51 protein-coding genes (1 of these 51 cut by a window edge) are annotated in these 57,457 nt (G+C 66.0%); 40 read left to right on the forward strand and 11 right to left on the reverse strand.

Annotated features, from left to right (window positions below; all coding sequences use genetic code 11):
• Positions 1-546: 546 nt before the first annotated feature.
• The 3 genes from BOSE46_RS21700 to BOSE46_RS09710 form a co-directional block, all read right to left on the reverse strand.
• On the reverse strand, positions 547-813 hold the full coding sequence (locus tag BOSE46_RS21700) for a helix-turn-helix domain-containing protein (RefSeq protein ID WP_159542632.1): 267 nt from the start codon (positions 811-813) through the stop codon (positions 547-549).
• 202 nt (positions 814-1,015) lie between these two features.
• Positions 1,016-2,290, reverse strand: coding sequence for an MFS transporter (locus BOSE46_RS09705; protein ID WP_159540045.1), 1,275 nt, complete (start codon positions 2,288-2,290; stop codon positions 1,016-1,018).
• Positions 2,291-2,409: 119 nt separating this feature from the next.
• On the reverse strand, positions 2,410-3,105 hold the full coding sequence (locus tag BOSE46_RS09710) for a TetR/AcrR family transcriptional regulator (RefSeq protein WP_371415506.1): 696 nt from the start codon (positions 3,103-3,105) through the stop codon (positions 2,410-2,412).
• A gap of 49 nt (positions 3,106-3,154) precedes the next feature.
• On the opposite strand from BOSE46_RS09710, the gene BOSE46_RS09715 reads away from it, so the two are divergent.
• The 7 genes from BOSE46_RS09715 to BOSE46_RS09745 all read left to right on the forward strand — a co-directional run bounded on the left by BOSE46_RS09715 (position 3,155) and on the right by BOSE46_RS09745 (position 10,248).
• The gene (locus BOSE46_RS09715; RefSeq protein ID WP_159542634.1) at positions 3,155-4,504 is read left to right on the forward strand and encodes an NAD(P)/FAD-dependent oxidoreductase; all 1,350 of its coding nucleotides are present in this window, start codon (positions 3,155-3,157) and stop codon (positions 4,502-4,504) included.
• 68 nt (positions 4,505-4,572) lie between these two features.
• Entirely contained in the window at positions 4,573-5,979 is a 1,407-nt protein-coding gene (locus tag BOSE46_RS09720; RefSeq protein WP_256366740.1) for an aldehyde dehydrogenase family protein, read from the forward strand.
• A gap of 3 nt (positions 5,980-5,982) precedes the next feature.
• Positions 5,983-6,720, forward strand: a complete 738-nt coding sequence (locus BOSE46_RS09725) for a cyclase family protein (RefSeq protein WP_159540048.1) — start codon at positions 5,983-5,985, stop codon at positions 6,718-6,720.
• Positions 6,717-7,937: a four-carbon acid sugar kinase family protein gene (locus BOSE46_RS09730; protein ID WP_159540049.1), complete on the forward strand. Its 1,221-nt coding sequence runs from the start codon at positions 6,717-6,719 to the stop codon at positions 7,935-7,937. The genes BOSE46_RS09725 and BOSE46_RS09730 overlap by 4 nt, the downstream gene beginning before the upstream one ends.
• A gap of 35 nt (positions 7,938-7,972) precedes the next feature.
• Positions 7,973-8,962, forward strand: a complete 990-nt coding sequence (gene pdxA, locus BOSE46_RS09735) for a 4-hydroxythreonine-4-phosphate dehydrogenase PdxA (protein ID WP_159540050.1) — start codon at positions 7,973-7,975, stop codon at positions 8,960-8,962.
• The gene (locus BOSE46_RS09740) at positions 8,959-9,630 is read left to right on the forward strand and encodes a 4-hydroxythreonine-4-phosphate dehydrogenase (protein WP_159540051.1); all 672 of its coding nucleotides are present in this window, start codon (positions 8,959-8,961) and stop codon (positions 9,628-9,630) included. Before pdxA ends, BOSE46_RS09740 begins: the two co-directional genes overlap by 4 nt.
• A gap of 12 nt (positions 9,631-9,642) precedes the next feature.
• A complete protein-coding gene (locus tag BOSE46_RS09745; protein WP_159540052.1) occupies positions 9,643-10,248 on the forward strand; it encodes a TetR/AcrR family transcriptional regulator in 606 nt (201 codons plus the stop codon).
• A gap of 2 nt (positions 10,249-10,250) precedes the next feature.
• Here BOSE46_RS09745 and BOSE46_RS09750 read toward each other — a convergent pair whose 3' ends face one another.
• Positions 10,251-11,366, reverse strand: coding sequence for an alcohol dehydrogenase catalytic domain-containing protein (locus tag BOSE46_RS09750; RefSeq protein ID WP_159540053.1), 1,116 nt, complete (start codon positions 11,364-11,366; stop codon positions 10,251-10,253).
• Positions 11,367-11,390: 24 nt separating this feature from the next.
• Positions 11,391-11,999, reverse strand: coding sequence for a YitT family protein (locus tag BOSE46_RS09755; RefSeq protein ID WP_236551700.1), 609 nt, complete (start codon positions 11,997-11,999; stop codon positions 11,391-11,393).
• A gap of 258 nt (positions 12,000-12,257) precedes the next feature.
• Here BOSE46_RS09755 and BOSE46_RS09760 point away from each other — a divergent pair, with 258 nt between their 5' ends.
• From BOSE46_RS09760 to BOSE46_RS09780, 5 genes are read left to right on the forward strand one after another with little or no spacing between them, the layout of a single operon-like run.
• Positions 12,258-13,538 carry an aminotransferase class III-fold pyridoxal phosphate-dependent enzyme gene (locus BOSE46_RS09760; protein ID WP_159542638.1) on the forward strand — a complete coding sequence of 427 codons (1,281 nt, stop codon included), beginning with the start codon at positions 12,258-12,260 and terminating at the stop codon, positions 13,536-13,538.
• A gap of 10 nt (positions 13,539-13,548) precedes the next feature.
• On the forward strand, positions 13,549-14,034 hold the full coding sequence (gene rpiB, locus BOSE46_RS09765) for a ribose 5-phosphate isomerase B (protein WP_159540054.1): 486 nt from the start codon (positions 13,549-13,551) through the stop codon (positions 14,032-14,034).
• Between the two features lie 2 nt (positions 14,035-14,036).
• A complete protein-coding gene (locus BOSE46_RS09770; RefSeq protein ID WP_159540055.1) occupies positions 14,037-15,038 on the forward strand; it encodes a dihydroxyacetone kinase subunit DhaK in 1,002 nt (333 codons plus the stop codon).
• On the forward strand, positions 15,035-15,694 hold the full coding sequence (gene dhaL / locus BOSE46_RS09775) for a dihydroxyacetone kinase subunit DhaL (RefSeq protein WP_159540056.1): 660 nt from the start codon (positions 15,035-15,037) through the stop codon (positions 15,692-15,694). The genes BOSE46_RS09770 and dhaL overlap by 4 nt, the downstream gene beginning before the upstream one ends.
• 22 nt (positions 15,695-15,716) lie before the next feature.
• Positions 15,717-16,394: an orotidine 5'-phosphate decarboxylase / HUMPS family protein gene (locus BOSE46_RS09780; protein WP_371415507.1), complete on the forward strand. Its 678-nt coding sequence runs from the start codon at positions 15,717-15,719 to the stop codon at positions 16,392-16,394.
• Between the two features lie 4 nt (positions 16,395-16,398).
• On the opposite strand, the gene BOSE46_RS09785 is transcribed toward BOSE46_RS09780, so the two are convergent.
• Positions 16,399-17,004: a TetR/AcrR family transcriptional regulator gene (locus BOSE46_RS09785; protein ID WP_159540058.1), complete on the reverse strand. Its 606-nt coding sequence runs from the start codon at positions 17,002-17,004 to the stop codon at positions 16,399-16,401.
• A 263-nt stretch (positions 17,005-17,267) separates the two neighbouring features.
• Between BOSE46_RS09785 and BOSE46_RS09790 the strand changes: the two genes are divergently transcribed.
• From BOSE46_RS09790 to BOSE46_RS09805, 4 genes are read left to right on the forward strand one after another with little or no spacing between them, the layout of a single operon-like run.
• Positions 17,268-18,215 (forward strand): ABC transporter permease, encoded by a 948-nt coding sequence (locus BOSE46_RS09790; RefSeq protein WP_159540059.1) that lies wholly within the window; start codon positions 17,268-17,270, stop codon positions 18,213-18,215.
• Positions 18,212-19,078 (forward strand): ABC transporter permease, encoded by an 867-nt coding sequence (locus BOSE46_RS09795; RefSeq protein WP_159540060.1) that lies wholly within the window; start codon positions 18,212-18,214, stop codon positions 19,076-19,078. Before BOSE46_RS09790 ends, BOSE46_RS09795 begins: the two co-directional genes overlap by 4 nt.
• The gene (locus BOSE46_RS09800) at positions 19,075-20,088 is read left to right on the forward strand and encodes an ABC transporter ATP-binding protein (RefSeq protein ID WP_159540061.1); all 1,014 of its coding nucleotides are present in this window, start codon (positions 19,075-19,077) and stop codon (positions 20,086-20,088) included. The genes BOSE46_RS09795 and BOSE46_RS09800 overlap by 4 nt, the downstream gene beginning before the upstream one ends.
• Positions 20,089-20,114: 26 nt before the next feature.
• Entirely contained in the window at positions 20,115-20,912 is a 798-nt protein-coding gene (locus BOSE46_RS09805) for an ATP-binding cassette domain-containing protein (RefSeq protein WP_159540062.1), read from the forward strand.
• Between the two features lie 159 nt (positions 20,913-21,071).
• Here BOSE46_RS09805 and BOSE46_RS09810 read toward each other — a convergent pair whose 3' ends face one another.
• Complete coding sequence (locus BOSE46_RS09810) at positions 21,072-22,685, reverse strand: ABC transporter substrate-binding protein (protein WP_236551702.1); 1,614 nt, start codon at positions 22,683-22,685, stop codon at positions 21,072-21,074.
• A 388-nt stretch (positions 22,686-23,073) separates the two neighbouring features.
• Between BOSE46_RS09810 and cofC the strand changes: the two genes are divergently transcribed.
• The 7 genes from cofC to BOSE46_RS09845 all read left to right on the forward strand — a co-directional run bounded on the left by cofC (position 23,074) and on the right by BOSE46_RS09845 (position 31,418).
• Positions 23,074-23,697, forward strand: a complete 624-nt coding sequence (gene cofC, locus BOSE46_RS09815) for a 2-phospho-L-lactate guanylyltransferase (RefSeq protein ID WP_159540064.1) — start codon at positions 23,074-23,076, stop codon at positions 23,695-23,697.
• Between the two features lie 73 nt (positions 23,698-23,770).
• Positions 23,771-25,567: an NAD(P)/FAD-dependent oxidoreductase gene (locus tag BOSE46_RS09820; protein ID WP_159540065.1), complete on the forward strand. Its 1,797-nt coding sequence runs from the start codon at positions 23,771-23,773 to the stop codon at positions 25,565-25,567.
• On the forward strand, positions 25,560-26,771 hold the full coding sequence (locus BOSE46_RS09825) for a CaiB/BaiF CoA-transferase family protein (RefSeq protein WP_159542640.1): 1,212 nt from the start codon (positions 25,560-25,562) through the stop codon (positions 26,769-26,771). Before BOSE46_RS09820 ends, BOSE46_RS09825 begins: the two co-directional genes overlap by 8 nt.
• On the forward strand, positions 26,768-27,970 hold the full coding sequence (locus BOSE46_RS09830) for an acyl-CoA dehydrogenase family protein (protein WP_159540066.1): 1,203 nt from the start codon (positions 26,768-26,770) through the stop codon (positions 27,968-27,970). Before BOSE46_RS09825 ends, BOSE46_RS09830 begins: the two co-directional genes overlap by 4 nt.
• Positions 27,967-29,418 carry an aldehyde dehydrogenase family protein gene (locus tag BOSE46_RS09835; protein WP_159540067.1) on the forward strand — a complete coding sequence of 484 codons (1,452 nt, stop codon included), beginning with the start codon at positions 27,967-27,969 and terminating at the stop codon, positions 29,416-29,418. Before BOSE46_RS09830 ends, BOSE46_RS09835 begins: the two co-directional genes overlap by 4 nt.
• Positions 29,415-30,308: a pyridoxal 5'-phosphate synthase lyase subunit PdxS gene (pdxS, locus tag BOSE46_RS09840; RefSeq protein WP_159540068.1), complete on the forward strand. Its 894-nt coding sequence runs from the start codon at positions 29,415-29,417 to the stop codon at positions 30,306-30,308. The genes BOSE46_RS09835 and pdxS overlap by 4 nt, the downstream gene beginning before the upstream one ends.
• Positions 30,309-30,311: 3 nt before the next feature.
• Complete coding sequence (locus BOSE46_RS09845; RefSeq protein ID WP_159540069.1) at positions 30,312-31,418, forward strand: alcohol dehydrogenase catalytic domain-containing protein; 1,107 nt, start codon at positions 30,312-30,314, stop codon at positions 31,416-31,418.
• A gap of 61 nt (positions 31,419-31,479) precedes the next feature.
• Here the strand turns inward: BOSE46_RS09845 and BOSE46_RS09850 are convergent, their stop codons facing one another.
• On the reverse strand, positions 31,480-32,412 hold the full coding sequence (locus tag BOSE46_RS09850) for a TIGR03621 family F420-dependent LLM class oxidoreductase (RefSeq protein ID WP_159540070.1): 933 nt from the start codon (positions 32,410-32,412) through the stop codon (positions 31,480-31,482).
• 206 nt (positions 32,413-32,618) lie between these two features.
• Between BOSE46_RS09850 and BOSE46_RS09855 the strand changes: the two genes are divergently transcribed.
• From BOSE46_RS09855 to BOSE46_RS09880, 6 genes are all read left to right on the forward strand, one after another.
• A complete protein-coding gene (locus BOSE46_RS09855; protein WP_159540071.1) occupies positions 32,619-33,488 on the forward strand; it encodes a cyclase family protein in 870 nt (289 codons plus the stop codon).
• A 64-nt stretch (positions 33,489-33,552) separates the two neighbouring features.
• Positions 33,553-34,563, forward strand: a complete 1,011-nt coding sequence (gene fgd / locus BOSE46_RS09860) for a glucose-6-phosphate dehydrogenase (coenzyme-F420) (RefSeq protein WP_201299594.1) — start codon at positions 33,553-33,555, stop codon at positions 34,561-34,563.
• Complete coding sequence (locus BOSE46_RS09865; protein WP_159540072.1) at positions 34,560-37,073, forward strand: bifunctional FO biosynthesis protein CofGH; 2,514 nt, start codon at positions 34,560-34,562, stop codon at positions 37,071-37,073. The genes fgd and BOSE46_RS09865 overlap by 4 nt, the downstream gene beginning before the upstream one ends.
• A gap of 40 nt (positions 37,074-37,113) precedes the next feature.
• A complete protein-coding gene (locus BOSE46_RS21705) occupies positions 37,114-37,359 on the forward strand; it encodes a helix-turn-helix domain-containing protein (protein ID WP_371415508.1) in 246 nt (81 codons plus the stop codon).
• Positions 37,360-37,679: 320 nt separating this feature from the next.
• Entirely contained in the window at positions 37,680-38,063 is a 384-nt protein-coding gene (locus BOSE46_RS21710; RefSeq protein ID WP_371415509.1) for a multiprotein-bridging factor 1 family protein, read from the forward strand.
• A complete protein-coding gene (locus BOSE46_RS09880; RefSeq protein ID WP_159540075.1) occupies positions 38,054-38,845 on the forward strand; it encodes a shikimate dehydrogenase in 792 nt (263 codons plus the stop codon). Before BOSE46_RS21710 ends, BOSE46_RS09880 begins: the two co-directional genes overlap by 10 nt.
• 12 nt (positions 38,846-38,857) lie before the next feature.
• Here the strand turns inward: BOSE46_RS09880 and BOSE46_RS09885 are convergent, their stop codons facing one another.
• Both BOSE46_RS09885 and BOSE46_RS09890 read right to left on the reverse strand, forming a co-directional pair.
• Complete coding sequence (locus tag BOSE46_RS09885) at positions 38,858-39,193, reverse strand: hypothetical protein (RefSeq protein ID WP_159540076.1); 336 nt, start codon at positions 39,191-39,193, stop codon at positions 38,858-38,860.
• Between the two features lie 189 nt (positions 39,194-39,382).
• The gene (locus BOSE46_RS09890) at positions 39,383-40,168 is read right to left on the reverse strand and encodes an IclR family transcriptional regulator (protein WP_371415510.1); all 786 of its coding nucleotides are present in this window, start codon (positions 40,166-40,168) and stop codon (positions 39,383-39,385) included.
• Positions 40,169-40,590: 422 nt separating this feature from the next.
• Here BOSE46_RS09890 and BOSE46_RS09895 point away from each other — a divergent pair, with 422 nt between their 5' ends.
• The 6 genes from BOSE46_RS09895 (at position 40,591) to BOSE46_RS09920 (ending at position 50,671) form a co-directional block, all read left to right on the forward strand.
• Positions 40,591-42,573, forward strand: coding sequence for an ABC transporter ATP-binding protein (locus BOSE46_RS09895; RefSeq protein WP_159540078.1), 1,983 nt, complete (start codon positions 40,591-40,593; stop codon positions 42,571-42,573).
• Positions 42,570-44,180 carry an ABC transporter substrate-binding protein gene (locus BOSE46_RS09900; protein ID WP_159540079.1) on the forward strand — a complete coding sequence of 537 codons (1,611 nt, stop codon included), beginning with the start codon at positions 42,570-42,572 and terminating at the stop codon, positions 44,178-44,180. The genes BOSE46_RS09895 and BOSE46_RS09900 overlap by 4 nt, the downstream gene beginning before the upstream one ends.
• Before the next feature lie 67 nt (positions 44,181-44,247).
• Complete coding sequence (locus tag BOSE46_RS09905; protein WP_159540080.1) at positions 44,248-45,192, forward strand: ABC transporter permease; 945 nt, start codon at positions 44,248-44,250, stop codon at positions 45,190-45,192.
• The gene (locus tag BOSE46_RS09910; RefSeq protein ID WP_159540081.1) at positions 45,189-46,127 is read left to right on the forward strand and encodes an ABC transporter permease; all 939 of its coding nucleotides are present in this window, start codon (positions 45,189-45,191) and stop codon (positions 46,125-46,127) included. The genes BOSE46_RS09905 and BOSE46_RS09910 overlap by 4 nt, the downstream gene beginning before the upstream one ends.
• Before the next feature lie 52 nt (positions 46,128-46,179).
• Complete coding sequence (locus BOSE46_RS09915; protein ID WP_159540082.1) at positions 46,180-48,411, forward strand: N,N-dimethylformamidase beta subunit family domain-containing protein; 2,232 nt, start codon at positions 46,180-46,182, stop codon at positions 48,409-48,411.
• A 277-nt stretch (positions 48,412-48,688) separates the two neighbouring features.
• On the forward strand, positions 48,689-50,671 hold the full coding sequence (locus BOSE46_RS09920) for a phospholipase D-like domain-containing protein (protein ID WP_159540083.1): 1,983 nt from the start codon (positions 48,689-48,691) through the stop codon (positions 50,669-50,671).
• 224 nt (positions 50,672-50,895) lie between these two features.
• Here the strand turns inward: BOSE46_RS09920 and BOSE46_RS09925 are convergent, their stop codons facing one another.
• Positions 50,896-51,549 (reverse strand): response regulator transcription factor, encoded by a 654-nt coding sequence (locus tag BOSE46_RS09925; RefSeq protein ID WP_159540084.1) that lies wholly within the window; start codon positions 51,547-51,549, stop codon positions 50,896-50,898.
• 155 nt (positions 51,550-51,704) lie between these two features.
• Between BOSE46_RS09925 and BOSE46_RS09930 the strand changes: the two genes are divergently transcribed.
• From BOSE46_RS09930 to BOSE46_RS09950, 5 genes are all read left to right on the forward strand, one after another.
• Positions 51,705-52,244 (forward strand): hypothetical protein, encoded by a 540-nt coding sequence (locus BOSE46_RS09930; protein WP_159540085.1) that lies wholly within the window; start codon positions 51,705-51,707, stop codon positions 52,242-52,244.
• An 11-nt stretch (positions 52,245-52,255) separates the two neighbouring features.
• The gene (locus BOSE46_RS09935) at positions 52,256-53,425 is read left to right on the forward strand and encodes a sensor histidine kinase (RefSeq protein ID WP_159540086.1); all 1,170 of its coding nucleotides are present in this window, start codon (positions 52,256-52,258) and stop codon (positions 53,423-53,425) included.
• A gap of 11 nt (positions 53,426-53,436) precedes the next feature.
• Positions 53,437-54,540, forward strand: a complete 1,104-nt coding sequence (locus tag BOSE46_RS09940; protein ID WP_159540087.1) for a sensor histidine kinase — start codon at positions 53,437-53,439, stop codon at positions 54,538-54,540.
• 121 nt (positions 54,541-54,661) lie between these two features.
• Positions 54,662-56,719, forward strand: coding sequence for a right-handed parallel beta-helix repeat-containing protein (locus BOSE46_RS09945; RefSeq protein WP_236551709.1), 2,058 nt, complete (start codon positions 54,662-54,664; stop codon positions 56,717-56,719).
• A 147-nt stretch (positions 56,720-56,866) separates the two neighbouring features.
• Positions 56,867-57,457: the 5' portion of an aldo/keto reductase gene (locus BOSE46_RS09950; protein WP_159540088.1), read on the forward strand. 390 nt of this gene lie beyond the right edge of the window; 591 of the gene's 981 nt are visible here — the first part of the coding sequence; it begins with the start codon at positions 56,867-56,869; its stop codon lies off the right edge, out of view.

Here is a 57,457-nt window from a genome sequence, read left to right on the forward strand (position 1 = left end):
TTCCTCGTACGCGGCTCTTCGGCATGCCTGCGAGCACCAGATCGGTGGTCGTCCGGTCGACTTCCTCTGCACACCTTTGCCGCATCGGGGGCATGTTCCCCCTTCGAGCTCTCGGTGGTTCTCCTCGCGCTTTTCGCGGTGATTGTCTGTACTCATGCCCCCTAAGGCCTTTCGTACGGACGCAAGGGGACACCGAGAATGCAAGAGGTGTGTGGATGTTGGAGAGCTGAATTTCCTGCGGAGGGAGGTTGAGAGTTCGTGGCAACTAGTACGCCGCTCGCTCCTTCGGTCGAATCGTCGCCTGAAAGGAGGAGCTGGCAGATTTATGTCGGTTGAGTCGGAGGCACGAGTGTCCTCAAAGGCGCGCTCGACCAGTTGGACACCAACCGTGATTACACCCAGGCCTGCGGAGGTCGAGCGCGCGCTCTGGGTCCCATGCCTTTCTGATTCAGCTTGAGGAGGCTCTGAGTCGCCTTCATGACTCTCGTGTTCGACGCTGCAAGTCCGGTGCCGCGCGGACACCTGTAACGCCCACCTCCACGGTACCTACTGCTCGCTTCCGCCATCTGTGAAGACGGTCCTGTAGCGGGCAGGGCTCGTGCCCACCACATCGCCAGAGCGGGTACGCAGGTTCTGGGCCGTACCCAGGCCCGATTCGCGAGCAATGCGCTCGATCGACCAGTTGGTCGTCTCGAGAAGCCGTTGGGCCTCGCGGACGCGTACCCGGCTGAGCCGGCGGCTCGGGGTAGTGCCCAGCTCGTCGGCGAAGCGGCGGTTGAGCGTCCGGGTGCTTATGGCGGCCGACTTCGCGATCGCCTAAGCCGTGATGGGTTCGTTCGCATGATGCGTGATCCACTCCAGGGTCGTGGACAGTGACGTGGGATCGCGGTGATCATCTCGGATGTACTGCGCTTGCCCAGCGTCCCTGTCGCAGTCACGGCCGAGTCGCGCCAGCCGAGTGAAGCGAACGTCTCGAGAGCAACTTCGAAGCGGTTGTCCTTAACCGTGCCGGAGGTCATCGGACCCCTTTGACGCGATAGATGATGCAGGCTCCGACGATGCCCGTGACTCCACTGATCATGAACAGGGACGGAAAGTCGCCGAATACCGAGATGGCAGCGGCGCCCAGGATCGGCCCGAACGCCTGCGGCAAGATGAGGGCGATGTTCATGATCCCAAGATCCTTGCCATGGTCCGCCGGGTTGGGCAGGACCTGGGTGGATAATGCTTGATCGACCGCGAAGTAGGCGCCCGTCCCAGCGCCCAGCAAGCACGCGCCGACCGTCGCGGTCTCGACCGAGGGCGACACGGCAAGAAGGATCCCGGACGCCGCCTGTCCAAGCCCGGCAACCAGGACGAACGGTCGCCGACGTCCGATGCGGTCGCTGAGACGTCCGAAAGAGATCGACGCGACGACGGCAAACAGGACGTACACGACAGCCGTTTTCTGGAGCAAGGCGTCGGGATCATCCACACGGAGATCGAACGTGTAGAAGTAGAGCAGCAACCCGGTACTCAGAGCGTTCGACAGGTTGACGAGCGCCCGGCTGAGCAAAGCCCAGCCGAAGTCCGGGTACCGCCGTGGGCTGATCCATACCGAATTGAAGAGGTCGCTCCACCGGAGACTGTTCTCCTTCTCGGTGATGATATTGCGCTCTGCTGAGTGGTCGGGGAGCCAGATCACGGCCGGGACGATGAGTCCGGCGGTCACGGCGGCAAGGAGGAGGTATCCGCTCGTCGTGGTGGAGGTGAACCCTTCGGCCAGTGACACTCCCACGACGATGCCGAGGGCCTGAGGAATGGCGATCCATCCCGAGACGTAGCCGCGCTGGGAGATTGGTACCTGATCGCAGATCATCGAGGTCAGGCCCGACGACGCCGCACAGAAACCGACGATGCTCAGCGACCAGAGCACGCAGATCGTCGTCAGGGCGGTCTGAGAGCTCAGAGCGATCATGGCCGCGACGTTGACGATCCCACCAGCGGCGATCCACGGGCGGCGGCGGCCGAAGCGCGTGGAGTACCGATCGCTCATGGCTCCGACCAGGGGGTACGCCACCATGGCTGCCAATCCGGAGATGGCATTGATCCATCCGAACCGGACAAGCGTCTGCTTCCAATCCCCATCTCCGGCTCCTGCCGCGACCTGCGCGGGAAGCAGCAGCTGCAGTGCCGTGAGCTGAGCCATCCATAAGCCGAGCCACGCCAGCGAGAACAGGCTGACCCAGCGGCCAGAGACCCCACGGGACATGTTATTTGAGGGGAGTGCTGAGGGCTCAATCTTCGACATCGACATCTCCGGACGACTTGGGCGAGTGGCTTGGACGGTTGGCCAAATGCACAGTAGCCGGACGAGACCCTGCAGCGTCAAGGGTGTGAGCGAATCTTTACGCGATCGACGCGGCCGACCTAAGGCGCTGGGGGCGCAGCCGCCAGGAGCCTGCTGAAGAGGTCGAAGATGGCGTCGGGGTCGGTGCCGTCCGGATCCGCGAGCCATGCCAGGGTCACCCCGTCGAAGAGTGCCGAAACCAGCTGGGCCAGTGCGTCTGGGGCGTCGGCCACTGGGGTGGAAAGCTGATCGGTGACGGGGCCGATCAACCTCGTGGCGGTCTCGCGGTAGGCCGAGTATTGCCTCTGAGCCAGCTCCGCGTGCGCCTCGGAGCGCAGTGCCCACGTGGTCAGCTCGTAGATCGCGATCTGGCGACCGCGATCGTCTGAGCGCACGACATTGTCGAAGGCTCGTCGGAACTGCGCTCGGATGGTCTCTTCGGGAGACTCTCCGGTTGCTTGAGGGTCGGTCGCGACCGCTGACTGCTCGACCTCGCGCAGCAACGAGGCCACGACTTCTGTCAAGAGTTCGTCCTTGCCGGAGAACCAGTAGTGGACCAGTCCCGGCGGCACGCCTGCCTCGCTTGCCACACGCCGAGTGGAGGCAGCCGCTACTCCACCCTGTGAGATGACTCGGGTGGCAGCGGCGACGAGCTGAGTGCGTCGGCCGTCGTCGTCTTTTGTGGTGCGGTTGCGGTCGGTCGTCATGGGACCATCATGCACAAGTATGTCTTGGACAGTTGACCTGGGCGGTTGTCCAAGACATACTCCTGTCATGACTCAGGCAGAAGACGCGAAGATCGGCGACGTCGTCGACCGGTCCGACATGGTGTGCATCATCGGAGCAGGACCCTCAGGTCTTGCCATGGCGCGAGCGCTGAAAGCGCGCGACATCCCGTTCAACCATTACGAGCGCAACGAAGGGATCGGCGGTCTGTGGGACATCGATGCCCCCGGCAGTCCGATGTACTCCTCGGCGCACTTCATCTCGAGCAAGACGCTGTCTGGATTCTCGGAATTCCCGATGCCCGACGACTATCCCGACTACCCGTCGCATGATCTCGTGCTGGCCTACCTCCGCGACTTCGCGGCGCGTTACGGACTCGACGAGGGGATTCAGCTCGGTCTCGGTATCGACCAGATCGACAAGAGCGACGACGGCACCTGGCTGGTCCACAGGGCCGACGGCGTCAGCGTCCTGTACCGAGCAGTTGTCTGCTGCACCGGTGCTCAGTGGGAGCCCAACCTGCCGCCGACGCCCGGAAGCTTCGCCGGCACGGTCATGCACTCGGCGGCGTACCGTGACGCACGCGACTTCGTTGGTAAGCGGGTCGTCGTGGTCGGGGGTGGTAACTCGGCCTGCGACATCGCGGTCGACGTGTCCCGTGTGGCTGCTCGGACGATCATCAGCATGCGTCGCGGGTACTGGTTCATTCCGAAGCACATCTTCGGAGTACCGTCCGATGTCTTCGCTGAGCACGGGCCTCCGATGCCCAAGTGGCTTGAGCAGCCGTTGATGGCGTGGATCCTTCAGCGGCTGTACGGCAAGCCCGAACGACTTGGGCTGCAGAGGCCCGACCACAAACTGTTCGAGACGCACCCTGTGCTGAACAGCAATCTGTACCTGAGCCTCCAGCACGGCGACATCATCGCCCGGCCTGGCATCCTCGGGACGGACCGCGAGGAGATCGAGTTCGTCGACGGCTCACTCGAGCAGGCTGATGCCATCATCTACGCCACGGGCTACAGGCACAGCGCGCCGTACGCGCAAGACCTTTTTGGCGACTCGCAGCACCCGAACCTCTATTTGACGTGCTTCTCGCGCGAGCACCACAACCTGTTCGGTGGCAGCTTCACCGAGACGAACACCGGCGCGTACATCCAGTTCGACACGACAGCGATGATGATCGCCAGCTACCTGGACGACCAGTCCCGGCGGCCCGACGTCGCCGCACGATTCGACCGCTTGATCAAGGCCGACAAGCCTGATCTGAGCGGAGGAATCAAGTTCGACAGTTCACCGCGTCACAAGGGCTACGTCGACGGCCACGCATTCATCCGATACCGCGCGAAGCTGTCCAAGCAGCTCGGCTGGGGGTTCAAGGATGCGCCGGTCATCAGTGGTCGACGCACGTCGCCGCTGGCGGCAGCAGGGGACGGGCGGGTGGCGCGATGACCGCAACAATGCAGTCCGTCCCGGCATTGATCGATGGTCGCGAGATCTGGTCTACGGATGCCGGGATGATGTCGCGCAGCGATCCCAGCACCGGCAGACCTCTGGCCGACGTCGTGGTCGCCGGCCAGACCGAGGTCGATCTGGCGGTTGCCGTCGGGCGCACCACCTTCGACCGAGGCGCCTGGTCCAACGTCGCGCCCGCTGAACGAGGAGCGGCCCTCTTGCGGCTGGCCGATCTGGTCGAGCGCGACGCACCGCTTTTGGCCGCGATCGACTCGGCAGAAGCCGGCAAGCCGATCCGTGAGTGCCTGGAGGGCGATGTCGGTGCAGCCCTCGAGGCCTTGCGGTGGTTCGCCGGAGCTGCCGACAAGTTGTACGGCGCGACGAGCGTCACGGTTTCGTCGGAGGTCGGCATGACCTTCCGGGAGCCCATGGGCGTCGTTGCGGCGATCATGCCGTGGAATTATCCGATGGCCCAAGCGGCGTGGAAGATCGGACCGGCTCTGGCGGCAGGCAACAGCCTGATCCTCAAGCCGTCGGAGTGGACGCCCGGATCGGCACTTCATATCGCCGCTCTCGCCATCGAGGCGGGGATCCCTGCAGGGGCCATCTCAGTGCTGCCGGGCACTGGCGCCGTTACCGGGTCAGCACTCGCGCGCCATGACGGCATCTCGGCCATCTCCTTCACCGGGTCGGTGGGGACGGGGCGGGAGATCCTCAAAGCGGCTGCTGGGAGCAACTTCAAGCGCGTCTCGCTCGAGATGGGCGGGAAGAGCCCCCAGGTGCTGATGCAGGATGCGCTCACGTTCGGCGACCGCTTGATTGACCACATGATCGACTCTGCGTTCATGACAATGGGTGAGAACTGCACCGCCGGCAGCCGGGTGCTGGTCCACGAGTCGATCGCTGACGAGGTGACCTCTCGGTTCGTGGATCGGGCGAGGTCGCTCGTCGTCGGTGATGCCTCGGACCAGTCGACCGACATCGGTCCGCTCATCACAGAAGGCGCTGCCCGGCGAGTCCGTGGACTGGTCGAACGCGCGAAAGCAGAGGGGGCGGAGCTCCTGCTCGGCGACGAAGACGTTAGTCAGCGCGGTCCCAACTTCGTCGCACCGACGGTCCTGCGCCTAGAGCGTCAGGATCATGAGATTCAACGGACCGAGGTATTCGGGCCCGTCGTGACGATCTCGACGTTCTCGTCCGAGAACGAAGCGGTCGCCCTCGCGAATGACACGGACTTCGGTCTTGCAGCGTCTCTGTGGACTCGGGACATCAACCGCGCGATGCGTATGGCTCGTGCCATCGAAGCCGGCGTGATCTCGATCAACAGCTACAGCGAGGGCGGTATGTCGGCACCGTTCGGTGGGTACAAGCAGTCGGGCTTTGGCGGCAAGGAGCGCGGAATGGACGCGTTCGAGCAGTGGACCCAGACCAAGACTGTCTGGCTCCAGCTCCACGGCGACGGATCGGCCTGACGGGTGGGCCGCGGTGGAGGGCAGGACGTCGAGCGGGTCATCGACCTGACGAGGACCTTGTTTCCGGGATTCCCGACGACCATCCCCGACGTACCTGCCGTGGAGCGCTGGACGGCCACGACGTACGACAGCCACGGCTACAGCGCCTGGGGCTGGTCGATGGTCGAGCACATCGGCACCCACGTCGATGCTCCGCTCCACTTCTTCGCCAAGGGGCGCAACGTGACGGCCCTGCGGGCCGACGAGCTCGTGGTGCAGGCCAGGGTCCTCGACTTCGTCGACCAGGCCCGGGCGACGTCGTCGCGAACCGTCACGATCGCGGACCTCGAGGCGGAGGAGCGACGGATGGGTCGCATACCCGACGGAAGCGCCGTGCTGCTCTGCAGCGGATGGAGCGACCGATCGATCGACGCCGGGGGCTACCTCGGGTGGGACGGCACGGCACACCGGTCTCCCGGATGGTCGGCTGAGGCCGTCGAGTGGCTGCTCGCGGAGCGAGGCATCGTCGCCCTCGGGACCGACACCAGCAGCATCGACGCCGGTGACACCGACGACGCGTTCGCGCACAAGGCCCTGCTAGGTGCAGACAGGTATGCCGTCGAGGGCCTGATCAATCTGGAGGGTCTGATCGACCATTCATCATTCCGCCTGGTCGTGGGTGTCATCCCGTGGGAGTCGGGGACCGGGGGACCGTGTCGCGCCCTGGCGCTGGTCGGCGCGGCGGCGGGGCGTGCTGCATGAGTCGGCAGACCGTGGTTGTCGCCGACGACTTGACGAGTGCGACGGAGGTGGCCAGCCGCATGGGCTCGGCCGCCGACCCGGCCTTGGTCCTGTTCGATCCGTCTGCAGGGCCACCGTCGCGACTCGCCGGGCGAACCTGTGTTGTGACGCAGAGTCGCGGACTGTCTGCCACGGCCGCGGCGTCCGTGGTGCGACGTTGCCTCGAGTCGTACGTCGCCGCCGAGCAGCCGCCTGTGACGGTGGTCAAGACGATGGACAGCAGCCTGCGTGGCAACTGGGCCGTTGAGCTCGCCGCGGTCGTGAACGTGGTTCGGGCACGCGTCGCGATCGTCGCCCCTGCCTTCCCGGAGCAGGGGCGAGTGACACGCCACGGTCTGCAGATCGCCGATGGTCTGCTGGTGCACGAGGGGCCGGCAGCGCAGGACCCGAGATCTCCTGTCACGTCCTCGCGCATCGCCGCGCACCTCGAGACGGTGGGGCTGCTCGCCCTCGAGCTGCCGCGGCCGAGCCTCGACGGTGGTCGGCGACTCACGCGAGAGGTCGAAGCGGCCCGTCCGACCACGGTGGCCATCGTGGTGGACGTGGAGGACGATGACGACCTCCAGATGATCGCGAACCTGGCGTCCGAGCCCGATGTCGTCTGGTGCGCAGGACCCGGATTGGCGCGTGCGCTCGTGTCCGTTGCCCGTCCGGTGGTGGCGGACGCGATGCCGCGTCTCCCCGCTGCGCTGTGCGTCGTCGGCAGCCTCCACCCCCATACGCGTCGGCAGGTCTTGGAGGCAAGGTCTCAGGGCGTGCCGGTCGTCCACGCGACTGACGTCCCCGGGGCCTCGCGCGTCGTCGGCGAGGTAGTCACGGCACTGCGCGACCAGGGGCGCGCAGTGCTGTGCTCACCGTCGAGTCCGATCGACAGACCGGACGATCTGCTCGCGACGATCACGCGAGCGGTCCTGCTGCGCCAGCCGCAGACAGGCCTGGTTCTCTCAGGCGGCGACACGGCACTAGCCGTTGCCCTGGGACTGGGTGCGGCGAGCATGACGGTCGGCGGCGAGTGCTCGCCAGGTGCGCCGTGGGGCCGGCTCGATGACGACGGACGGACCGTGGTCGTCACCAAGGCGGGCGGTTTCGGCGACGGCGACGCGATCACGTCGCTGCTGTCCGCGCTGGCGCCCGCCACCAGGCCTCTTGCCGCATCCCGACCCAGGAGACTTTCGTGACACGGACACCTCGACCCGTCCCAATGGCGGTGACGATGGGCGATCCCGCGGGCATCGGACCCGAGATCGTCATCGATGCCCTACGTGGTTGCACCTCCGCCGAGCGTCGCGGTGTCGTGGTGGTCGGTGACGTGGGCAGCCTCCGGCGGGCGGCGGAGATCGGAGGGCCTCCACTCAACATCGTCCCCGTCTCTGCCCCGGCCGAGGACGTCCCGGGCTCGGACGTGCGGGTCATTCAGGTGGGGTCGGTGCCGGACGACCTGGAGCTCGGCGTGATCGATGGACGCGCCGGCGCGCTGTCCTTCGGCTTTGTGACGACGGCTGTGGACCTCGCGCTGGCAGGACAGGTGTCCGCCGTCGTGACAGCGCCGATCAACAAGGAGGCGTGGAGCCTGGGTGGGGTGGAGTTCCCGGATCACACCAGTGCGCTCGTCAGACTGACCGGGGCTCGTCGACACGCGATGATGCTGGCGACCGACGAGCTGCGCAGCGTGCTCGTTACGGTGCACCTCTCGGTCAAGGCGGCGATCGAGTCGTTGACGGAGCAGAGGATCGTGCGCACGATCGAGATCACGCACGACGAGCTGCGTAGCCAAGGGATCGCGACGCCGCGGATCGCCGTCGCTGCCCTCAACCCCCACGGCGGTGAAGGCGGCCTGTTCGGTGACGAGGAGATCGTCACGATCGCTCCGGCGGTGCGGACCGCTCAGAAGGCGGGCATCGTCGTGTCGGGACCACATCCGGCAGACACGGTCTTCATGCGAGCGCGGCGAGGTGAGTTCGACGCCGTGGTCGCGATGTACCACGACCAGGGGCTCATCCCGATCAAGTTGCTCGGTATCGACGACGGCGTCAACGTGACGCTGGGGCTCCCGATCGTCCGTACCAGCGTCGACCACGGCACGGCGATGGACATCGCCGGCCAGGGCCTGGCTTCCGGCCGCAGCCTCCAGTACGCCATGACCAGCGCGCAACGCCTGGTCGAGGCCAAGACCAACCACAGCAACTCAGGAGAAATGCCATGACCGACTTCATCTTCATGCTGACGCGGGACGACCGCACCGTCGACGACGCGCACGACCTCGTCGACGTCGTGGCCGACGCCGGCGTGACGCACATCGGCTTCAAGGACATCGGCCTCCCGTGGGCCGAGCTGGGCTCCCTGGCTCGGCAGATCAAGGACCGTGGGGTCACGTCCTACCTCGAGGTCGTCAGCGTGACTCCCGAGGACGAGGTGCGGAGCATTCGCAGTGCGCTCGACCTCGGCGTCGACTACGTGCTGGGTGGCACGCACCCGGAGACCGGGGTTGAGATCCTGAGCGGCTCGGGGGTCAAGTACTACCCGTTCGTCGGTGAGGTGGTCGGTCATCCCAGCGTGCTCGCAGGCACAGCCGCCGAGATCGTCGAGTCCGCAAAGCGCGTGACCGATCTCGACGGTGTCCACGGGATCGACCTGCTCGCCTACCGGTTCGACGGTGACGTCGAACATCTCGTCGGAGACGTCGTCGCAGCCATCGACGTACCGGTGATCGCAGCCGGCAGCGTCGACAGGGCGGATCGGGTGAGGTCCCTGCAGCTCGCTGGCGCTGACGCGTTCACGGTGGGGACCGCGTTGATCGACGGCACTTTTGAGATCGAGGCGCCGTCGAAGTCACTGCGCGATCTCGCCCGGGCCGTCCTCGAGCTCCAGTGACGAGGACCGGGCATGGAGGACGAGGCGACCCGCCTTCGACTGGTCTGCGTCGCGGCCGAGACGTTCGCCGAGCTCGGGTGGCGGGACGCCGCGGTCGTCCAGGTGTGCGCGCGCTCCGGGGTCGACGCCTCGGACTTCTATCGGCTGTATGACGGGGTCGACGACTTCTTCGTCTCGATGTACGCCGCGAGAGCCGACGAGCTCGTGGCTTCGACGATCGCGGCGCTCAACGAGGTCATCCTGTCGGTCCGCGAGGGTTCCCTCGTCGACGCCCGTGACGCGACCAGGGCCGTGACCCGGGTGTTCGCGGCGGGTGCGCTCGACAGAACGTGGTGGATCCTGACCACGGAGTACTCGTTGCGGGCCGTCAGGCATCCGGAGGTGGCAACGTCCTACATCGCGGCTCGCCAAGAGATGCGCAAGGGGCTGGGACAGGCGGTTCGTCACGCGCTCGAGATGGCGGGACTGGATGAGCTCGTCGACTCCGACCGACTGGTCCAGCTCGCGACGGCGGTCCACCGCGGCGCGCTGGCAGACCACTTTCTCGAGCCGGGACAGGTGACGCTAGAGGACCTCGATCACCTCGCCTGGCTGGCGTTGATCGACGCGCTCACGTGAGGTCACGCTCCGTCGAACACGACGACTGACCGTGCTCGTCGACCGTCAGCCATCTCGTCGAAAGCCTGCTCGACCTCGTCTAAGCCGATGCGGTGGCTGATGAGCCGGTCGACGGGGAGTCGGCCTGCCAGGTACAGCTTGCAGAGCGTCGCGAAGTCCGCCGCCGGACTGGTCCCGCCGTAGTTGGAGCCGATGATCCTCTGACCGCGGGCGGCGAGCTCCAACGGATCGATCGTCAGCGTCGTGCCTTCGGCCGGCATCCCGACGAGCACGGCGGAGCCCGCCATGCCCAACAGGTCGATAGCCGTCCTCATCGTCGAGGGGTGTCCCACAGTCTCGAAGGCATGATCGACGCCGTCGGGCGCTATGTGCCGCACCCCTGCCGCTGTCTCGGCTGGTGTACTGCCCAGGACGCGATGGGTGGCGCCGAGCTCGCCCGCGAGGTCGAGCTTCTCGGGGTTGACGTCTACCGCGATGATCGTGTGAGCGCCCGCGACCCGGGCTCCCATGACCGCCGAGAGACCGACTCCGCCGCAGCCGAGTACCACGGCCGAATCGCCTGGGCGCAGCCGCGCGTTGTGAAACACGGCTCCGGTCCCTGTCGAGACCGCGCACCCGATCAGCGCAGCGACATCGAACGGGACGTCGCGGGGGATCGGGACCACGGCGGTCTGCGGGACGACGACTCGCTCGGCGAAAGTCCCGAGACCGAGGAACTGCGCGACGCCTTGATCGCCACGCCGCAGCGGGGCGCTCGGCTCGTGGAACGGGACGTCGTTGCCGGCCGGGCACGCCCAGGCTTTGCCCGACGCACAACGCCGGCAGCGGCCGCACGACGCGACCCACGCGAGCACGACGTGGTCACCGACCGAGATCCCGCCTACTCCCTCGCCGAGTGCCTCGACGACGCCGGCGCCCTCGTGCCCGAGGACGATGGGCAGCTCTGAGCCCCAATCACCCGACCTGGTGCGAAGGTCGGAGTGGCACACCCCGCTGGCTCGCAGGGCCACCTGGACCTCTCCGGTCCGCGGGGGTCGCATCGCCAAGGACTCGAGCCGCATGGGCCGGTCGATGGCGTCGAGCACGAGCGCCCGCACCGTGATGCCATCGGTCGTCATGACGCCTCCTGCTCGGTTGGGTGGTCAGATGCCACGTTCGAAGCTCTCGCCGCCGCCGAGGGGACGAGCCTCCGGGGGGTTTATCGCGAAGACATGCAGCGAGAACTGGGTGACCGGACCGACCAGGATCGCGAACGCCACGGTCCCGATGCCGACGGTGCCGCCCAGGATGAAGCCGAGCGCCAGCACGACGAGCTCCAGGCACGTGCGTGTCGTGCGGATCGACCAGCCGACTCGCTCCGCGAAGCCCGTCATCAGACCGTCGCGCGGCCCCGGCCCGAGACCCGCGGCGACCGACATCCCCGACGCCATACCGCTCGTCAGGATGCCCGCGAAGAGCAGCACGATCTGCCACGGCAAGGGGTTCACGGGCGGTAGTACGGCCATGCCGATGTTGATCGAGACCCCGACGAGGACCACGTTGATCGCGGTGCCGATGCCTGGCCGCTGCCGGAGCGGGATCCATAGCAGAAGAGCGACGAGCCCGACGAGGATGACCATCGTGCCGATCCGGACACCGGCTCGGATCGCGAGTCCTTGGTGGAACGCGTCCCACGGGTCGAGACCGAGCTCGGACCTGATCTGAAAGGCCGCCCCGACCCCGTAGAGGGCCAGCGCCACGTGCAACTGCACCAAGCGACGCGGCATCCGGCTGGGAAGCCCGCCCACGGAAGCGGATCGGGGCTTGCGCAGCGGCACGGGACGTTCCTCTCGAGGCGGTCGGCGAGAGGGATCCCTCGCGTGCGTAAACATAGGTCATTTGTCCTAGATTGCCAAGTCGCGTTGAGGTTCGCAGGAGAGTTGACAGATCCCGGGCACGCGTCCTAGATTGATGCTCGCTCGACGCCGTCGGGCTCGTGGGTCTTACACCGAGAGGAATCAGCCGTGGCTATGGGAACTGACAACATTGGCGTCGACAACAGCGCGGCGATCGGGGAGAAGGCCCCCGAGCCGCGGCGCGACGTGGACGACGCCTGGCGCGCCCGCGCCTCCAAGGTGATCCCGGGCGGGATGTACGGGCACATCCAGGCCGAGAAGTTCCCGAAGGGCTACCCCCAGTTCTTCGACAAGAGCGATGGGTGCCGCGTGTGGGACGTCGACGGCTACGAGTACATCGACATGATGTGCTCGTGGGGCCCGATGATCCTCGGCTACCGGCACCCCAAGGTCGAGGAGGCGTACCACAAGGAGCTCGCACAACGCGACCTGGCGTACGGACCCTCGCCGCTCGCCGTAGAGCTCGCCGAGCGCTACGTCGAGCTGCTGGACGGCGCTGACTGGGCGGTCTTCGCCAAGAACGGCGGTGACGCCACGGCGCTGGCCACGGTCGTCGCTCGCGCGGCGACGGGTCGCAAGAAGATCCTCAAGGCTGGCTCGGCCTACCACGGATCGACGCCGTGGTACACGCCCGTGCTCTCGGGGATCACGCCTGAGGACCGGGCCAATATCATCTTCTTCGACTACAACGACATCCCCAGTCTCGAGGCCGCGGTGGCCGAGGCTGGCGACGACCTTGCCGGCATCATCGTGACGCCGCACCGTCACGAGCTCTATCTCGATCAGGTCCCGGTCGATCCCGCCTTCGCCCAGCGGATCCGCTCCCTCTGCGACGAGAAGAGCGCCGTGATGATCCTCGACGACGTGCGCGCGGGCTTCCGCGTCTCGATCCACGGCAGCTGGTCGCCCCTCGGAATCGTCCCGGATCTGTCGACGTACTCCAAATGCATCGCGAACGGTCATGCTCTCTCGGCGCTGGTCGGCGTCGAGTCGCTCAAGGAGGCGGCCTCGTCGATCTACGCAACTGGTTCCTTCTGGTACGCATCGGCGCCGATGGCCGCCGGTCTCGCGACGCTCGACGTCATGGAGGAGATGGACGCGGTCTCGGTCATGAACGAACGGGGCAACCAGTTCATGGAGGGCATGCGGAAGCAGGGCGCGGCCTACGGCATCCCGGTGTCGGTCACCGGACCTCCGGCGATGCCTTTCCTCCGCTTCGAGGACGGCGGGCAGAACGAGCAGGCTTTCATCTGGAGCGGTGAGCTGCTGCGTCGAGGCGTGTTCGTCCACCCGTGGCACAACTGGTTCGTGTCCACTGCCCACACCGAGGCCGACATCGACCGTGCGCTCGAGGCGACGGACGGTGCGTTCGCCTACCTCGCCTCGCAGCTCTGACGGATCCCGGATGACGACGAGCAATCACGAATCGGGCGCTGTGCTTCCCAGGCTTGCGTTGGGGTCGGACCATCTCGGGCTGGACCTGAAGCAGGAGCTGGGCGCGCACCTGGCCGACCGCGGCTACGTCCTCGAGGACCTCGGGTGCTTCCCGGGGGACGAGGTCGACTACCCCGACGTCGCCGAGGTGGTGGCGCGGGCCGTGGCCGACGGCACGTACGACCGCGGCCTGCTGGTCTGCGGGACCGGCATCGGCATGGCGATCGCCGCCAACAAGATCCCTGGCATCCGTGCGGCGTCGGTCAGCGACATCTACTCCGCCGAGCGTGCGTCGAAGTCGAACAACGCCCAGATCCTGTGCTTGGGGTCGTTGGTGGTGGGACCTGCCCTGGCCAAGGCTCTCGTCGAGAAGTGGGTCGAGTCGGAGTTCGCCGGCGGAGGATCGACGCGCAAGGTCGACAAGCTCAACGCGCTCGACTCCGGGGCGGGGAGGTAGCGATGCAACGGGTCATCAACGAGCGCGACCACGTGGTGGAGGACATGCTGGCGGGCTTCTGCTCCGCGCATCGTGACCGTGTCGCCGCGGGAGACAACCCTCGAGTCATCGTGTCCACCAAGGGCACCCAAGGCCGCGTCGGCATCGTCTCCGGCGGCGGCTCCGGGCACGAGCCCGCTTTCGTCGGCTACGTCGGCGACGGCATGCTCGATGCGGTCGCGGTCGGTGAGGTCTTCACGTCCCCGTCGTCGAGGATGTTCCTCGATGCCATCCGCGCTGCCGACTCGGGCCACGGCGTCGCGTGTCTCTACGGCAACTACGCCGGCGACAACCTCAACGTCCGCATGGCGATCCGGCAGGCCGAGAAGGAGGGGATCCGGGTCGGCGTCGTCGTGGCCAACGACGACGTCCTGTCGGCTCCCCTTGCCGATCGTCACCTTCGACGGGGTGTGGCGGGCGAGATCCTCATGTGGAAGGTCGCGGCGGCCTGCGCGCGCGACGGGGGCTCGCTCGACGACGTCCTGGCTGCGGCCCAGCGAGCGATCGACGCGACACGCAGCGTCGGCGTCGGGCTGTCCAGCTGTGTCATCCCCGCGGTCGGCAAGCCGAACTTTACGGTCGAGCCGGGGCAGATGGAGGTCGGCATCGGCCACCACGGCGAGCCCGGGCAGGAGGTCGTGGCTCTCGAGCCCTCCGAGCGCATCGCGTCACGCATGACGTCGGCCGTGCTCGGCGAGCTCGACCGTGCCGACGGCACTGCCCTCGTCGTGCTCGTGTCGGGTCTCGGGGCGACCCCCGTCATGGAGACCTACATCGCCTACGCCGACATCAGTCGGCAGATCGAGGCCACCGGGTTCACGGTCCACCGTGCGCTCGTCGGCAACTACTTCACCTCGCTGGAGATGATGGGCGTGAGCCTGACCGTGATGCAGATCGACGACTCGCTGGCTCGATGGGTCGACGCACCCGCGGACTGCGTCTCCTTCCAAGGGCTCGGCGCATGAGCCGGGAGGTCGTCCCGAGCCTGATCGGGCCCGAAGTGGTGAATCAGCTGGCGCACGACATCGCTGAAGCAGCGCCCTACCTCAGCGAGCTCGACGGCGCGACCGGCGACGGCGACCACGGCATCAACATGACCAAAGGTTTCTCGCTCGCGGCATCGAGAGTCGACGCGAGCTCGAACCTCAGCGCGTGCCTCGACGTCTTGTCGGGGACCCTGATCGACGACGTCGGCGGCGCGATGGGTCCGCTCTACGGAGTCTTCTTCGAGGCGCTCGCCGCGGAGGCTTCCGGGCACGAGTGGATCGACGCGGCGACGTTCGCCGCGATGCTGGAGTCCGCCGTCCGCGCCGTTCTGGAGATTGGAGGCGCGACGCTCGGAGACAAGACCTTGGCGGACGTGCTAATCCCGAGCCTGGACGACGTGTCCACGCGGCTGGCGGCCGGCGACCCGTTCGACGAGATTCTCGTGTCGATGTCGGCAACTGCGGAGCAGAGCCGCGACGCGACGAAGGACCTCGTCGCCCGACTGGGACGCGCGAGCCGCGTCGCGGAGCGTTCGCGCGGCCACATCGACGCCGGAGCGGCCTCGTGCGCCGTGATCCTGCAAAGCCTCGCCGTCACGTTGCGTAGGCGCCTCACCGTCCAGCCCCAGATCTAGACCCCACCTCAAGGAGAACGTCATGGCCATCCACTCCGACGTCGAACGCCCCGTAGTGCAACTCTGTATCGACGTGACCTCGGTCGACACCGCGATCGAGGTCGGCCGCATGGGCCTGCGTGCGGGCGTGGACTGGCTCGAGCTGGGGACACCACTCGTCGCGTTCGCCGGGATCAACTCCTTCGGTGAGTTCGCCGAAGCCTTCCCCGACACCGTGACGTTCCTGGACGGCAAGGTTATGGACGCATCGGGCCGCTACATGGAGTCGGCGGCAGAGCTCGGCATCGACCTCGTGTGCCTGTGTGCGAGCGCGACCGACGCGACGTTTCGCGTCGCGATCGCAGCGGGTCGCACCTCGGGCGTCAAGGTCGTCGCCGACCTCTACGGCATCGACACCCCGGTCGCACGGGCCACGGAGCTTGCCGCGCTCGGCGTCGACTACATCTACCTCCACTATGGCTACGACCAGCAGAACGAGACGCCGGAAGGCAACCGGACGATCGACCAGATCCGCGAGATCAAGGACGCCGTCGACGTGCCGGTTGGGGTCGTCACGTTCGATCCCGAGACGGGTGTGAGAGCCGTCGAGGCAGGTGCCGACATCCTTCTGGTGAGCCACCCCTATCTTGTCGGCGACGGCGCCGAGGCGGGACTGGCCGACTACGTCCAGCAGGTCAAGGCCGCCGGGTCTCGACGCTAGGTCGTCAGGCCGCGGGGTCCGAGCTCGGCAGCGATTCCATCAGGGCGAGCAGCCCGGCCCGAAGGCCTTGGAATTCGGCCCGCTCTGGCGATGCCAGACGGTAGAGGCCGAAGCCGTCCGCAAGGGCCGCCAGGATGGGTGCGGCCCATCCGAGGTCCTTGCGCCTCGAGGCGGTGACCAAGGTGTTGCCGGGCCGGTGCGTGGTGGCCAAGGCCTTCTCGACCTCGACGCGCAGAGCGGGCTTCTGGTCGGCGAACATGTAGCCCTCGAACTGCAACTTGTCGTACTTGGGAGCGGCCGCGACGATGTGCTTGATGTAGGCGTCGACGGCGTCCTCGCGGCTCATGTCCTCGGTCTCTATGCGTTCGGCCAGTGCTGCGAGACCCGAAAGCATATCCTCCATGATGGTGCGGAACGCCTCGACGATCAGGTCGTCGATCGAGGGGAAGAAGTAGCTCGGTGCCGAGGGTGTCACGCCCGCGCGCTTGGCCACGGCCCGGTGCGTGACGCCGGCGATGCCGGACTCGTAGATGAGGTCGACAGTCGCGTTCAGGATCTCCGCACGCCGTGCCTCTCCGGGGGCGTAGCGCACAGTGGGTCTCGATGGCATGGCCGACATCCTAGTCCTGAAATGGCAAACTTGGACACGCCGCCTCTATTCACGAGAACGGTGAGTGGATCGCCGGCAACTGCTTGACAAATATCGGATGACTGCCCTAGATTCATGACACTTGCTGGCCGGACGACATCAATCGTGCGGCGTCCGCCCAGACGAGCCCACGCATCCGAACTGCATGTTGGAGAGGGACTGATGATGTCGAGAATCCCTTGTCTAGGGCCATGGCTGCGGGGCCACGAGCGGAGGTCGGCCCTGTGATCGCCTACGTCGTCCGCCGCCTCGCGCTCAGCGTGGTCGTCGTGTGGGGACTCGCGACCGTGACCTTCTTCATGCTCCACCTCTTGGTGCCCGGCGACCCGGTCAGACGAGCGCTCGGGCCTCGAGCGTCCGAGGAGACGATCAGCAACCTGCGTCACCAGCTCGGCTTCGACCGCCCGGTCCTGGAGCAGTACGGCAGTTTCCTTGGAGGTCTGCTTCATGGTGACCTCGGGACGTCGCTCTCGCTCAGTGCGCCGGTGTCGCAGATCCTGGGGGACCGCATCCTGCCGAGCGCGCTGCTCATCGCTTACGGCTTGGTAGTGGCGTTTGCGATCGGACTCCCTCTGGGCATCCTGTCGGCGATCCGGCCCAATGGGACGGCGGATCACGGTGTCCGGATCGGAACGACCTTCGTCTTCGGCATGCCGGTGTTCTGGCTGGGGCTGATCCTGGCGCTCGTCTTCGGGCTCAAGCTGGGCTGGTTCCCGGTGTCGGGCTATCGCAGCGGTGTGGGCGGCACCTTCAAGACTCTCACGCTGCCTGCCTTGACGCTCGGACTATCACTCGTCGTCATCGTCACGCGCACGCTGAGGTCCAACCTGATCAACGTCCTCAAGTCCGAGTACATCGAGGCCGCGAGATCACGCGGGCTGTCCGAGCGCCGCATCATCGGCAAGCTCGCGATGCGGAACGCGATCATGCCGACGTTCACGATCCTTGGCGCCCTGATCGGCTACCTGATCGGCGGGACCGTCGTGATCGAGCAGGTCTATCAAATCCCGGGCGCCGGCTCGCTGCTCGTCCGCTCGATCCTCCAGAGGGACTTCCAGACGGTGCTTGCCGTCACCCTCATCTCCGGCGCAGCCGTTGTCACGGTGAGCTTCCTGACCGACGTCCTGCAAGCCGTGCTCGATCCACGAGTCCGTCTGGAAGGCAAATCATGACGTCTGAGATGCACGTCCTCGCCGGTCCACAGGCGTCCGTCCGTCGGCGACGACGCCACTGGCCGGTCTCGGCCGTCGTGGGGCTGGGCATCATCGGCACGATCGTGCTGCTGGCGGTGCTGGCGCCAATCATCGCGCCCTACGATCCCAACAAGCTCGACTTCGCGTCCCCCACGCTCGCGCCCTCGTGGCACCACCTGATGGGCACCGATCAGAATGGGCGCGACCTCTTTAGTCGCACCCTCTACGGCTTGCGGCTCGACCTTGCGGTCGTTGCGGTTGTCACCTTCGTCCCTCTGCCCATCGGGGTGGTGATCGGATCGGTCGCCGGCTACTTCGGCGGCAAGCTCGACGCCGTCATCTCCCGTCTGGTCGACATCGTCATCTCCTTTCCCTTCATGGTGCTGGTGATCTCGATCATCGCGATGGTCGGCCCGGGCCTCAAGGGCATCCTGATCGGCGTGCCGATCGTGTCGTGGTCGCTCTACACGAGGCTCGCTCGCGCCGACATGCTGGTCATTCGGGAGCTGCCTTACATGGAGGCGTGCGTCGCGCTCGGATACTCGCGATCGCGCACCATCTTCCGGCACGCCATCCCCAACCTCGTGAGGAACAGCCTCGTGTTCTCGACCGTCGACGTCATGGGCAACCTGCTGCTGCTGGCCGGGGTGTCCTACCTCGGTCTCGGGGCACAACCGCCGACCCCCGAGCTCGGCTCGATCATCGCCGAAGGCCAGGCCTACATGCTGACCGCCTGGTGGGTGGTGACCCTGCCCGCGCTGGTGCTGGTGGTGTTCGGCGTGGGCATTGGCATCCTCGGCGACAGCCTCTCCGACGGTCGACTCTCGGGGGTCGTCGAATGAGTCTCCTCACGATCTCCGGTCTCGGAGTCGAGTTCGGGCCCCGGGCGGCCCCGCTCAGCGCGGTGCGCGATGTCAGCCTGACGGTCGATCCTGGAGAGGTCATCGGCCTGGTGGGCGAGTCCGGATCGGGCAAGAGTCTCACGAGTCGCGCCATCATGCGGATGGTCCCCTCGCCCGGACGCATCAGCGCGGGCGAGATCTACTTCGACGGTCGTGACGTGATGGCGATGTCGAGCAAGGAGCTGAGGTCGTTCCGTGCACACGACGTCGGCATGATCTTCCAAGACCCCTTCAGCTCGCTCAACCCGGTCTTCAAGGTCGGGGCCCAGATCACCGAGACCTTGCGTGCCAACCTGGGCCTCGGTCGGGCCGAGGCCAGGTCGACAGCCATCGATATGCTCGAGCGAGTCGGGATCCCGCGGCCTGAGCAGCACTTCAGCTCCTATCCGCACGAGCTCAGCGGCGGCATGCGGCAGCGGGTCATGATCGCCCTGGCGACGGCGTCCCGTCCGCGGTTCCTGCTCGCTGACGAGCCCACGACGGCACTCGACGTGACGACGCAGAAGCAGATCCTGACGTTGCTGGCGACGATGCGTCGCGACTTCGACATGGCAATGCTCCTCGTGTCGCACGACTTCGGCGTGATCGCCCAGATGTGCGACCGGGTTGCCGTGATGTACGGGGGCCAGATCGTTGAGAGCGGACCCGTGGAAGCCATCTACAGGACGCCTCAGCACCCCTACACGAGGGCGTTGCTCGCTTCGGTGCCCGAGCTCGACGCTGTCGACCAGCGGTCGCGTCCAACGCCTCTCGAGGGGTATCCGCCCGAGATCGGACCGGTGCGCGACGAGTGTGTCTTCGTCGAGCGCTGTCCCTCCGCGAGGCCCGACTGCCGCAGCGGTCGAATGTCCCTCGAGCAAGTGGGGACCCGACACCACTCCGCGTGCCCGTTCGAGGGACGGCCCGCGGAGGGTGCTCAGTCACCTGTTGCCAAGGAGCGTGTCGTATGACTTCACCGCACGACGTAGTGCTATCCGTGGATTCCATCACCAAGGACTTCCGCCTGAGGCGCGGCGCGGAGGGTCGCGGCGGCACCACGTCCCACCGCGCGGTCGACGGCGTCTCGTTCAACCTGCAGCGCGGCGAGATTCTCGGGCTGGCCGGCGGGTCCGGCAGCGGCAAGACGACCCTCGCGAGATGCATCATCCGCCTCGTCGAGCCCGACTCAGGAAGTGTCCTTCTCGATGGCTCCGACGTGCTGAGCCTGAAAGGCAAGGAGCTGCGGAGGATGCGGCGCCGCATCCAAATGGTGTTCCAAGACCCCTACTCGTCGCTCAATCCGCGGCTCTCGATCGGGTCAGCCATCCTCGAGGTTGGTCGTGTTCACTCCCGTCCCGGCGCCGACGACGGCGACCAGTTTGTGCGCGAGATGCTCGACCGGGTGCAGCTCTCACCGGCGCTCGCGCTCCGCATGCCCCGTGAGCTGTCCGGCGGGCAGCGCCAGCGCGTCGCCATCGCCCGCGCGCTCGCCGCCGGCCCCGACGTCCTGATCGCTGACGAGGCGGTCAGCGCGTTGGACGTCTCGGTCCAAGCTCAGCTGCTCAATCTGTTCAGCAACCTAAGGGACGAGCTCGGGCTCTCGATCATCTTCGTCGCCCATCAGCTCGCCGTCCTGGCCTCGATCGCTGACCGAGTCGCGGTCATGAGCGCAGGGGAGCTCGTCGAGCTCGGGACGACCAAGGACGTGTTTCAGTCGCCTCAGCACGACTACACCAAGGCTCTGCTCGATGCCCACCCGCGGGCTGATCCGACCCAGCGCATCGACCCCCGCTGACCTGGCGGGTGCTTACTAGGGCCCGGCACTTGGTGCCGGGCCCTAGTGGCTGTCGCGACGAGTGTTTGCCTACCCGTTGCTCGCCATGCGCGGGGGAAGCTGATGAGAAAGAACCCGCCCGCGACGTATTTAACGTCGCGGGCGGGTTCTTGTCTCCTGCTACTTGCTGACTAGCCATGCCTCCTGGAGTTGGTCGACGCCGAGGGCGTTGACTCCCGTTCCGCACACAGTCGTGTCGTGTGCGACGAAGAACGGCAGGTTCAAGATGTTGATCGACGGGAGCTCGTCGTTGAACAGCTTTTGGATGACCGGCCACTGCTCGGCACGAGCCGCATCGTCGGGCGTCGAGATGAACTCCTTCACCTTGGCCGCGACGTCTGCGTTCTTCCAGCTGGTGTGGAATGCGTTGTTCGTCTCAGGGAGTCCGTAGAAGACGGCGTACTCGTCCGGCACGGCGATGTCGCTGCTGACGCCGGGGAAGGCGAACGTCACGTCGTACTTCTCGTCGCGCCAGTCCTCAACCATCGTCGCAGGGTCGATCTTCTTGAGGCTGACCTTGATGCCAATCTGAGCCAGCTGCTGCTGAACTGCGAGCGAGACCTGGTTGAAGAACTCTGTTCCGGCCGGAAAGGCGAGTTCGGTCGAGAAGCCATCCGGAAAACCCGACTCGGACATCAACTTCTTGGCCTTCGCGACATCCTTAGTGAAGGCGGGCACCTCGCTGGTTGGGGCGTCGTAGCGCAGTTTGGCGAACACGCTGTTCGGCACGGTGGCCAGACCGCCGAAGATCTGCTTGTTGATCGACTCTCGATCGAGGACAGCGTTGATAGCCTGACGCACCTTCTTGTCGGCGAACTCGTCCTTCTTCTCGTTGAGGAACAGCGCGATCCATTGGGGGCCGGGCTCACCCTTCAGGCCTAGCTTGGGATTTTTGTTGACCTTGTCGATCTGGGCTGGCTCGATGCCATCAGCCATCTGCGCGTCACCGCTTTGGAGCGCGAGGAGTCGGCTGTTGGAGTCGGTGGCGAAGTTAAAGGTCACGTCGTCAATGTAGGGCTTGCCATCCTCCCAGTAGTGCTCGTTCCGGGTCAGTTCCAGGCGCGAACCGCCGGCGAAGTTCTTGACCGCGTAGGGCCCGGAGCCGACGGGCTTCTTCCAGAAGTTGTCGCCCTGCTCCTCGACGAGTTTCTTCGGAACGATGAATGCCGGGAAGACCGCGATGTTGTCGAGGAACGAAGGGACGGTCTGCGTCAAGCTGATCTGGACCGAGTCGTCGGCGAGGATCTTGGACGAGTCGTAGCCGACCGCGAGGTTGCCCAGGACCTGGTTGATGTCCGGATTGCCGAAACGGTCGAGACTGAACTTCACGTCTTCAGCGGTGACCGGGTCGCCGTTGGAGAACTTGACATCCTTACGGAGGTGAAAGGTGTAGGTCTTGCCGTCGGGCGAGACCTTCCACGTGTCGGAGACACCGCCGACGATCTTGTCGGTTCCCTTGGGGTCGTACCGCACGAGACCTTCGTAGATGAGGCCGTCCGCGAAGATGTCGCCGTTTCCACTGCGGATCGCGATGGGGTTGAGCGTAAGGGTCTCCTGCGAACGCGCGTACGTGAGGCTGCCACCACTGACGGGCGCGGCTTTGCACGCCGTGTTGTCCTTCGAGTCGGGTGCGGCGGTCTTCTTGTCGTCTGAGGAGCCTCCTGAACAGGCGGCCACCCCCAGCAGTGCTGCTACCAACGTTGCCGTCAGCATGGCGCGGCGTCTAATCCTCATCGGTTTCCCTTCGGGGTGAGTGTCGTGTCGGCTGAACTACTTGAATACAGGGCGCCTGACGTAGCAGGGCTGACTGTTTTTGGTGCATCGACCACACCCCCGAGTACGCGACCGACGAGCTCGCACACCCGCGACGCGAGCGGCGTACTGATTGGTGTCCGCACGTGTCGAGGGTGACGTGTCGACTGAATCTAGGCCGCGTGACCTAGATTGTCAATAGGTGCGAGAAGGGCAAAAATCGCCCATTTCACCGCCATTTCGAACAGGTTTCTACGAGCCGTCGCCGTCCGCGCTGTCCGCTAGGCCATCGTCTCAATATGGGGCGGACGACCTAGTTTGGGGTAGGTTGAGGGCCGACGAAAGGGTGGGCGACGTGCTCGGATGGACTGTGGTGCTTCCCGTCAAGCCGTGGTCGTTGGCCAAGGCTCGGCTGCTCGTCCCTGACTCTGTCCGACCTCTCCTTGCCCGCGCGTTCGCGTTGGATGTCCTCGACGCTCTGCGCAGGTCGCCGGACGTCGGTCATGTCGTGATCGTCACCGCAGAGGGAGGGCTTCGCTCGGAGGCTCGACACGACACGACGGTGCTGGTCGATCGCCCACTCGTGACCGTTGACCCGCTGAACGCAGCGATCCTGATTGGTCGCGCCTGGGCGCTGACCCGGCGACAGTGTCAGCCGATCGTCGTGGTCCCGAGCGATGTGGCCTGCCTGACTCCCGAGGCTCTGGCGAACGTGTTCGCAGAGGCAGCAGGTCGACGCGGCATCGTCGTGGACGCTGCGGGCGTGGGGACCGCGATGCTCCTGGCGCCGCGCCCCGCGCAGCTCCTGCCCGCCTACGGGCCGGGTTCGGCCGAGGCCCATCGTTTGCTGGGCTATGTCGAGGTGGCACGTCATGAGCGCAGGGCGCGCCTGGACGTCGACACCCTCAGTGACCTGAGCGAGGCGCGAAGGCTCGGTCTGGGGGCACGAGCTTCCGAGACCGAACCTAGGACATTCCACCTAGATTCGGTATAGTCGCATCCGGATGCTTCTCCACCCCGGGCGTCCGTGAGACGGAGTGATCCCGTCACGATCCGAGAGGGCAGCCATGAGTCGTCAAGTCGAAGGCGTCGGCGCGGTGGAGCGATGGGTGACCGAGCTCGACTCGGCAGCAGCGACAGAGGATGTCGAGGCCATCGTCTCCCTCTTCGCAGTCGACTCCTTCTGGCGCGATCTCGTCGCATTCACCTGGAACATCACGACGGTAGAGGGGCACGCCGGGATCGCACACATGCTGCGGCACACGCTGGCCCATACCCGTCCGCATGCCTTCGAGGTCGACCACGATCGTCCGTTGCCGGCGGCCCGCGCGGGTGTCGAACAGGGTTGGATACGGTTCTCGACCAGCGCAGGCTCGGCTGTCGGCCTGGTGCGGCTCGTCGATGGGAAGGCTTGGACGTTGCTCACGGCCCTGCGTGAGCTCGACGGGCACGAGGAGTCGTTGCGTGAGCGGCGGCCATGGGGTGCCGACCATGGGGTCCACACCGAACGTAAGTCGTGGTCCGAGACCATCGCGCAGGAGCGCCTCGAGATGGGTCGTGTGCGACAGCCTGATGTTCTTGTCGTGGGTGGGAGCCAAGGGGGGCTCGCGCTCGCTGCACGACTTCGCCAGCTGGACGTCGCGACGATCGTCGTCGACAGCACGGATCGGCCGGGGGACACCTGGCGGAACCGTTACAAGTCGCTCTGCCTCCACGATCCTGTGTGGTTCGACCATCTCCCGTACCTTCCGTTCCCCGAGAACTGGCCCGTGTACACACCGAAGGACAAGCTCGCCGACTGGCTCGACCTCTATGCCAGCGCGATGGAGATCAACTTCTGGGGTGGGACGACGTGCACCGCGGCCAGCTGGGACGAGGAGTCCGGGCGGTGGGACGTCACGCTCGATCGGAGCGGCAAGACGGAGATCGTCCGACCGGCGAACCTCGTGCTCGCGACAGGCTTGAACGGTCGTCCGCGCCATCCGGTGTTCGAGGGCGCCGATGACTTCGCCGGGGAGCAACATCACTCCAGCGAGCACCCTGGTCCCGAGTCCTACCGCGACAAGAAGGTCGTTATCGTCGGGGCCAACAACTCAGCTCACGACATCGCTGCCGCGCTGTGCGAGTCCGGCGCCGACGTGACGATGATTCAGCGGTCCTCGACCCTGGTGATCAAGGCGGAAACGAGTCGAGAGCGGTCGTTCGGGACGCTCTACTCGGAGAGCGCGGTCTCGGCCGGGATCACCGCCGACACGGCAGACCTGATCCAGGCGGCCACGCCCTATCGTCTCGTGCCCGAGATGCAGATCCCCATGTGGGACGAGATCCGTGCCGCGGACCAGGAGTTCTACGACGCGCTGACGAAGGCCGGGTTCGCGCTGGACTTCGGCGAGGACGGCTCGGGCCTGACGATGAAGTTCCTGACCCGAGGAGGCGGCTACTACATCGACGTCGGCGCCTCCGGGCTCGTCGCCGACGGGTCGATCCGGCTGCGGTCCGGCCGGCAGATCTCGCGTCTCGACCGGGACGGACTCGTCCTCGACGACGGCGAGCACCTCGACGCCGACGTCATCGTGTACGCAACAGGGTTCAGCCCCGCGCAGGATTCCCTCGCGCACATCGTGTCGCCGGAGATCGCAGCACGGGTCGGAAGGATCTGGGGCCTGGGGTCCGGCCGGGAGGGGGATCCTGGACCGTGGGTAGGCGAGCTGAGGAATATGTGGAGACCCACGGCGCAGGACGGGCTGTGGGTTCATGGTGGCAATCTGCAGATGTCGCGAAGCTACTCGACCTATCTCGCGCTTCAGCTCAAGGCTCGCCTCGTCGGTCTGCCGACCCCTGTCTACGAGCCTGACCATGGTTGAGACCGCAGGCGAGCATGAGCGGCCGCTCGAGGGGATCATCGTCGCGGACTTCAGCCGAGTCCTTGCCGGCCCGCTCGCCACCATGATGCTGGCCGACCTGGGGGCGACGGTCATCAAGGTGGAGCGCCCGGGCGTCGGTGACGACACCCGGCACTGGGGTCCGCCCTGGACCTCGACGAGCTCGTCGTACTTCGAGGGTGTCAACCGGTCGAAGTCCAGCGTTGCACTCGATCTCAACGATGTCGACGACCGACGTCGGGCGAGGGAACTGGCGCGCCGTGCGGACGTGTTCATCCACAACTTCCGCTCAGGGGCTCTCGAGCGGCATGGTCTCGGATATCGCGACGTCGCGAGGTCCAATCCGGCGGTCGTCTACTGCTCGATCAGTGGGTTCGGATCTGACGGCGGTGCGGACATCCCGGGCTACGACTTCGTGGTGCAGGCGGTCGGCGGACTCATGAGCGTCACGGGTGATGTTGGCGGCGACCCGATGAAGGTGGGAGTTGCTCTGGTCGACGTCCTGACGGGAAAGGACGCTGTCATCGGCGTCCTTGCGGCACTGCGCGGTCGCGACCTCAGTGGGGTTGGCGAACATGTCGAGGTGAACCTGTTGTCGAGCCTGCTCAGTGGCATGGTCAATCAAGCAATGTCCTACCTGGCGACTGGTGTCGCTCCAGGTAGAATGGGCAATCAGCACCCCTCCATCGCGCCGTACGAGACGCTGCGCTGCTCCGACCGCCACGTGGCGGTAGCGTGCGGCAACGACGCTCAGTTCCGCAAGATGGCCGCTGCCCTTGGAGTCCCCGGGTTGGCAGACGATCCTCGATTCCGCCGCAACGAGGACCGCGTCGCTCACCGGGACGAGATGGTGCTCGCACTCGAGGCTCGCCTGATGTCGGAGACGGCGGCGACGTGGGAGTCGCGACTCACTGAGGCAGGCGTGCCGGCTGGGGTGGTGGGCGATCTCGGCTCAGCCTTTCGCCGTGCTGCAGAACTCGGTCTCGCCCCGCGGTGGGTGATGCCCGACGGGCATCCCGATCAGGTGGCGCACCCCATCTCCTACTCGCGAACTCGACTCAGGCCTCCCTATCCGCCCCCCTTGGTCGGCGAACAGACCGAGACGATCGCGCGCTGGCTGGACGAGGCGCTGGACAGGCCAGCGCCCACCCTCGAAACCGATCTACCGGAGGAAATGCCCCGATGAGCACAGCAACGACGAAGACAGCCCGACGACAGACGCTCGACCCGCTCGACTTGGTAGGAATCGACCAGCTTTTGTCCGGAGATGAGAGGGCAGTCCGCTCCACGGTGCGCGCGATGTGCGCAGAGCTCGTCGATCCGTTCGTCGCGGACTGGTACGAGCGCGGGACGATCGACGACGTTCGTGAGCTGGTGCGGTCGCTTGGGCGCGGAGGCTTGCTCGGCATGCATCTTGAGGGCTACGGATGCGCGGGAATGTCAGCGGTCGACTACGGGCTGGCATGTCTCGAGCTCGAGGCGTCTGACTCGGGTCTGCGATCCCTCGTGTCGGTCCAAGGATCGCTCGCGATGTTCGCGATCCACCAGTGGGGTTCTCCCGAGCACAAGGACGAGTGGTTGCCGAGAATGGCCGCCGGCGACGCCGTAGGGTGCTTTGGCTTGACTGAGCCCGACTCAGGGTCGGATCCCGCGTCGATGCGGACCAGAGCGCGACAAGATGGGGACGACTGGGTCATCGATGGCAGGAAGATGTGGATCACCAACGGGTCGATCGCCGATGTCGCCGTCGTCTGGGCAGGCACTGACGATGGGATCCGCGGATTCGTCGTCCCGACCACCTCGCCTGGATTCTCGGCTCCGCTGATCAAGCACAAGATGTCGCTGCGAGCCTCGGTCACCAGCGAGCTCGTCCTCGACGGAGTTCGGGTGCCTGCATCGGCGGCCTTCCCAGAGGTGCGGGGCCTGAGGGGGCCGCTCTCGTGCCTGAACGAGGCGCGCTACGGAATCTTGTGGGGATCGCTGGGTGCAGCCCGCTCGTCCTTGCATGCGGCACTTGAGTACGCGAGCACGCGCGAGCAGTTCGGCCGACCGATCTCCAGCTTCCAGCTGACTCAGCAGAAGCTGGTGGACATGTCGATCGAGCTGTCCAAGGGGGCCTTGCTGGCACTGACGATCGGTCGGGCGAAGGACGACGGTCGACTTGACCCGGTGCAGGTCAGTGTTGGCAAGCTCAACAACGTCCGCTCTGCGCTCGAGATCTGTCGTACGTCGCGAACCATCCTGGGTGCCAACGGGATCTCGCTCGAGTATCCGGTCATGCGGCACATGAACAACCTCGAGTCGGTCTTGACGTACGAGGGCACCTCCGAGATGCACACGCTGATCGTGGGTCAGGCGATGACCGGCCGGTCGGCATTCGCATGATCCGGCTCAATCTCATCGATGGTGAGTGGGTCGGCGGTGCCGGGGAGCGGCCGAACATCAATCCGTCCGACACTCGAGATGTCGTGAGCACTCACGCGCAAGCCAATGGCGACCAGGCTCGGCAAGCCGTCGGTGCGGCGAGCGCTGCCTTGAAGACCTGGCGTTGGACGACCGGCTTTCAGCGGTCCGAGATTCTCGACCGCGCCGGCGGCGAGATACTCCGACGCCAGGACGAACTAGGAGACCTTCTCGCTCGCGAGGAAGGCAAGACGCTTCGCGAAGCAGTCGGCGAAGTCGTCCGGGCGGGGCAGATCTTCAAGTTCTTTGCAGGCGAAGCCGTTCGCTCCGGAGGAGACCACGTCGACTCGATCCGGCCAGGTCTCGATGTCGACATCTCCCGGGAGCCGGTCGGTGTGGTGTCGGTCATCACTCCGTGGAACTTTCCGATCGCGATCCCAGCCTGGAAGATCGCGCCAGCACTGGCGTTCGGCAACACGGTCGTGTTCAAGCCCGCCGAGCCGGTCCCGGGATGTGCGTGGGCGCTCGCGGACATCCTCGACCGGTCCGGGTTGCCGGCCGGGGTGCTCAACCTCGTCGTCGGCTCAGGACGCGTCGTGGGCGACGAGCTGACAGGCTCGCCTCTGGTGGATGCTGTCACTTTCACGGGATCGACTGACGTCGGAGCCCACGTGCTGGCCGCGGCGCAGAGTCATCGCGCCAAGGTGCAGCTCGAGATGGGCGGCAAGAATCCCCTGGTCGTCGCGGACGATTGCGACATCGACCTGGCTGTGAGGGTCGCGCTCGAGGGCGCGTTCGGCTCGACAGGTCAACGGTGCACTGCCTCCTCACGTTTGGTCGTCGTGGAGTCCGTGCACGACGAGTTCGTCGACCGTCTTGACCGGGCGCGGCAAGGGCTGGTGGTTGGTGACGCGCGAGCCGAGGGTACGACGATCGGCCCGGTGGTCGATGCGGCTCAGCTCGATCAAGACCTGCGATACATCTCGGTCGCCCTCAACGAGGGGGCCCACGTGCTGGGCGGTGAGCGGGTCGAGACGGGGGTTCCCGGGCACTATCTACGGCCGGCGTTGCTCGTCGGTACGAAGAACGCGGACACCGTCAACCGCGAAGAGGTCTTCGGGCCGGTCGCATCGGTCATCAAGGTGACGGACTACGACGAGGCACTCGCGGTCGCCAATGACACGGAGTTCGGGCTAGCGGCCGGTATCGTGACGCGGTCGTTGAGGACCGCCACCCACTTCAAGGCGCACGTGCGGGCGGGGATGGTCATGGTCAACGTACCGACGGCAGGCGTCGACTTTCACGTCCCGTTCGGCGGGAGCCGAGCCTCGTCGTACGGACCCCGCGAGCAAGGCAGCTATGCGCGTGAGTTCTACACAACAGTCAAGACGTCCTACACGGATGCGTTCGAAGGAAGAGGAAGAGCATGAACGAGGTCACGACCGTCGGCACGTCACGCGTGAAGCGGGGTATGGCCGAGATGCTCAAGGGGGGGGTGATCATGGACGTGGTCAACGCCGAGCAGGCGCGGATTGCCGAGGATGCCGGTGCGGTGGCGGTGATGGCGCTGGAGCGGGTGCCGGCCGACATCCGTTCGCAGGGCGGTGTGGCGCGGATGTCGGATCCTGACCTGATCGACGGGATCGTGGCGGAGGTGTCCATCCCGGTGATGGCCAAGGCGCGCATCGGTCACTTCGTCGAGGCGCAGGTGCTGCAGTCGTTGGGTGTGGACTACGTCGATGAGTCCGAGGTGCTGACGCCGGCCGACTACGTGAACCACATCGACAAGTGGGGCTTCACGGTTCCGTTCGTGTGTGGTGCGACCAACCTGGGCGAGGCGCTGCGTCGCATCACCGAGGGTGCGGCGATGATCCGCTCCAAGGGCGAGGCCGGCACGGGTGATGTGTCAAACGCGACCGGTCACATGCGCAAGGTCGGTGGTGAGATCCGTCGCCTGCAGTCGCTGAGCGAGGACGAGCTGTACGTCGCGGCCAAGGAGCTGCAGGCGCCGTTCGATCTGGTCAAGGAGGTTGCAGAGGCCGGCAAGCTGCCTGTGGTGCTTTTCACCGCCGGTGGCATCGCGACCCCGGCGGACGCCGCGATGATGATGCAGTTGGGTGCTGAGGGCGTATTCGTGGGCTCGGGCATCTTCAAGTCGGGCAACCCTGCCGAGCGCGCCGCTGCCGTGGTCAAGGCGACGACGTTCTACGACGATCCCGACGTCGTCGCCAAGGTCTCGCGCGGGCTGGGCGAGGCGATGGTCGGCATCAACGTCGACGACATCCCCGAGCCCCACCGTCTCGCCGAGAGGGGCTGGTAGATCATGCGTGAGATCACTGCGGCAGTACTGGAACGGGCCGCGGCAGCGCGGCCCTACAGCACCTCGCGTCCAATTTCCGTTTGCCAGCTGGAGCTGGAGTCGCCCGGGCCGGGCGAGGTCTTGGTGAAGATCGAGGCAGCAAGCGTCTGCCATTCTGACCTCTCGACAGTCGATGGTTCGCGGATCCGTCCGCTTCCCATGGTGATCGGGCACGAGGTCGCTGGTCGAGTACTCGAGCTTGGCGACGGCATCGATGACCTGCGGGTCGAGGACAGAGTCGTCATCACCTTCATGCCACGGTGCGGATCATGCTCGGCTTGCAGCGGCACGGGGCAGGAACCTTGCGCAGCCGGTAAAGGTGCGAACGGGCGCGGCGAGCTGATGGGGGGCGGTACCCGACTGCGACGCGCCGGTGAGCCGGTGATGCACCACCTAGGCGTCTCCGGGTTTGCAACTCATGCAGTGGTCGACCGAAGCTGTCTAGTTCCGGTCCCGTCCGATGTTCCTGCAGATGTTGCAGCCGTCATTGGCTGCGCGGTCCTGACAGGCGGGGGTGCGATCCTCAACGTTGCCAGGCTCGTGCCTGGCATGCGTGTGGCGGTTGTTGGAGTGGGGGGTGTGGGCCTCGCGGCGATCATCACGGCACTAAGTCAACCCGGGATCGAGGTCGCCGCGATCGATGCCGATCGCGGCAAGCATGAGGTCGCGCTTCGTGCCGGAGCGAATGTCGCCGTCACGCCGAGCGAGGCCATCAAGACTGGTCTGAAGGGGGATGTTGTCATCGAGGCAGTCGGTACAGTCCGCGGCTTCGAGACGGCGGTGGCATCGACAGCGGCGGGTGGCGTGACAGTCGCCGTTGGTCTTCCGGAACCATCACAGGCGGCTCAGATATCGCCCTTCTCGCTCGTCGCTGATGGACGCTCGATCGTCGGCAGCTACCTCGGTTCCAGCGTTCCGGCGCGAGACATCCCGATTTTTGTCGAGATGTGGCGTGAGGGAAGGCTCAACGTTGAGGCGCTCATCACCTCACGAATCGCACTTTCTGCGATCAATGAGGCAATGGACGATCTCGCTGATGGGAAGGCGCTTCGACAGGTGATCATGTTCTAGCGGCGGGGGTGGGGAGCGGCGGCCCTTCCCCAGCCGGCGTGAGCGCGACTGGCTCGAGAGGTCACGCTAGACGTCTAACAACTTCGCGGAACTCGTCTACGGCTGGCTGCTGAATCGTGTAGTAGCTGTAACCCCAACGTTCGCGTCGCTCATGAAGACGCTCAAGAATCTCGTCGACGCTTCCGATGAGGATGACAGGCGATGCCAGGATCTCATCGGTTGTTGTTCCGTACTGGCCTGTTAGCTTTTCCGCTTCCGTATGTGCGTCGGCGGTGACCTTCGCAACCTTGAGCCACGCATGAAACTCAATCTGATCGAAACGCTCGCCTGCGGCATCGCGGATCCAAGTGAATTTTTCGTCAATCGCGTTTGGTAGCGCGTCTGGCAGGGACTGTGCGCGGTCCAGACTCGAGGATAGGGCCGGGTTCACGCCGATGATGTTGGCGTGGCGGGCTGCGAACCTCAGCATCCGCTTGCCTCCGCCCGCGACGAAGATGGGTGGGCCGCCAGGGGTGAACGGCTTGGGCGTGCCGTTCAGTTCGTTGATGGTGTAGTGCTCGCCGGCGAAGGAAAATGGCTCGTCACCGAACAGGCCCTTCAGAACCTTGACGTGCTCGATCATTCGGTCCACGCGTACCTTCGGCACGTTCATCGTCACGCCAGAGCTGTTGTAGTCGTTCACCTGGTAACCCGCCCCGATCCCAACTTCGAGACGGCCCTGGGACAGCAGATCGATAGATGCGAGCTCGCGGGCGAGGACCGCAGGATGGCGGAAGTCAGCCGCGAACACTGCGGTGGCCACGTGGAGCGAGGTCGTTGCCGCGGCTGCAGTCGCCATCGCAGTGATCGGACCGAACCCTTCATCCAGGTGGTCCGGAGCGAACATCGTGGAGAATCCGCTGTCCTCGAGATCTCGAGCTGTCTCGGCCCACGTCAGTCCCTCAAAGGGCTCCATCATCTCGACACCGATGCGAATTTTCCTGGGCTCAGCCATATCGGGCGACTTCCTTCGGTAGCTTGATGTTGGACAAAAGTTAGGACGAGTGCCCGATATTGTCAAACGACGCTTCGGCTGCTTACACCACGAGACGGGAAGTCCGCACAATGAATCAGAGGCCTAGGTATCAGGATCTTCCGCAGCTGCCTTCCGGGGCCAGATCGGGATGGCACGTGTTTGGGGACGACGACCAGGTGGGTCTGGTGAACCTGCAGACGAGCGATCGCGTCCTCGAGGCCTCGGGCGCCGTCGTCTCGGGTGAGGTCTTCGCGCTAAGCGCGGAGGTCGGCCTAATCAACCCGGCGATGTTCGGTCGCCGCCGCCCTCGTCACCTGGTCGTCGACGAGGGAACGGGGTGCGACTTCGACGACGTCCTCGACGACTTCAACCCCCAAGCCTCTAGCCAGTGGGACTCACTCGCGCACGTGGGCTACGCCCGTGACATGTTCTACAACGGCGCGACCGCCGCCGAGGTGGCCGCCGGCCGGCGAAACACGATCGATCATTGGGCGCGCCGGGGCATCGTCGGACGAGGCGTGGTCATCGACGTCGAGGCGCTCTACCTGGGCCGGGACGGTGTGTACGACCCGGGGGAGACGACGCGAGTGACGGTTGAAGACCTCGAGGCTGCGCGAGTGGCCGCCGGCGTCGAGTGGCGCACGGGTGACGTGATGATCCTTCACACAGGCTTCCTGGGCTGGTACGTCGATGCGGATCAGGGCGTTCGCGATCGGTATGCGTCGCCCGACATGACGGCGTTGACGTCGGCCGGGCTCGACCGTGGTCCCACGATGCTCGAGTACCTCTGGGACGCCGGCCTCTCGGCCGTCGTCGCCGACAATCCTGGTGTCGAGGCGATGCCGTTCGACGCTGGACAGGACGCGTGGCCATTCGGGTTCTTGCACCACTGTCTGATCGGTCAGCTGGGCATGGCGCTCGGGGAGCTCTGGTGGCTTCGTGACCTGGCGCACGTCTGTCGCCGTGACGGCAGGCACGAGACACTGCTTGTCTCAGCGCCGCTGCACGTCGCCGGAGGCATCGGGTCGCCGGCCAACGCCATTGCGCTGAGATGAGCGCGCATTGACAAACATAGGACAGGCGCCCTAGGTTCACGTGTACCAGGGACAAGGAGCGATCATGAAGTTCGGGTACAAGGCGTCGAATGAGCAGTTCGGCCCGGTAGAGCTCCTTCGCTACGGCGTCATCGCCGAGGAGGTCGGGTTCGACTCGGTCTTCGTGTCAGACCACTTGCAGCCCTGGCGGCACGACGGTGGCCACGCCCCGTTCTCGCTGTCGTGGCTGGGCGCTCTGGGCGCCCGCACCGAGCGGGTGACGATCGGCACCAGCGTGCTCACGCCAACCTTCCGCTACCACCCGGCCATCGTCGCGCAGGCGTTCGCGACGCTCGGCTGCCTGTTCCCGGGGCGCGTCATCCTCGGGATGGGCACCGGCGAGTCGATGAACGAGGTGCCGCTCGGACTCGAGTGGCCGGAGGGCAAGGAACGATTCGCACGGTTCCGCGAGGCAGTCAAGCTAATCCGTCAGCTGTGGGCCGAGGACAGGGTGACGTTCGAGGGTGAGTACTACCAGACCGTGAACGCCACGATCTACGACCGTCCGGACGAACAGGTCCCCCTCTTCCTTGCTGCATCCGGGCCTGCGGTGACCCGTTTTGCAGGGCGGCAGGGCGATGGCTACATCACGACGTCGGGCAAGGATCCCTCGCTCTACACCGAGACGCTGCTGCCTGCAGTCCGCGAGGGCGCGGCCAGGGCCGGTCGCGAGGCGAGCGACATCGAGATGATGATCGAGGTCAAAGTGTCCTTCGACCCGAACCGCGAGGCTGCGAAGGAGGCCACTCGCTTCTGGGGTGCCTTGGCGCTGAGCCCCGAGGAGAAGTGGGGCGTCGAGGACCCGGTCGAGATGCAGCGGCTCGCGGACGCGTTGCCGGTCGATCGTGCGGCGGCGCGCTTCATCGTGTCGGACGACCCTGACGAGCACGTGGCCGCGATCCAGCGCTACATCGACCTGGGCTTCACTCACCTGGTGTTCCATGCACCCGGTCCCGATCAGGCTGCCTTCCTGCGCCGCTATGGCGACGAGATCCTGCCGCGTCTCCGGTCCCTCGGACCGGGAGTCGACGTGTGACAGCCACGCTGCGAGAGATCGACCGCGCCGTCACGCGGGTCGAGGCGGCGAAGGCGGTCGACCGGACCGAGGCGCAGGCGTTGCTCCAGGCGCGGGGTGACCACCTCGCGCGACTCATGGCGGTAGCGCGTCGCGTGCGCGACGCGGGACTGGTCGACGCAGGTCGAGCAGGCATAGTGACCTACAGCAAGAAGGTCTTCATCCCCCTGACCCGGCTGTGCCGTGACAGGTGCCACTACTGCACCTTCGTGACCACACCCACTCACCTCGCCAAGGCGGGACAGGCGCCGTTCCTCTCGGCCGACGAGGTTCTCGCTATCGCTCGCGACGGCGCACAGCTGGGTTGCAAGGAGGCGTTGTTCACCCTCGGTGACCGCCCGGAGGGGCGCTGGCCCGAAGCGCGCACGTGGCTCGACGAGGCCGGCTACGACTCGACACTGCACTACCTACGGGCGATGGCCGTCATGGTGCTCGAGGAGACCGGTCTGCTGCCCCACCTCAACCCGGGCGTCATGACGTGGTCCGAGATGTCGCAGCTCAAGCCTGTCGCACCGTCGATGGGGATGATGCTGGAGACCACGTCACGCCGCCTCTACGAGACGCGGGGGGAGGCTCACTACAAGTCGCCCGACAAGGATCCCGACGTGAGGCTGCGCGTCCTGGAGGACGCCGGACGGATCAACATCCCGTTCACCACCGGGCTGCTGATCGGCATCGGCGAGAACCTGGAGGAGCGGGCGGACAGCATCTTCGCGTTGCGCCGTGTGGCCCGCGAGTATGGCTCGATCCAAGAGGTCATCGTGCAGAACTTCCGCACCAAACCCGACACCCCGATGCGGCACCGCGACGATCTCGATCTGGACGAGTACCTCGCTGCGATCGCCACGACCCGGGTGCTCCTCGGGCCGGGCGCGCGCGTCCAGGCGCCACCCAACCTCGTCGACCTGGCGGTCTGTCGTGCGCTGCTTGATGCGGGCGTCGACGACTTCGGAGGGATCAGCCCACTCACGCCCGATCACGTCAACCCCGAGCGGCCATGGCCGCAGATCGAAGACGTCGAGAGGGTATGCGCCGAGGCTGGACTGGTTCTGCGAGAGCGGTTGACGATCCATCCTCCCTACCTGTCAGCCCCGTGGCTCGATCCGCGCCTGCGGGCTCACGTGCTGGCGCTCGCCGACCCGCGCGGCCTGGCCGATCCTTCGATCCTGCCGGTGGGCCTGCCCTGGCAGGAGCCCGATGGCGGTTGGTCCGACCAGGGACGGACCGACCTCCATCGCGCAATCGACGTCGAGGGGCGTGCGAATGACCGTCGCTCTGACTTCGAAGACGTCTATGGCGACTGGTCGACGATCAAGGAGAGGGCGCGGCGGGACGCACAGCCACAGCGGCTGACAGCCGATGTCACCGCGGCCCTCCGAGCAGCCTGGACCGACCCGGCCGGCATCTCGATCGAGCAAGCCAAGGTCTTGATGACCGCCGAGGCGGGCCCTCCGCTCGAGGCGGTGACGGAGCTGGCCGACGTATTGCGCCGCGACGCGGTCGGTGACGACGTCACCTACGTCGTCAACCGCAACATCAACTTCACGAACATCTGCTACACGGGTTGCCGGTTCTGCGCGTTTGCCCAGCGCAAGAGCGACGCCGACGCCTACTCGTTGAGCCTGGCCGAGATAGCGTCGCGGGCGACCGAGGCGGTGACGGCGGGAGCGACCGAGGTCTGCCTCCAGGGCGGCATCGACCCGGAGCTGCCGGGCACGGCGTACTTTGACATCGCGGCGGCAGTGAGACGAGCCGAGCCCGGGCTGCACGTGCACGCATTCAGCCCCATGGAGGTCATGAACGGCGTCGCGCGCACCGGCATGTCCGTGCACGACTTCCTCGTGCGGCTCAAGGAGTCGGGCGTCGACTCGCTGCCAGGCACGGCGGCGGAGATCCTCGACGACGACATTCGATGGGTCCTCACCAAAGGCAAGCTGCCCACTCAGCAGTGGGTCGACGTCGTGACCACGGCACACCGGGTCGGCCTTCCGACGAGCTCCACGATGATGTACGGCCACGTCGATCACCCGGGGCACTGGGTCAACCATTTGCGAACGCTGGCGGCCATCCAGCGGGAGACCGGCGGGTTCACGGAATTCGTCCCGCTGCCGTTCATCCACCAGTCGAGCCCGATCTACCTCGCTGGCGTGGCGCGACCCGGACCGTCGGAGCGTGACAACCGCGCTGTCCACGCCGTGGCGCGGATCATGCTGCACGGATTGATCGACAACATCCAGTGCTCCTGGGTCAAGCTCGGACCCGAGCAGTGCACGCAGGTTCTCCGAGGCGGGGCCAATGACCTCGGTGGCACGTTGATGGAGGAGACGATCAGCAGGATGGCAGGGTCGACCAACGGCTCACGCCGAGAGGTCGCCGAGCTCGAAGACATGGCCGCGGCGGCAGGTCGCCCATCGCGGCAGCGGACGACTGTCTACGGCTCGACTCGTCGCAGCAGTGCCGCAGCCGGCTGAGACCGATCAGTCGACGTTCGACCTGCGTCACGCGCGGTTGGTGGCTGGGCCGGGAGCGGGCGACGTAGCGAGGCGCCTCGGCGTGCACCCGATGACGGTGCTCAGGTGGGAGAGACGGGACAGACGTCCCGGGTCGGCGACGACCAAGGCATTGTCGAGCCTGCTGCAGGTGAATCTCGACGAGGTGTCAAGGTTCTTCTTTCGCGGCGTCTCGCCGGTGCGCAAGACCGGACTGCCGGGCACCGGCCTACGCTCGCTCCGCGAGCGCAACGGTGTGAGCGCGTAAACGATGGCCACCTGCCTGGGAGTGCCGATGCACACCGTCTACAACTGGGAGGCCGGGCGGGTCAGGATCCCGAAGGCGCGCGTCCAGGCCATCGCCAACTGCCTGGAGACAAGCCCTCGTGTGCTCGTCGCGGTGCTGGTCGCCGGTCCGCCCGCCGGCGCGGCGCCGGCCAGCGACGACAGTCCCCTGCATCTGGCCCGCCGCGCCGCCGGGCTGTCGGTCGCTGGGCTGGCTGCCGAGGTCGGGTCGTCGGCGTGCTCCGTGCGTAGGTGGGAGCTCGGGCGTTGCGCGCCCCAGGTCCGCGATCAGGCGACTCGCCGATGTATTCGGGATCGGGCTCAACGCGGCCGCCGCTCTGGTCGGCGTGCCCGTGCCGGACGACGTCCGCACCGGGGCGTGGCGTCACGGCCCCCTGCGTGTTGCGGCTCCTCCGCGAGTGGGCCGGAATGTCTCAGACTGACGTCGCGCGGTCATGTGGTTGCAGCGTCGCATCGGTCCGAGCGTGGGAGGCGGGACGAACCGTGCCGGCCTTGCGCAACCGGACCGCGCTCGAACGCCTCCACGCCTTGGTGCCAGGGTTCTTGGACCCTGCGCGCAGAGGATATGGCTCCCTTGGCCCAAAATTGGACCAGCGCCCGAGATTCGTGGTTGGATGTCGCGGACGCCCCGTGGATCGATGCCAAGGAGAAGAATCATGCTCGTGATCACCGGAAAGACCATGGTCTACCTGTGCGTGGGACATCCGACCGACCACGTCAAGGCGCCTGAGGTGTTCAATGATCTGTTCCGTGACAGAGGCATCGATGCCGTGACGATTGCGGTGGACGTCGCTCCCGAGGATCTCGCCGCGTTCGTCGAGGCCACGAAAGGGTGGCGCAACCTGATCGGGTTCGGGCTCACGATCCCTCACAAGGAGGCGGTTGTCCCCCTGCTGGACGAGCTTGATCCCACGGCCCAGCGCACCCGCGCGGTCAACACGGTCCGGCGGCTTCCGTCGGGACGACTCGTGGGCGGCCTCTTCGACGGGCTCGGGTTCGTGCAAGGCCTGCGCGACGCTGGACGCGATCCGCGAGGCATGTCCGTCCTGGTGGTAGGAGCCGGCGGCGTCGGTCGGGCCATCGCATTCGCGCTGGCCGAGGCGGGCGCCTCGAGCATGGCCATCGCCAACCGGTCGCGCCCGAGGGCCGAACGCCTGGTGGACGACATCGCCCAGATCGTGCCGGGCGTGAGCGTCGACGTCGGTAGCATCGGGTCGGGGCGTTACGACCTCGTGGTGAACGCGACCTCGCTGGGTATGCACGAGGACGACGATCTGCCGTTCGCTCTCGACTCGCTCGCCCCCGGCACCGTGGTGGCCGAGGCTGTGATGTCGCCCGAGGTGACCGCGCTCCTGGTCGAGGCTGAGCGTCGAGGCCTCACGCCTCACCGAGGCCGTGCGATGCGGGATGCGCAGATGGACGTCGTTGCGCGATTCATCGGGGTGTGACGACCGCCGGTTTCACGGTGCAGGGTGGGATCCGACGAGTTGAGACGCGTTGCTTGCTGCCTCGATGACCGAGGGGATTAGTCGCTCTTCGCGCCGGCGTGACGTGATCGCCGTCAGTGTGCCCACGCTGATGGCGCCTACGGGGGTTCCGGTGTCGTCGACGATCGAGGCGCCTACGCCCATGCCCTGACGATCGACCTCGCACCTGCTGATGTACGCCGTGGGCGAGATGTTCTCGCTCGACCGGCTGGCCGAGCACTGTGCACAGGTCGGCGCGTACGACGGCATGATCGTGTGGGACCACCGGGTCGCGGCAGTCGCGGGCGACGTCCCTGCGCTGGAGGTCATGCCGTTCGACGAGGATGACGTAGCCGAGCAACGGGATCAGGGCGTAGTGGAGGAAGCCATCGACGCGCTTGCGCGCCAGGAGCTCGCGGCGGCCGGCTCGTTCAACTCGCCGGGCCTGCGTCAGCGCACCGTTGAACAAGCGCGGTGGCATTGGCTCACCGCCCAACGCTGTCGCGATCGTCTGACCACTCATGCTGCGGGGGGCTCGACGGCCGCCGACGCCTGCTCGGCGGCGCGGACGACCCACGGCACCAGCTCGGCGACGCGCTCGGGCGAGGTGGCCGCGGTCAACGTGCCGACGCTGATCGCGCCGATCGTACAACCAGAGGTGTCGACTATCGGTGCACCGATGCTCATGCCCTTATAGTCGACCTCGCCGCAACTGATCACCACGCCGGTCCGACGGGTTCGTGCCACGTCGGCGTACACCGTCGCGACTGAGAGCTCGGACGACGTGTCCAACAGTTCACGCGCAGACTGATAGTCCCAGATCTCGCGATCCGACAGACCGGCGAGCATGACGCGCGGCGCGGCGCCCAAGTGCATCGGAAGGGTGCCGCCAGCACGCACCGTGATGTCCGAGGCGAACCGTCCGTCGAGGACTTCGAGGCAGTGGGCGCGACCGTCGCGATGCGAGAAGAGGAACACGTTCTCGTCGGTGGCCGACCTCAGCTCCGCCATCGCGTCGCGCGACGTGGAGCGCAGCATGTGGTCGTCGGTGTGCAGAGTCTCGACGCCGCGCCCGGCGTAGGCGGCCGCGCGGTAGTGTCCGCGCGATGTCTGCTCCACGAGGCCGCCGAAGACCAACGTGCCCAAGATCCGGTGGCACGTGGCTTTGCTCAGGCCGAGTGTCGTCGCCACGTCCCGCAACCGGAACTCGTCGCCCTCCGACAAGAGCTGGAGGACATCCATCGCCTTGAGGAGCACGAGGACATGGGTGCGGGAAGCGGACGGGGAGTCGTGATGCATGGTCATACCTCTGTCACCAGCGTGTGTGCAGGTCGGGTGATGCCCTCGGTGGACAGCCCCATCGTAGGTGTGGCAAGCCCTTCTGGCTACTGGAAGTCGGATGAATGCCCGATATTTGGTCGGGTCAAAACGTTCTAGATCGTGGAACGTTGTCCCCGCGTCGAGGCGCCGCGCGAAGGGGTCGAGCGCGTCGGCTATCGCGACGTTCTACATGCCGAAACATCGCCGATCTCGCGCGAAAACTCGGGGAAACAAGCGGTGTCCCGAGCACTTTTCGTCGCTTGACAGATCTAGGACACGCGTTCTAGGTTGCGGAAGTCGTACCAGTGCGACCGGGGATCGGCCGACAGGCAGACCCGCCGGACACCGCTGGCGGGTGGGTGCTCACGGGGGTCCCGCGTGAAGACCGGACTGCTTGGAAGGACAACGTGGCACTCTTCGAGCTGAAGGACCTGACCGTGGATGTGCACGGGCCGAACGGGGACATCCGTCTCGCGGATGGCATTTCGTTGTCGGTCGAGGCCGGAGAGACGCTGTGCGTTGTCGGAGAGTCCGGCAGTGGGAAGAGCGTCACGATGCTGTCGGCGATGCGGCTACTCGAGTTCACGGCACCACTGACCGTCTCGGGGTCGGCCGTGCTCGGCGGCACCGACCTGCTGAGCTTGAGCCAGCAGGCCATGACCGCGGTCAGAGGCCACCGCGTCGGCATGGTCTTTCAGGAGGCCATGGACGCGCTCAACCCGACCCAGACCGTCATGGCGCAGCTGTGCGAGGCGTACCTCCTGTCGAACGACCTCGGCCGGACCTCGGGTCGACGAGAACGCGCTGCCCAGCGGAGCGCCGCGCGTCGGAGCGCTATGAGCCTCGTCAAAGAAGTCGGGCTCGAGGAATCCGTCGCCGACCTCTATCCGCACCAGATGTCCGGCGGGATGCAGCAGCGAATCATGATCGCGATGGCCCTCATGGGGGAGCCGGAGATGTTGATCGCGGACGAGCCGACGACGGCCCTTGACGTCACGGTCCAGGCCGAGATCCTCAAGCTGCTGCAGAGGCTTCAGCGTGATCGTCAGATGTCGTGCGTCTTTGTGACGCACGACATGGGAGTTGCGGCCGAGATCTCCGACCGCATCGCGGTGCTCTACGCCGGACAGGTCGTCGAGATCGGACCGACGAGTCAGATCCTCGGGGCACCCCAGCATCCGTACACGAAGGCACTGCTCGAGTGCGTCCCACGCCCCAACACTCGCCTCGTCGGGCTGATGCGGACGATCCCCGGATCGGTTCCGGAGCCCGGCCACTACCCGGCCGGCGATCGCTTCGCACCGCGCAACGCGCTCGCGTCGCAGCAGGACCTCGACGACCCGCCACCGGTTGTCACCTCGGCAGACGGGCGGCATTCCGTGCGGGCGTGGCGACCAGTCGAGCACTGGACTGACGAGATGGTCGACGCCCTGACCGGTCACCCGGGCGACCAGGTAGTGGCGGAGCGATCGCGCCCAGCGGGCGACGGGGAGCCCGTCGTGGTGCTCGAGAACGTCTCGAAGACGTACGGGACCAGACCCGTGTCGGGCTGGATCAGGCGGGTGACCCACTCCGGTCGCGAGGGCAAGACCAACAGGACGCGCGCGGCCGTCGCGGGAGTCAACCTGACGGTCTACAAAGGCGAGTTCTTCGGGGTCGTCGGCGAGACTGGGTCGGGCAAAAGCACGCTGGGCAAGCTGATGCTCGATCTCGAGCAGGCCGACGCCGGCTCCAAAATCACGGTGAGTGGGCTCGACCTGGGACAGGCACGTGGTCTCGTCGAGGAGCGGCAGCTGCGTCGTCACGTGCAGATGGTCTTCCAGAACCCACAGGACACGCTGGACCCGCGACGTTCCGTCGCCGACGCGATCGCCGAACCGCTGTGGGCGCTGACCGACCTCGGTCGTGAGGGCGTCGAGGCACGTGTACGAGAGATGCTCGAAGCCGTGCGGCTCCCCTCGAACGCGGGTGCCAAGTTCGCCTCCGAGCTGTCGGGTGGCCAGCGTCAGCGGGTGGCCATCGCCCGAGCCATCGCGCCCGGCCCGGACGTCGTGGTGGCCGACGAGCCCACCAGCGCGCTGGATGTCTCGGTCCAGGGGCAGGTCATGAACCTGCTCCTGGAGCTGCAGCGCGAGCTCAACCTCACGTACGTCTTCATCACCCACAACCTCAGCCTCGTGACCTCCGTCGCGGACCGGGTCGGCGTGATGCGACGGGGAGAGCTCGTCGAGGTGCTGACCGCCGACGAGCTCATTGCGGGCGCCTCCCACCCGTACACGCGTGCGCTGGCCGCGGCGAATCCCGATCCCTTCAAGGGTCTCGGCGCGGTCGCGTCGGTGGCGTCAACCACGAACCACCAAACCGTCACACCGATAGAGGAGAAGACATGATCAGGCCCCTCAGGCAACGCCCTCGCGCTCTGGCCCGTGCCATCACAGCCATCATCGCGGCTGTGGCACTCGTCGGTTGTACCGGGACGAGCACCTCCGGCGGCGGCACGCCCGTCAAGGGTGGGACCGTCACCGCTGCGCTGTCCGGCGATCCACAGACGCTCGACACCGGCCTGGCGACTGGTCAGCTGTCGCAGATCCCGGGTCAGAACATCTTCGAGCAGCTTTTCGCACGGGACAAGAAGTTCAACCCGCAGCCCATGCTGGCGAAGTCGTTCGAGCTGTCGAAGGATCGGCGGACCTACACGATTCCGTTGCGCGAGGGCATCACGTTCCACAACGGGGCGAAGCTCACGTCGGCCGACGTGAAAGCAAGCATTGAGCGATGGCTCGAGATTTCCGCGACGGGCCAGCAGGTCAGCAAGGACGTCGACGCCTTGGAGACACCGGACGACCTGACGTTCGTCATCAAGCTCAAACGTCCGCGCTACTCCCTCATCGCCGACCTGGCCTGGACCGTGCAGGCAGCCATCATCCTGCCGGCCGACATCGCCAAGGCGGCAGGCAAGTCGCCACTCAAGAATGAGCAGGTCATCGGGACCGGCCCGTACAAGCTAGACAGCTACAAGGCCGGCCAGCGCATCCAGCTCGTGCGATTCGACGAATACAAGAGCCTCGACCAGGACTTTGGTGGGTTCGCCGGCAAGAAGACAGCGCACGCCGACAAGCTTGTGTTCGTCTTCGTCGCGGACGCGTCACAGCGCCTCAATGGGCTGAAGACTGGTCAGTGGGACTGGGTCCAGGAGATCAACGGCGACGATATCGATGCCGCCAAGAAGGACTCGTCCCTGACAGTGCGGGCATCGGCCGTGAAGTACTCCAACGTCCTGCTACTCAACAGTGACGACTCGTCGGCCTTCGCCAGCGTCGACGCGCGCCAGGCCATGAACACCCTCCTTGACAAGGAGGAGATCGCGAAGGCGACGTTCGGTCCCTCCTGGCTCTGGAAGCCGCTCAACGGTGCACTCGCTGCAACCAGCAATGCTGCGCTCTACACCAAGGCTGGGATCGAGTCGTTCCCCGGTGGCGATCCTGACGCCGCCAAGGCACTGTTCAAAAAGGCGGGTGTGGGCAGCAAGCCGATCCGTATCTTGACGTCCAAGACGTATCCCTACATGTACCAGTGGGCGGTTGCGGCGCAGGCCGCTCTAAAGGACATCGGCATCCCGTCGAAGGTGAGCGTCTTCGACTTCCCGACCATGTACGAGCGTCTGGGCACGTCGCCCGGGTCGTGGGACCTGAGCGTCACCTACCTGTCCGGCATGGCCGGCTCGCCGGGACAGATCCCGTGGTTCGGCAAGGAGCAGCCGGGAAGCTACTACCGCGGTGACTACGGCAGCACGGTCGACACCCTGCTCGCGAAGTACCAGGACTCGACGTCGGCCGAGGAGGCCAACGGCGTGATGGGCGAGCTGCAGACGAAGTTCTACGAGACGATGCCGGGCGTCCCCCTGGGCGGGGTGAGCGCAGTTGGCGTCTACAGCGCCAAGCTCACGGTACCGAACGACTTCACGTACGTGCTGTGGAGCGCGTACAAGACGAACTAGTCGTGCGGCCCGGTCGAACGTGCCTCGACCGGGCCGCTCTCTGCGTCGACCCCCAAGGAGCGAGATCGTGACGTCACTCATCATCCGCAGGATCAGGGACATGGTCGTCGTCCTCGTGTTCGTGACCACGGCTATGTTCTTCATCCTGCACTCGATCCCGGGCAGCCCGGCGATCGCGATCCTCGGGCAGGAGGCCTCGGCCGAGCAGATCGCCGCACTCAACCACGAGCTCGGCTTCGACAAGCCCCTGCTCGCGCAGTACCTATCCTTCATGGGGCATGCGTTCCGCGGCGACCTCGGCTACTCGGTGTCCCAGTCGGGTGGCGTCATGCACGCCGTCCTGTCCTACTTGGGGCCGACCTTGCTCATCGCGACGTCGGCCACGGTGCTCGGCGTGCTCGTTGCGGTGCCACTCGCGGTGCGCACCGTTTCGAGGCCACGGTCTCTGTTGTCGCGCTTCTTGATGGGCGCGAGCTCGTTCGGACTGGCGATCCCCAGCTTCTGGCTCGCACTGATCCTTGTGCTGCTGCTCGCCGTGCGGACCCGGGTCTTCCCCGTCACCGGTTACGTCTCCCCGCTTGAGAGTCCAGCACGTGCCGCGAGCTTCCTCGCCCTACCCATCATCGTCATCATGGCCCACCAGGTCGCCTTGCTGGTCATCACGCTGCGTGAGAGCCTCGCCGCCGAGATGCTCAACCCCTACGTGCGCACCGCGCGTGCCAAGGGGGCCTCCGAGAGACGTGTCATGTACCGCCACGTACTGCCCAACGGGCTCCTGCCCGCCGTCACCGTGATCGGCGGCAACTTCGGCTCGTTGCTCGGAGGCGTGGTGATCATCGAGACGGTCTTCCTGATTCCCGGTATCGGATATCTCCTCTACGGCGGGGTCCAAGCGCGTGACTACAACCTGATCCTCGGAATCACGATCATCACCGCCGCCCTTATTGTCCTGGTCAACCTCGCCGTGGACCTCGTGTACGCCGTCCTCGACCCGAGAGTGAGGCTCCAATGAGTACTCCCGTAACCACAGCGGCCCGCAGGATCGCCCAGGAGTGGCACCGCAATAGAAGCTTCATCGTGTGGTTCACGGTGCTGGTCCTGCTCATAGTCGTCTCGATCGCGGGGCCGTGGGTCCTGCCCTCGCCTTCGTCCCAAGAGCTGGCCATCCGCCTGCAGGGGCCGTCGCTCGACCACGTGCTCGGCACGGACGACTATGGCCGAGACATCCTCAGCCGTGTGGTGTCGGCGGGCCGCATCTCGCTCGGCCTGAGCGCCCTCATCACGATGCTCGCCGTCGGCCTAGGCTCGGTGGTCGGCCTCGTGGCCGGCTTCTACACGGGCACGTCGAGCATCCTGATGCGCATCATGGACTCGCTCATGGCGTTCCCGGCGATCGTGCTGGCGATCGCCCTGGTTGTGGCGCTCAGCTCGAAGCCGGGCGCGCTGGCTGAGACGATCGCCCTGACGGTCGTGTTCACGCCGTACGTCGCGCGTGTTGTGCGGTCCAGGGCGCTGACGATCTCGCAACGAGGATTCGTCACTGCGGCGCGCGCGGCGGGCGTTCGCGGCGTCCGCATCCTCGTGGTCCACGTCCTGCCCAATGCCCTGCCGACCATCATGGTTCAGGCCACCTTTGTGTGCGCGTCCGCGTTGCTCGCCGATGCGTCGCTGAGCTTCCTCGGCCTTGGTGTCGCTCCGCCCACCCCCACCTGGGGAAACATGATCGCCGACGCCAAGCCGTACATCAGCAGCTCGCCGCTGTTCATCGTCGCCCCTGGCACGGCGATCGTCATCGCCGTCATGGCGTTCAATCTCGCCGGCGACGGCATCAGGTCCCTCGTCGACCCGCGGGCCAAGGCCGTCCTCAACCTCCAGGCACGCGAGCGACGCCAAGCCAAGGACTCCGGTATCCGTGGGTCCCAGGCCGCCTCTCCGCCGCACCAATAGACGGCCGTTGTCCGACGGTCACGACACCTCAACCCGGAAAGAGCCAACCACCGTGAGTTCAGCGCCAACCATCACCGGATACCTCGACCGCCTGACCTATCGGGCTGGCGACCCTGTCACGCTCTTCGCGGCCGGCCAGAATCAGCGAGCCGAGGTCAGGCTCGTTCGACTCGGCCGCTCGCCAGTGCCGGGGAGGACGGCTCGCGCCGCGGTCGAGGACATCGCGTGGGACGGTGCGGGCCCCGTGGAGGTATCGACCCAGAGCAGCTGCGTGGGATCGTTCGCGACCACGACCCTTATCCCGCGGCTAACGAGTCGTCAAGGACTCACGCTGGGTGTCTGCATCTGGACGACCGTCGCTGACTGGGACGACCCTCAGACGATCCTCGACCTGACAGGTGGGGGTGGCGCCCTGCGCCTCGAGCTCGTCGACTCGCACATTGTTCTCGTCGTCGGCGAGGATCGACTCGTGAGCGAGAGCCCTGTCGGCAACCGCTCATGGACGTCGGTACGGGTGAACCTTTCGACGGGTCATGCCTCCCTGCAGCTGATCGCGCATGACGAGCTCTATGGAGCGTCGTCTCGTGTCAAGACGGCGCTGTCGAGTGACTTCGAGTCGGAAGCGCCGACGCTCACCCTGGCCGCGCAAGCTGCGCGAGACGTCGTGCATTGCGACGGCTACGCGCGGGGTCGGGCGGAGCACCATTTCACCGGCAAGATCGCCGACCCGTTCGTCCTGTACGGCACCCAGAGCAGAGACTTGCGCAGCGTCAGCGAGATCCGCGGAGCGGTGACCACTATCGGTGGTGCCGCATGGTCGCTCTCTCCCGTCGACTCCGGCCCCACCCGGTTCCTCTGCCGGACGTACGCGGGCAAGGCGGACCCGATGGTCCTGGTCAATCTTCCGAACCAAGGCGTGACGGGGCCGAGCTGGGACGGTACCGCCGTCTCGTTCCGGGAGAAGCCCGATCACTACGCGGCCGCGCACTTCCACTCCACGGACCTCGTCGACGCCGGTTGGGCGCAGACCATGACGGAGGCTCTCCCCGAGAGCCTCCGCAGTGGTGTCTACGGGATTGAGCTCACGGGCGCGGACGGCACCCAGGACACGATCCCGCTATTCGTGCCCGCCAACCCGGGTGTGAGGACGGCCAAGGTGTGCTTCATGCTGCCGACGTTCAGCTACCTCGCGTACGCCAACGAGGACTTGGTGAGCCACTTCGCCAACGCCGTGGGACACCGCTTCCAGGACCCCGAGGTGCTCAAGGAGGCGCAGAGTCGACAGGTTTACCACGGGCGTGAGTTCGGCCGGTCCCTCTACGACCGGCACATCGATGGCAGCGGCGTGCACTACTCGAGCGCCCTCCGGCCAATCCTCGACATGCGAGCTGAGTATGGGTTCTGGAGCTACCCGGAGGGGTCGGGCCGCGCATTCTCGGGCGACATGTATCTCGTGGAGTGGCTCGAGACGTTCGGCTACGACTTCGACGTCGTGACGGAGGAACAGCTTCATGTCGAAGGCGCCGCGGCGCTCGACGGCTATGACGTCGTGCTGACCGGATCGCATCCTGAGTACCCCTCGACCGAGATCCTCGATGCCATCGAGAGCTATCGAGCGGCCGGCGGCAACTTGTTCTACCTGGGCGGCAACGGGTACTACTGGGTGACGGGTGTCATCAACGCACACGCGCCAATCATCGAGACCCGCCGGGGCAACGCTGGCGTGCGTTCGTGGGACTCGCCTCCCGGGGAGATTGACCTGGTGTCGTCGTGGGAGCCCGGCGGGCTCTGGCGGCATCGTGGCCGAGCCCCGCAGAAGCTGTTCGGTGTCGGCATGGCGGCGGCCGGCGGCATGTCCAGGCCTTTCCGGATGTCGACTGACGAGTCGGTGCGTCGCGAGTTCGCGTGGTTCTACGACGGGCTGGAGGGTGACCTCATTGGGGACCAAGGGTTTGTGCGTGGCGGTGCTTCTGGTGACGAGATGGACCGAGTCGACTTCGCGCTGGGGACTCCGCCGGGCACCACCGTGCTCGCGTCGTCCTGGGGGCACGACGAGGGGGCGCAGCGTGCGACAGAAGAAGTCTTGCAGCCGTATCACGGCTCGACGAGTGGACCGAACGATCCAGAGATCCACGCAGACATGATCTATTTCAAGACGCCTGCTGGGGGGGCGGTGTTCGCGACGGGCTCGATCGCGTACTTCGGTGCCCTCCTGGTGGACGGCGGAGATAACAACGCATCGCGGGCGTTGCGCAACGTACTTGACCACGTGATGGGCGACTGAAAGTGCGGGTCACCGACCGGGCTTGGTTCTGACATCAAGATCGAGCCCATGTGAGACTATTTCGGCACACCTGCTCGATCTTCGAAGGTGCCGCCAGCGCTGAGCATTCCGCGGACGAGCTGAGCCCCGATGATCGCGGATCAGGTCAAGGCGATTCCTGATGCAATTGCTTGACCGCACCCCCGGCGCACCCCGACCGCGAAATCAGCGAATTTGTGGGTCGATAATCCACCGAAATGGCAGATGCAACTGGCCGTCGGAATCACTAGGGGCGAGAGTGTCACCTCTGCATCCCTTGCCTGCCGTGACAAAGCTGAAATGCGGCAGGAATGGCCAGCGAACCTCTGGGCATCCGAGCGAAGTGTTCTGCGAGCGCTGTTCGCTTTGGTCTTCGATTCCGCTCTCTGGTGGCGTTTCCAGGAGTAGGCTGCCGGCCATCGGGAGGCTGAGCATGCGTTTCAAATCAAGCACCGTTGGTGGACTTCAGGTCTTTGCCGTGTCCGGCACGAACACCGTGTCGTTCGGAATTCGAGCGACCGCTGCGGCTCGCGACGGTTTGCTCGGCTTCGCGGTCGAGCGCGTCGATCTGGCCACGGGCAAGGGTCACTTCGTTGACGGGTACAAGGTCTTCCGGTCGATCATCAAGAACCCCAAGCCCGACACCTTGGTGTCGACGTTCGACCATCCGGTACAGAGCCTGGTTTGGGACGACTTCGTCGCCGAGCCCGGCCATGCGTACGACTATGTGTTCCACCCCCTCAAGGGCCAACCCGGGAATCTGGACCGGTCGACACCGCCAGTGCGGATCTCGGTGGACACCGAGCCGCTGACCGGTGGGGTGCACGACATCTTCTTCAATCGCGGTGTGACGGGGAGCCAGTTCTACGCGAAGAACTTCGACAACCTGGCTCCGGACAAACTGCAGGGCGCGAAGAAGGCGAAGGCATTGGCCTGGCTCAGTCGCGACCTCGATGAAGCCATCATCGACTTCATCACGTCCGCGAAGAAGGGCGACGCCATCCGCGGATGCTTCTACGAGTTCCGTTTCACCCCGGTGCTCAAAGCCCTCAAGGACGCCATCGACCGCGGAGTCGACGTCCAGCTGATCATCGACGAGAAGGTCAACGAACGCACCATCAAGCCGAACGCCAAGAACAAGCTCAAGAAGCCCCAACACATCAAAAGCAATCCCCGCGAAGAGAACCTCAAGGCGATCCAGAAGATCGGTTTCCCCGACGGCTCCATCATTGCTCGCGAAGCCCGCAAGGACGACATCCAGCACAACAAGTTCATGGTGCTACTGCGCGGCAAGACCGCACGCAAACCCACCGAGGTATGGACCGGATCGACGAACCTGACCGATGGTGGCTTCTACGGTCAGGCGAACGTCGGGCACCGTTTCACAGACGAGGCGGCCGCCGCCTTGTTCCTGCGCTACTGGACCCTGCTGAAGGACGATCCGGGAGGACCCACGGACGCCAAGAAGAACCCGCTGAACATCGCCTTCCAGGCCGAGGTCGGTCAGCTCACGCCCTCCCCGAAGACGTTGAAGGACATTCCGCCAGGCGTCACCCCGCTGTTCAGCCCCCGGGCCGACCAGCGTCCGCTCGAGCTCTACATGAGGCTGCTCGCTGGGGCGAAGAAGATGTCGTGCGGCACCTTCGCCTTCGGCATCCCCCGACCGTTCCGCGAGGCGATCAGCGCCAACGGGAAGTCCGGGCCGTTGTGCTTCCTGCTGCTCGAGGAGAAGGATGTGCCAACGCAGACCAAGAAGAACCCCCAGCCCCTGATCTTCCTCAACTCCAGGAACAACACCTACAAGGCATCAGGCTCTGAGCTGCACACCCCGCTGGGTCGATGGGTCGCGGAGACCAACAACAAGAAGATCGGCCTCAATGTGCACGTCACGTACGTCCACCTGAAGTTCATCCTGAGCGACCCGCTCGGACCCGACCCGATCGTGGTTACCGGATCGGCGAACTTCAGCGAGGCATCCACGATCGAGAACGACGAGAACATGATCCTCGTCCGCGGCGATCGGCGCGTCGCGGACATCTACTTCACCGAGTTCAACCGCCTCTGGGGGCATTTCTACTACCGATCCGTGGTCGAGGCGACCACCAAAAGCAAACCTCCGCCAAGCTCTCCGGCCCCGCACAGCTACCAGGACCTGTGGGAGAGCACCGACTGGCAGAAGGACTACGCCCCGGGCACCCTCAGGTCCAAACGTGTCGACCAGTACGTGAACATGACGATCTGAGGCACAACCTCGGCCAGCAGCCACTTGGGGTGGTGAGCTGGCCGGCTGGCAGAGACATTCGTGAGCACATTTTGAGCACAAACGCTCGTGATCCACCTGCGATTGCCGTGATCTACGTGAGACGCATTCGCTGGAATTACAGCACAAAACCGCATCGTCGCAGGTCGGCAAAGGGCGCGAATAGGGTTCGACCCCCACCGGGAGCACGTGCGCAGGAGCAATGCTCAGGCGTCGCGGCTGACGAAGCCCGTCTCGTAGGCGAGGACGACCGCTTGCACGCGGTCGCGTATGGCCAGCTTGGTGAGGATGCGCGCCACGTGGGTCTTGACGGTCGTCTCGGCAACCATCATCTCTTCGGCGATCTCCGCGTTGGACAGGGCTCGCGCGATCAGGCGGAGCACGTCGAGCTCGCGTTCGGTGAGCTGCGCGAACTGGACTGGTATGCCGGGCGCGGCTGCTGGCTCCGCAAATCGCTCCACCAGTCGCTGCGTGATGGACGGCTCGATGAGTGAGTCGCCGGTGGCCGCGGCGCGGACTGCGGCGATGAGTCGGGACGACGGCGCGTCCTTGAGCAGGAAGCCCGCGGCACCGGCGCGGAGTGCGCGATAGATGTACTCGTTCTGGTCGAACGTGGTGAGGACGACGATCGTCGGCGGGTCTGGTTGTTGCAGGATCTGCTCGGTCGCGGCGAGCCCATCGAGCTCGGGCATACGGATGTCCATCAGGATGACCTGCGGCTTGGCCAGTGCTGCCTGCCGGATCGCCTCGTGGCCGTTCCGGGCCTCGGCGACGACCTCGATGTCGCCTTCGGACTCCAGGATCACCCGGAAGCCGGTGCGCACGAGTTCTTGGTCGTCGGCAATGAGGACCCTGATCACGGCTTCATTGTGCCGACCCGAACGCCGCAGCGGGGTCGTTCTTGAGGATGAGGCCGGGCAGGAAGTTCATCCTCAGTGCCGACGCCGACGACGGCATCCAGCTGGGACCGTGAGGCCAGCGGGGTCACTCAGACGCCCGGTCGGAAGGAACGAAGATGGACATCGTCAAGAACATCCGCCCCCTCGACTACGTGTTGGCGGCGGTGATGGTCGCGCTTGCTGCTTTCATCGGGATCGCGAACGTCAATGCCGGGGCCGACGCGGACCTGGAGCACGCGCTCGACTCGCACTCGGCCCTCATGATCCCGGTCTTCATCGCCGCGGCACTCCCGATCCTGTGGCGGCGGCGCGGGATCCTGGCCGCGATCGGCGTCTCCCTCGTCATCCTGGCTGCCAGTGTGCCGGCATTCGGGTGGGTCACCCGGTGCGGATTCGCGTTGCCCCTGTCATTCGCGATGGCGTACGCCGTGGCACGGTTCGCGGGCGCCAGGCAGAACCACCTCGTCGGCCTCGTCGGGATCGTCGCGCTCCAGTTCGTCACACTGATCAAGGATTCTTCGACGGGTGGCCTGTCGGCCTTGACGTTCTCCGTGCCGGTCGCCGCGGTCTTCTACGGCATCGGGCTGTTCGTGCAGAATCACGTCGAGAAGCGGGTCGCCGAGCCTACTCTGGACATCACGCGCGTCAGCGCCTGAGAGGTCGAGCCATGAGTGAGGGCTTCAGCGAGGTGTTCCGGGGGATCCGTCCTGTGGACTGGGTCCTGGCGGGAGCCCTCACCGCCCTGGGCCTCTGGCTCATGGTCGAGAACGTCCAGTTCACCGACGAGCATGCTTCGTCGGCGATCGCTGAGGGCACGATGGTGCATGCTCTGACGTCCCACTCGTGGCTGATGGTGCCCGCTTTCATGCTCGCCACGGTCCCGGTGCTGTGGTGGCGGCGCAGCGTCGTCGCCGTCACCGCGATCTCGCTCGCTGCCATGGTGCTCCACGACCTGCTCTTCGGCTGGGTCACGAGGTGTGGTGCCGGGCTACCGCTGGCGTTCGTCCTGGCCTACCTGGGCGCCGTGGCGCTGGAGCGTCGAGGAGCAGCGATCGTCCTGGCCCTCGTCACCCTGCTGACAGTCGCGGTCGCCGCCGTCGACGCGACAACCGGGTTCGAGGTGCTCGTGGTCGCGTTCCCGATCGTGGTGATCGTCTTCGGAATCGGACGCGCCGTCCGCCACCGGACCGCCTTGAGCGTCGAGCTCAAGGCGCGCACGAGTGACCTTCGGCAGCTGCGGGACAAGCGAGTCGCGCTCGAGGTCGCGGGCGACCGTGCCCGGCTCTCGCACGAGCTCGACGGACTCCTGCTCGAACGTCTCGCCCAGCTGACGGCCGCCGCGGAGACAGGCCACGATCTCGACCCCGGCAGCGCGAGGACGCTCTTCGAGTCGATCGAGAGCGACAGCCGCACCACCCTCGACGGCATGCGCGAGATCGTCGGCCTCCTGCGTGGCGGCGACGTCACGCTGACCCCGGCACCCACGGTTGCCCACCTCGACGCCCTGCTGGCCCGGCACACCCGGGCGGACTCGCGGCTCATCGTGACGGGCGACCCCCGCTCCTTGCCGGCAACGGTCGAGCTCTCGGCCTACCGGATTGTCGAGCACCTGGTGAACGTCCTTGCCGACGAGCCGGAGTCCCGCATTGAGGTCGGCATGCGCTTCGACGACGACGCGCTGGAGATCCGTGTGAACGGGCCGGTGGTCAAGTCGTCCGACATCAAGGCTGCGGTGGCCAGAGCCCGGGAACGGGCCAGCTTCCTCGGCGGGTCGCTGGAGGCCAAGGTGGCCCGGGGTCATGCCGACGTGGTGGCCATGCTGCCGGTGCTCGGATAGGAGCGACCGGTATGCGCCGACTCGAGCAAGGAGCGATCGCGCTGGCGGTCGTGCTGCTCATGGCGCTGCCCACCGCTCTGCACGGTTGGCCGACGACGGTCCGCGGCAACGTATTCATCGCGTGCCTCCTGATCGGGGGGCTGGCACTCATGTGGTGGCGCACCCACCCGCGCGTCGCTTCGGTGCTGGCCCTGGCACTGTTTCTCGCCGCCATGGTCGTCGACGGCTGGTTCCCCGATGTGGGCGTCGCGGTGTTCTCCGCCAGCTTCGCGGTGCTGGCGCTCGGCTGGTCCGGGCGCGCTGCTTGGTTGGTGGCGCTCTGCGGCGCCGCGTACCTGGTGCCGTTCTGCTACCTCGGCGATCTCGGCACCTGGGTGCCAGCAGTGATGTTCACGGCGCCGCCGTTCGCGGCCGGAACCATCCTGCGACTTCGCCGGGAGACCGGAGCCGAGCTTGCCGTGCGCGCCCAGGAGCTCGAGGACGAACGTGAGCTGTTCGCCGAGCTGGCTCTGCGGCACGAACGAACGCGGATCGCCAGTGAGCTGCACGACATTGTCGGCCATGCCATCAGCGTGATGGTGATCCAGGCCATCGCCGGGCAGCGGCTGGTCGACACGGACCCCGCCCGTGCCAAGGAGGCGTTCGCGGCCATCTCGGAGTCAGCGCGGCAGGGTCGCAAGGACCTCGAACGACTCGTCGAGCTCCTGGGCGGCCGACAGGACACCGGGACGGATCTGTCCTTGGTCGATGAGGTCGTGACCCGCGCGGGCCGCAGCGGCCTGAACGTCACCTGTCGCTTCGAGGGCGACCGCGACGGAGTACCGGAACCGGTGGCTCATCTCGCGTTTCGTGTGGTGCAGGAGAGCCTCACCAACGCGCTCAGGTATGCACCCGGCGCGGAGGTTCGCATCGTGATCAGTGTCGACGAGGGCGGTCGTGGCCTGGCTGTGCGTGTCGAGAACGACCGCGCCGCACCCCACGACCCGCCGATCGAGGGCACTGGGTCCGGCCTGATCGGGCTGCGCGAACGCATCCAGACGCTGGGGGGCCAGCTGAGCGCGGGAACCACCCGAGTGGGCGGGTGGTCGGTCGAGGCGCGCCTCCCGGGTCGGTGAAGCGCCGCGCAGGCTGGGAATATTGATAAGACGTCACATGTCTCTTGTGACAAAGGTCATACGTATGATAAATCTTACTCTCGGGGGGCATCGACGCCCCGATGAGAGAAAGCGATCGACCATGAAGTTGACGTCATACTCGCGGACAGCGACGGGGCGAGGGGGCCGCAGGTCTGCGGCACTTGCGCTGCTGGGCACAGGGATCGTCCTTGTGTCGGCACTCGTCCCGAACTCCGCACAAGCCAACCCAGCGACGACCTACTACGCGTCGCCCGATGGGAAGGACGGGGGACACTGCAGCCAGTCGAAGCCGTGCTCCCTCGAGCGCGCGCAGCACGTCGTACGTCCGGCCGCCAAGCACGGCGACGTGACCGTCCAGCTCGCCGACGGCACCTACCGGCTGTCCGACCCGCTGAAATTCGACGCGGACGACGACGGCGGGGACCACACGATCCAGTGGGTCGCTGCGCCGGGCGCTCAACCGGTCATCACCGGCGCCTCGAAGGTCTCCGGCTGGACCAAGTCGGACGCCGGTTCGGGCATCTGGCAGGCGAAGACACCCAAGGGTCTCGACACCCGTCAGCTGTACGTCGACGGCAAGATCGCGCCTCGGGCGGCGATTCGCCTGGCCAACGCCGACGTCACGCCGACGGCGAAGGGCCTGACGATCAAGAACTCCGCACTCAGCTACCTCGCCTCGCTCCCGGACCAGGGACGGATCGAGTTCGAGTCGCTCGGCGACTTCACCAACCGCTACTCACCGGTCAAGAGCATCAGCCCGACCGAGATCACGATGGCTCAGCCGGCCTGGGACAACAACACGTGGGGCTGGGACACCGTCCAGAACTCGTTCCTTGCCGGACCCAGCTGGTACCTCGACAACTCGCTCAGCTTCCTGACGCAGGCCGGGCAGTGGTACATCGCCCCGAGCAAGGGCACGCTCTACTACAAGCCGGCAGACGGAGTCGATCCCAACAACCTGAGCATCGAGCTGCCCCGGCTGGAGTCGCTGATCAGCATCGGTGGGACGTACAAGAATCCCGTCGAGGGACTTGCCTTCAAGGGCATCCAGTTCTCCGGCACCTCGTGGCTCGGTCCCTCGACCCACGGCTACGCCGATCAGCAGAACGGGACCTTCATCAAGGACGCGTACGACTACCGTCCGGCTGACGCCTTCAGCAGCTGCTCGCGCGGCTGCGAGATGTTCGAGCGGGCCCGTACGAGCTGGTACCAGGAGCCCGCAGCGGTGCAGGTCTCGGCCGCCAGCCGGGTGTCCTTCACCGGCAACACGTTCACCAACCTCGGCTCGTCCGCGCTCGGCATCGGCAACGACGCCAACGCGACCGTCAGCGGTGTCGGGCTCGGTGCCAGTGACATCACCGTCGCAGCCAACCGGTTCATGGAGGACAGCGGGCACGGCGTCGTCGTCGGCGGCGTGCTGCCGGACGCGCACCACCCGAGCGACCCACGGATGACCAACAAGGACATCCGGATCGAGAACAACACCGTCGACCGGGTCTCGGTGGACTACAAGGACAACAGCGGAATCCTCAGCACGTACGTGACGAACGCCCAGATCGTCCACAACGAGGTCTCGCACGTCCCCTACGACGGCATCGACACGGGATTCGGTTGGGGCATCAACGATGCGGGCGGCTCCAACGACTACGTCGACCGTGGCTACTACAAGTGGAACACGCTCTACACGACGCCGACCACGCTGAAGAACACCCAGGTGCAGGGCAACCTCGTCCACGACACCAAGGCGCGGTTCGCCGACGGCGGCACGATCTACAACCTCTCCGCCAACCCCGGGGCGGTCGTGTCGAAGAACTACCTGTTCAACATCTCCGGCGTCGGGCTCTACCTCGACGAGGGGTCGCGGTCGATGACCTGGGAGAACAACGTCGTCCAGGGCGGCTCGTTCGTGTTCACCAACGCGTACAGCCTCCGCAACAACACGAGCGACAACGTGATCCAGAACAACTGGTACAACTCCGGCGGGGTCTCCGCCCCGAATGCCGCGGCGCACAACAACAAGCTGATCAACAACCTGAAGATCAGCGGGACCAACTGGCCCGCAGGTGCACAGGACGTGATCTGTGCAGCTGGTGTTGCGCCGCAGTACCGCACGGCGCTGAATGCCAACCAGTCAGGTTTCCCCGGTTGCCCTGGCTGACGGTGCGGTGAGTTCCAGCCGCTGGCGGCCCTCCTCCTCCGGGGCCGTCAGCGGCTGCGTCACGTCCACTCCTGCTGGATCGACCGCCAGCACTGCCTGCTGAGCGCCGCCGTAGGCTGGACTTCCCCACGAACAAGGAGCACCACGATGGACGTACGCACACTGGGTCGCACCGGCCGCGAGGTCTCGGTCGTGGGGCTCGGCACCTGGCAGCTCGGCGCCGACTGGGGCGATGTCACGCACGACGAGGCGATCGCGGTGCTCGACAGCGCGACCGATGCCGGCGTCACGTTCTTCGACACTGCCGACGTCTACGGCGACGGCCGCAGCGAGCAGCTGATCGGCGAGTACCTGAAGGCCCGGCCCGACCTCAACGTCTTCGTGGCCACCAAGATGGGCCGCCGCGCCGAGCAGGACCCGGCCAACTTCACGCTCGACAACTTCCGCTCCTGGACCGACCGCTCCCGCGCCAACCTCGGCGTCGACACGCTCGACCTTGTGCAGCTGCACTGCCCGCCGACACCCGTGTTCTCCACCGACGAGGTCTTCGACGGCCTCGACCTGTTGGTGCAGGAAGGCGTGATGGCCTCGTACGGCGTGAGCGTCGAGACCGTCGCCGAGGCGTTGACCGCGATCGCCCGGCCCAACGTCGCGAGCGTCCAGATCATCTTCAACGCGTTCCGGCTCAAGCCGCTCGACGAGGTGCTGCCCGCCGCCAAGGAGGCCGGCGTCGGCATC

Source organism: Aeromicrobium sp. 9AM, from assembly GCF_902506105.1.
In the GTDB taxonomy this organism is placed as follows: domain Bacteria; phylum Actinomycetota; class Actinomycetes; order Propionibacteriales; family Nocardioidaceae; genus Aeromicrobium.

What these genes read in the sequence shown, in the direction of transcription:
- BOSE46_RS09705 (WP_159540045.1), bottom strand. Translation starts at nt 2,290, where the DNA reads ATGTCGAAGATTGAGCCCTCAGCACTCCCCTCAAATAACATGTCCCGT.
- BOSE46_RS09715 (WP_159542634.1), top strand. Translation starts at nt 3,155, where the DNA reads ATGGTGTGCATCATCGGAGCAGGACCCTCAGGTCTTGCCATGGCGCGA.
- BOSE46_RS09760 (WP_159542638.1), top strand. Translation starts at nt 12,258, where the DNA reads ATGGGAACTGACAACATTGGCGTCGACAACAGCGCGGCGATCGGGGAG.
- BOSE46_RS09730 (WP_159540049.1), top strand. Translation starts at nt 6,717, where the DNA reads ATGAGTCGGCAGACCGTGGTTGTCGCCGACGACTTGACGAGTGCGACG.
- BOSE46_RS09835 (WP_159540067.1), top strand. Translation starts at nt 27,967, where the DNA reads ATGATCCGGCTCAATCTCATCGATGGTGAGTGGGTCGGCGGTGCCGGG.
- BOSE46_RS09740 (WP_159540051.1), top strand. Translation starts at nt 8,959, where the DNA reads ATGACCGACTTCATCTTCATGCTGACGCGGGACGACCGCACCGTCGAC.
- BOSE46_RS09910 (WP_159540081.1), top strand. Translation starts at nt 45,189, where the DNA reads ATGAGTACTCCCGTAACCACAGCGGCCCGCAGGATCGCCCAGGAGTGG.
- BOSE46_RS09945 (WP_236551709.1), top strand. Translation starts at nt 54,662, where the DNA reads ATGAAGTTGACGTCATACTCGCGGACAGCGACGGGGCGAGGGGGCCGC.
- BOSE46_RS09845 (WP_159540069.1), top strand. Translation starts at nt 30,312, where the DNA reads ATGCGTGAGATCACTGCGGCAGTACTGGAACGGGCCGCGGCAGCGCGG.
- BOSE46_RS09940 (WP_159540087.1), top strand. Translation starts at nt 53,437, where the DNA reads ATGCGCCGACTCGAGCAAGGAGCGATCGCGCTGGCGGTCGTGCTGCTC.
- BOSE46_RS09750 (WP_159540053.1), bottom strand. Translation starts at nt 11,366, where the DNA reads ATGACGACCGATGGCATCACGGTGCGGGCGCTCGTGCTCGACGCCATC.
- BOSE46_RS09880 (WP_159540075.1), top strand. Translation starts at nt 38,054, where the DNA reads ATGCTCGTGATCACCGGAAAGACCATGGTCTACCTGTGCGTGGGACAT.
- BOSE46_RS09810 (WP_236551702.1), bottom strand. Translation starts at nt 22,685, where the DNA reads ATGAGGATTAGACGCCGCGCCATGCTGACGGCAACGTTGGTAGCAGCA.
- BOSE46_RS09930 (WP_159540085.1), top strand. Translation starts at nt 51,705, where the DNA reads ATGGACATCGTCAAGAACATCCGCCCCCTCGACTACGTGTTGGCGGCG.
- BOSE46_RS09830 (WP_159540066.1), top strand. Translation starts at nt 26,768, where the DNA reads ATGAGCACAGCAACGACGAAGACAGCCCGACGACAGACGCTCGACCCG.
- BOSE46_RS09795 (WP_159540060.1), top strand. Translation starts at nt 18,212, where the DNA reads ATGACGTCTGAGATGCACGTCCTCGCCGGTCCACAGGCGTCCGTCCGT.
- pdxS (WP_159540068.1), top strand. Translation starts at nt 29,415, where the DNA reads ATGAACGAGGTCACGACCGTCGGCACGTCACGCGTGAAGCGGGGTATG.
- BOSE46_RS09800 (WP_159540061.1), top strand. Translation starts at nt 19,075, where the DNA reads ATGAGTCTCCTCACGATCTCCGGTCTCGGAGTCGAGTTCGGGCCCCGG.
- BOSE46_RS09935 (WP_159540086.1), top strand. Translation starts at nt 52,256, where the DNA reads ATGAGTGAGGGCTTCAGCGAGGTGTTCCGGGGGATCCGTCCTGTGGAC.
- BOSE46_RS21710 (WP_371415509.1), top strand. Translation starts at nt 37,680, where the DNA reads ATGTATTCGGGATCGGGCTCAACGCGGCCGCCGCTCTGGTCGGCGTGC.
- BOSE46_RS09785 (WP_159540058.1), bottom strand. Translation starts at nt 17,004, where the DNA reads ATGCCATCGAGACCCACTGTGCGCTACGCCCCCGGAGAGGCACGGCGT.
- fgd (WP_201299594.1), top strand. Translation starts at nt 33,553, where the DNA reads ATGAAGTTCGGGTACAAGGCGTCGAATGAGCAGTTCGGCCCGGTAGAG.
- BOSE46_RS09820 (WP_159540065.1), top strand. Translation starts at nt 23,771, where the DNA reads ATGAGTCGTCAAGTCGAAGGCGTCGGCGCGGTGGAGCGATGGGTGACC.
- BOSE46_RS09885 (WP_159540076.1), bottom strand. Translation starts at nt 39,193, where the DNA reads ATGACCTCCAGCGCAGGGACGTCGCCCGCGACTGCCGCGACCCGGTGG.
- dhaL (WP_159540056.1), top strand. Translation starts at nt 15,035, where the DNA reads ATGAGCCGGGAGGTCGTCCCGAGCCTGATCGGGCCCGAAGTGGTGAAT.
- pdxA (WP_159540050.1), top strand. Translation starts at nt 7,973, where the DNA reads ATGGGCGATCCCGCGGGCATCGGACCCGAGATCGTCATCGATGCCCTA.
- BOSE46_RS09850 (WP_159540070.1), bottom strand. Translation starts at nt 32,412, where the DNA reads ATGGCTGAGCCCAGGAAAATTCGCATCGGTGTCGAGATGATGGAGCCC.
- BOSE46_RS09780 (WP_371415507.1), top strand. Translation starts at nt 15,717, where the DNA reads ATGGCCATCCACTCCGACGTCGAACGCCCCGTAGTGCAACTCTGTATC.
- BOSE46_RS09900 (WP_159540079.1), top strand. Translation starts at nt 42,570, where the DNA reads ATGATCAGGCCCCTCAGGCAACGCCCTCGCGCTCTGGCCCGTGCCATC.
- BOSE46_RS09770 (WP_159540055.1), top strand. Translation starts at nt 14,037, where the DNA reads ATGCAACGGGTCATCAACGAGCGCGACCACGTGGTGGAGGACATGCTG.
- BOSE46_RS09745 (WP_159540052.1), top strand. Translation starts at nt 9,643, where the DNA reads ATGGAGGACGAGGCGACCCGCCTTCGACTGGTCTGCGTCGCGGCCGAG.
- BOSE46_RS09890 (WP_371415510.1), bottom strand. Translation starts at nt 40,168, where the DNA reads ATGACCATGCATCACGACTCCCCGTCCGCTTCCCGCACCCATGTCCTC.
- BOSE46_RS09710 (WP_371415506.1), bottom strand. Translation starts at nt 3,105, where the DNA reads ATGACAGGAGTATGTCTTGGACAACCGCCCAGGTCAACTGTCCAAGAC.
- rpiB (WP_159540054.1), top strand. Translation starts at nt 13,549, where the DNA reads ATGACGACGAGCAATCACGAATCGGGCGCTGTGCTTCCCAGGCTTGCG.
- BOSE46_RS09720 (WP_256366740.1), top strand. Translation starts at nt 4,573, where the DNA reads ATGTCGCGCAGCGATCCCAGCACCGGCAGACCTCTGGCCGACGTCGTG.
- BOSE46_RS09825 (WP_159542640.1), top strand. Translation starts at nt 25,560, where the DNA reads ATGGTTGAGACCGCAGGCGAGCATGAGCGGCCGCTCGAGGGGATCATC.